At 64.7% G+C, this 56106-nt stretch carries 55 protein-coding genes (2 of these 55 only partly in view); 34 read left to right on the forward strand and 21 right to left on the reverse strand.

Annotation, left to right across the window (positions count from 1 at the left end):
* The 6 genes from pimC to D6B98_RS25810 form a co-directional block, all read left to right on the forward strand.
* A protein-coding gene (gene pimC, locus D6B98_RS25785; protein ID WP_126259698.1) for a pimeloyl-CoA dehydrogenase large subunit crosses the window boundary here: on the forward strand, window positions 1–836 show its 3' portion. It extends 355 nt beyond the left edge of the window; only the last 836 of its 1191 coding nucleotides appear in the window; its start codon lies beyond the left edge, outside the window; its stop codon occupies window positions 834–836.
* A 187-nt stretch (window positions 837–1023) separates the two neighbouring features.
* On the forward strand, window positions 1024–2166 hold the full coding sequence (pimD, locus tag D6B98_RS25790) for a pimeloyl-CoA dehydrogenase small subunit (protein ID WP_126259699.1): 1143 nt from the start codon (window positions 1024–1026) through the stop codon (window positions 2164–2166).
* Window positions 2167–2311: 145 nt separating this feature from the next.
* Entirely contained in the window at window positions 2312–3085 is a 774-nt protein-coding gene (locus tag D6B98_RS25795) for an SDR family NAD(P)-dependent oxidoreductase (RefSeq protein ID WP_126259700.1), read from the forward strand.
* 130 nt (window positions 3086–3215) lie between these two features.
* Window positions 3216–3623, forward strand: a complete 408-nt coding sequence (locus tag D6B98_RS25800) for an endonuclease domain-containing protein (protein ID WP_126259701.1) — start codon at window positions 3216–3218, stop codon at window positions 3621–3623.
* Window positions 3624–3906: 283 nt separating this feature from the next.
* The gene (gene glpK, locus D6B98_RS25805; protein WP_126259702.1) at window positions 3907–5409 is read left to right on the forward strand and encodes a glycerol kinase GlpK; all 1503 of its coding nucleotides are present in this window, start codon (window positions 3907–3909) and stop codon (window positions 5407–5409) included.
* A gap of 187 nt (window positions 5410–5596) precedes the next feature.
* Window positions 5597–6190 (forward strand): GNAT family N-acetyltransferase, encoded by a 594-nt coding sequence (locus tag D6B98_RS25810; protein WP_126259703.1) that lies wholly within the window; start codon window positions 5597–5599, stop codon window positions 6188–6190.
* A gap of 90 nt (window positions 6191–6280) precedes the next feature.
* On the opposite strand, the gene D6B98_RS25815 is transcribed toward D6B98_RS25810, so the two are convergent.
* Complete coding sequence (locus tag D6B98_RS25815) at window positions 6281–6700, reverse strand: DUF6636 domain-containing protein (protein ID WP_126259704.1); 420 nt, start codon at window positions 6698–6700, stop codon at window positions 6281–6283.
* A gap of 11 nt (window positions 6701–6711) precedes the next feature.
* The gene (locus D6B98_RS25820; protein ID WP_126259705.1) at window positions 6712–7695 is read right to left on the reverse strand and encodes a threonine/serine dehydratase; all 984 of its coding nucleotides are present in this window, start codon (window positions 7693–7695) and stop codon (window positions 6712–6714) included.
* Between the two features lie 27 nt (window positions 7696–7722).
* On the opposite strand from D6B98_RS25820, the gene D6B98_RS25825 reads away from it, so the two are divergent.
* Both D6B98_RS25825 and D6B98_RS25830 read left to right on the forward strand, forming a co-directional pair.
* Entirely contained in the window at window positions 7723–8025 is a 303-nt protein-coding gene (locus D6B98_RS25825; protein ID WP_126259706.1) for an ArsR/SmtB family transcription factor, read from the forward strand.
* 123 nt (window positions 8026–8148) lie between these two features.
* Window positions 8149–8778, forward strand: a complete 630-nt coding sequence (locus D6B98_RS25830; RefSeq protein WP_126259707.1) for a glutathione S-transferase family protein — start codon at window positions 8149–8151, stop codon at window positions 8776–8778.
* A gap of 983 nt (window positions 8779–9761) precedes the next feature.
* Here D6B98_RS25830 and metH read toward each other — a convergent pair.
* The gene (gene metH, locus D6B98_RS25840) at window positions 9762–13610 is read right to left on the reverse strand and encodes a methionine synthase (RefSeq protein ID WP_126259708.1); all 3849 of its coding nucleotides are present in this window, start codon (window positions 13608–13610) and stop codon (window positions 9762–9764) included.
* 6 nt (window positions 13611–13616) lie between these two features.
* Window positions 13617–14528, reverse strand: a complete 912-nt coding sequence (gene metF, locus D6B98_RS25845; RefSeq protein WP_164718864.1) for a methylenetetrahydrofolate reductase [NAD(P)H] — start codon at window positions 14526–14528, stop codon at window positions 13617–13619.
* Between the two features lie 376 nt (window positions 14529–14904).
* On the opposite strand from metF, the gene D6B98_RS25850 reads away from it, so the two are divergent.
* A complete protein-coding gene (locus tag D6B98_RS25850) occupies window positions 14905–15921 on the forward strand; it encodes an LLM class flavin-dependent oxidoreductase (RefSeq protein WP_126259710.1) in 1017 nt (338 codons plus the stop codon).
* Between the two features lie 92 nt (window positions 15922–16013).
* Here the strand turns inward: D6B98_RS25850 and D6B98_RS25855 are convergent, their stop codons facing one another.
* The gene (locus D6B98_RS25855; protein ID WP_126259711.1) at window positions 16014–16874 is read right to left on the reverse strand and encodes a prephenate dehydratase; all 861 of its coding nucleotides are present in this window, start codon (window positions 16872–16874) and stop codon (window positions 16014–16016) included.
* Between the two features lie 21 nt (window positions 16875–16895).
* On the reverse strand, window positions 16896–17636 hold the full coding sequence (locus D6B98_RS25860) for a 3-deoxy-manno-octulosonate cytidylyltransferase (RefSeq protein WP_126259712.1): 741 nt from the start codon (window positions 17634–17636) through the stop codon (window positions 16896–16898).
* Between the two features lie 233 nt (window positions 17637–17869).
* Here D6B98_RS25860 and D6B98_RS25865 point away from each other — a divergent pair, with 233 nt between their 5' ends.
* From D6B98_RS25865 to D6B98_RS25890, 6 genes are all read left to right on the forward strand, one after another.
* Window positions 17870–18424: a c-type cytochrome gene (locus tag D6B98_RS25865; RefSeq protein WP_126259713.1), complete on the forward strand. Its 555-nt coding sequence runs from the start codon at window positions 17870–17872 to the stop codon at window positions 18422–18424.
* Window positions 18425–18635: 211 nt separating this feature from the next.
* Window positions 18636–20552, forward strand: coding sequence for an extracellular solute-binding protein (locus D6B98_RS25870; protein WP_126259714.1), 1917 nt, complete (start codon window positions 18636–18638; stop codon window positions 20550–20552).
* Between the two features lie 14 nt (window positions 20553–20566).
* Window positions 20567–22453, forward strand: coding sequence for an extracellular solute-binding protein (locus D6B98_RS25875; RefSeq protein WP_126259715.1), 1887 nt, complete (start codon window positions 20567–20569; stop codon window positions 22451–22453).
* A gap of 2 nt (window positions 22454–22455) precedes the next feature.
* The gene (locus D6B98_RS25880) at window positions 22456–23565 is read left to right on the forward strand and encodes a microcin C ABC transporter permease YejB (protein ID WP_126259716.1); all 1110 of its coding nucleotides are present in this window, start codon (window positions 22456–22458) and stop codon (window positions 23563–23565) included.
* Entirely contained in the window at window positions 23565–24743 is a 1179-nt protein-coding gene (locus D6B98_RS25885; protein ID WP_126259717.1) for an ABC transporter permease, read from the forward strand. The genes D6B98_RS25880 and D6B98_RS25885 overlap by 1 nt, the downstream gene beginning before the upstream one ends.
* A 4-nt stretch (window positions 24744–24747) precedes the next feature.
* Window positions 24748–26385, forward strand: coding sequence for an ABC transporter ATP-binding protein (locus D6B98_RS25890; protein ID WP_164718865.1), 1638 nt, complete (start codon window positions 24748–24750; stop codon window positions 26383–26385).
* A 6-nt stretch (window positions 26386–26391) separates the two neighbouring features.
* On the opposite strand, the gene D6B98_RS25895 is transcribed toward D6B98_RS25890, so the two are convergent.
* Both D6B98_RS25895 and D6B98_RS25900 read right to left on the reverse strand, forming a co-directional pair.
* The gene (locus D6B98_RS25895; protein WP_126259718.1) at window positions 26392–27234 is read right to left on the reverse strand and encodes a C40 family peptidase; all 843 of its coding nucleotides are present in this window, start codon (window positions 27232–27234) and stop codon (window positions 26392–26394) included.
* Complete coding sequence (locus tag D6B98_RS25900; protein ID WP_126259719.1) at window positions 27227–28600, reverse strand: leucyl aminopeptidase family protein; 1374 nt, start codon at window positions 28598–28600, stop codon at window positions 27227–27229. The genes D6B98_RS25895 and D6B98_RS25900 overlap by 8 nt, the downstream gene beginning before the upstream one ends.
* A gap of 200 nt (window positions 28601–28800) precedes the next feature.
* Here D6B98_RS25900 and D6B98_RS25905 point away from each other — a divergent pair, with 200 nt between their 5' ends.
* On the forward strand, window positions 28801–29004 hold the full coding sequence (locus D6B98_RS25905) for a hypothetical protein (RefSeq protein WP_126259720.1): 204 nt from the start codon (window positions 28801–28803) through the stop codon (window positions 29002–29004).
* A gap of 189 nt (window positions 29005–29193) precedes the next feature.
* Window positions 29194–30009 (forward strand): tetratricopeptide repeat protein, encoded by an 816-nt coding sequence (locus D6B98_RS25910; RefSeq protein ID WP_126259721.1) that lies wholly within the window; start codon window positions 29194–29196, stop codon window positions 30007–30009.
* A gap of 62 nt (window positions 30010–30071) precedes the next feature.
* Here D6B98_RS25910 and D6B98_RS25915 read toward each other — a convergent pair whose 3' ends face one another.
* The 10 genes from D6B98_RS25915 to D6B98_RS25955 form a co-directional block, all read right to left on the reverse strand.
* Window positions 30072–31046 (reverse strand): type II secretion system F family protein, encoded by a 975-nt coding sequence (locus D6B98_RS25915; protein WP_126259722.1) that lies wholly within the window; start codon window positions 31044–31046, stop codon window positions 30072–30074.
* Window positions 31047–31055: 9 nt separating this feature from the next.
* Window positions 31056–32033, reverse strand: a complete 978-nt coding sequence (locus D6B98_RS25920) for a type II secretion system F family protein (RefSeq protein WP_126259723.1) — start codon at window positions 32031–32033, stop codon at window positions 31056–31058.
* A 16-nt stretch (window positions 32034–32049) separates the two neighbouring features.
* Window positions 32050–33519, reverse strand: coding sequence for a TadA family conjugal transfer-associated ATPase (locus tag D6B98_RS25925; protein WP_126259724.1), 1470 nt, complete (start codon window positions 33517–33519; stop codon window positions 32050–32052).
* Between the two features lie 21 nt (window positions 33520–33540).
* A complete protein-coding gene (locus D6B98_RS25930; protein WP_126259725.1) occupies window positions 33541–34809 on the reverse strand; it encodes a CpaE/TadZ family protein in 1269 nt (422 codons plus the stop codon).
* Complete coding sequence (locus D6B98_RS25935; RefSeq protein ID WP_126259726.1) at window positions 34806–35540, reverse strand: CpaD family pilus assembly protein; 735 nt, start codon at window positions 35538–35540, stop codon at window positions 34806–34808. Before D6B98_RS25935 ends, D6B98_RS25930 begins: the two co-directional genes overlap by 4 nt.
* 20 nt (window positions 35541–35560) lie before the next feature.
* A complete protein-coding gene (locus tag D6B98_RS25940; protein ID WP_164718871.1) occupies window positions 35561–37036 on the reverse strand; it encodes a type II and III secretion system protein family protein in 1476 nt (491 codons plus the stop codon).
* A gap of 11 nt (window positions 37037–37047) precedes the next feature.
* A complete protein-coding gene (gene cpaB / locus D6B98_RS25945; protein WP_164718866.1) occupies window positions 37048–37848 on the reverse strand; it encodes a Flp pilus assembly protein CpaB in 801 nt (266 codons plus the stop codon).
* Between the two features lie 127 nt (window positions 37849–37975).
* Entirely contained in the window at window positions 37976–38500 is a 525-nt protein-coding gene (locus tag D6B98_RS25950) for an A24 family peptidase (protein ID WP_126259729.1), read from the reverse strand.
* Window positions 38501–38624: 124 nt separating this feature from the next.
* Window positions 38625–38765: a hypothetical protein gene (locus D6B98_RS40110; protein WP_164718848.1), complete on the reverse strand. Its 141-nt coding sequence runs from the start codon at window positions 38763–38765 to the stop codon at window positions 38625–38627.
* Window positions 38766–38841: 76 nt separating this feature from the next.
* Window positions 38842–39006, reverse strand: coding sequence for a Flp family type IVb pilin (locus tag D6B98_RS25955; RefSeq protein ID WP_126259730.1), 165 nt, complete (start codon window positions 39004–39006; stop codon window positions 38842–38844).
* A gap of 266 nt (window positions 39007–39272) precedes the next feature.
* On the opposite strand from D6B98_RS25955, the gene D6B98_RS25960 reads away from it, so the two are divergent.
* The 4 genes from D6B98_RS25960 (at window position 39273) to D6B98_RS25975 (ending at window position 42167) form a co-directional block, all read left to right on the forward strand.
* Complete coding sequence (locus D6B98_RS25960; protein ID WP_126259731.1) at window positions 39273–40100, forward strand: sterol desaturase family protein; 828 nt, start codon at window positions 39273–39275, stop codon at window positions 40098–40100.
* Window positions 40101–40246: 146 nt separating this feature from the next.
* Window positions 40247–40744, forward strand: coding sequence for a pilus assembly protein N-terminal domain-containing protein (locus D6B98_RS25965; protein WP_126259732.1), 498 nt, complete (start codon window positions 40247–40249; stop codon window positions 40742–40744).
* 207 nt (window positions 40745–40951) lie between these two features.
* The gene (locus tag D6B98_RS25970) at window positions 40952–41533 is read left to right on the forward strand and encodes a TadE/TadG family type IV pilus assembly protein (protein ID WP_126259733.1); all 582 of its coding nucleotides are present in this window, start codon (window positions 40952–40954) and stop codon (window positions 41531–41533) included.
* A 28-nt stretch (window positions 41534–41561) separates the two neighbouring features.
* Complete coding sequence (locus D6B98_RS25975; protein ID WP_245481458.1) at window positions 41562–42167, forward strand: TadE/TadG family type IV pilus assembly protein; 606 nt, start codon at window positions 41562–41564, stop codon at window positions 42165–42167.
* 92 nt (window positions 42168–42259) lie between these two features.
* Here the strand turns inward: D6B98_RS25975 and D6B98_RS25980 are convergent, their stop codons facing one another.
* The 3 genes from D6B98_RS25980 to D6B98_RS25990 all read right to left on the reverse strand — a co-directional run bounded on the left by D6B98_RS25980 (window position 42260) and on the right by D6B98_RS25990 (window position 44639).
* Window positions 42260–42472 carry a cold-shock protein gene (locus D6B98_RS25980; protein WP_028138527.1) on the reverse strand — a complete coding sequence of 71 codons (213 nt, stop codon included), beginning with the start codon at window positions 42470–42472 and terminating at the stop codon, window positions 42260–42262.
* A gap of 268 nt (window positions 42473–42740) precedes the next feature.
* Window positions 42741–43028 carry a translation initiation factor IF-1 gene (infA, locus tag D6B98_RS25985; RefSeq protein ID WP_024340539.1) on the reverse strand — a complete coding sequence of 96 codons (288 nt, stop codon included), beginning with the start codon at window positions 43026–43028 and terminating at the stop codon, window positions 42741–42743.
* Between the two features lie 24 nt (window positions 43029–43052).
* A complete protein-coding gene (locus tag D6B98_RS25990; RefSeq protein ID WP_126259735.1) occupies window positions 43053–44639 on the reverse strand; it encodes a DEAD/DEAH box helicase in 1587 nt (528 codons plus the stop codon).
* A gap of 480 nt (window positions 44640–45119) precedes the next feature.
* Between D6B98_RS25990 and urtA the strand changes: the two genes are divergently transcribed.
* From urtA to D6B98_RS26060, 13 genes are all read left to right on the forward strand, one after another.
* Window positions 45120–46442: an urea ABC transporter substrate-binding protein gene (urtA, locus tag D6B98_RS25995; protein WP_126259736.1), complete on the forward strand. Its 1323-nt coding sequence runs from the start codon at window positions 45120–45122 to the stop codon at window positions 46440–46442.
* Window positions 46443–46526: 84 nt separating this feature from the next.
* Entirely contained in the window at window positions 46527–48134 is a 1608-nt protein-coding gene (gene urtB, locus D6B98_RS26000; RefSeq protein WP_126259737.1) for an urea ABC transporter permease subunit UrtB, read from the forward strand.
* A complete protein-coding gene (gene urtC / locus D6B98_RS26005) occupies window positions 48131–49300 on the forward strand; it encodes an urea ABC transporter permease subunit UrtC (RefSeq protein ID WP_126259738.1) in 1170 nt (389 codons plus the stop codon). Before urtB ends, urtC begins: the two co-directional genes overlap by 4 nt.
* Window positions 49301–49304: 4 nt before the next feature.
* On the forward strand, window positions 49305–50066 hold the full coding sequence (gene urtD / locus D6B98_RS26010) for an urea ABC transporter ATP-binding protein UrtD (protein ID WP_126259739.1): 762 nt from the start codon (window positions 49305–49307) through the stop codon (window positions 50064–50066).
* 3 nt (window positions 50067–50069) lie between these two features.
* Complete coding sequence (gene urtE / locus D6B98_RS26015; RefSeq protein WP_126259740.1) at window positions 50070–50765, forward strand: urea ABC transporter ATP-binding subunit UrtE; 696 nt, start codon at window positions 50070–50072, stop codon at window positions 50763–50765.
* A gap of 31 nt (window positions 50766–50796) precedes the next feature.
* Window positions 50797–51627, forward strand: coding sequence for an urease accessory protein UreD (locus tag D6B98_RS26020; RefSeq protein ID WP_126259741.1), 831 nt, complete (start codon window positions 50797–50799; stop codon window positions 51625–51627).
* Between the two features lie 37 nt (window positions 51628–51664).
* On the forward strand, window positions 51665–51967 hold the full coding sequence (locus tag D6B98_RS26025) for an urease subunit gamma (protein ID WP_007605424.1): 303 nt from the start codon (window positions 51665–51667) through the stop codon (window positions 51965–51967).
* Window positions 51968–52096: 129 nt separating this feature from the next.
* Window positions 52097–52402, forward strand: a complete 306-nt coding sequence (locus D6B98_RS26030) for an urease subunit beta (RefSeq protein ID WP_025576653.1) — start codon at window positions 52097–52099, stop codon at window positions 52400–52402.
* 278 nt (window positions 52403–52680) lie between these two features.
* Window positions 52681–53220, forward strand: coding sequence for an HD domain-containing protein (locus tag D6B98_RS26040; protein WP_126259742.1), 540 nt, complete (start codon window positions 52681–52683; stop codon window positions 53218–53220).
* Window positions 53221–53254: 34 nt separating this feature from the next.
* Entirely contained in the window at window positions 53255–54970 is a 1716-nt protein-coding gene (gene ureC / locus D6B98_RS26045; RefSeq protein WP_126259743.1) for an urease subunit alpha, read from the forward strand.
* A 126-nt stretch (window positions 54971–55096) separates the two neighbouring features.
* On the forward strand, window positions 55097–55396 hold the full coding sequence (locus tag D6B98_RS26050) for a putative quinol monooxygenase (RefSeq protein WP_018318764.1): 300 nt from the start codon (window positions 55097–55099) through the stop codon (window positions 55394–55396).
* A gap of 11 nt (window positions 55397–55407) precedes the next feature.
* Window positions 55408–56052, forward strand: coding sequence for an urease accessory protein UreE (locus tag D6B98_RS26055; protein ID WP_126259744.1), 645 nt, complete (start codon window positions 55408–55410; stop codon window positions 56050–56052).
* Window positions 56033–56106 carry the beginning of an urease accessory protein UreF gene (locus tag D6B98_RS26060; protein ID WP_126259811.1) on the forward strand. It continues 655 nt past the right edge of the window, so the window shows 74 of its 729 coding nt (coding positions 1–74); it begins with the start codon at window positions 56033–56035; its stop codon lies off the right edge, out of view. Before D6B98_RS26055 ends, D6B98_RS26060 begins: the two co-directional genes overlap by 20 nt.

Consider the following 56106-nt stretch of genomic DNA (forward strand, 5'->3'; position numbering starts at 1 on the left):
ATGTCGACGATTGGTGGTGCCAGGGCTTCTCCGAGCCCGGCTCCGGCTCCGACCTCGCCTCGCTGAAGACCAAGGCCGAGCGCAAGGGCGACAAGTGGATCATCAACGGCCAGAAGACCTGGACCACGCTCGCCCAGCACGCCGACATGATCTTCTGCCTCTGCCGCACCGACAACAACGCCAAGAAGCAGATGGGCATCTCCTTCATCGTGTTCTCGATGAAGTCGAAGGGCGTCACCGTGCGCCCGATCCAGACCATCGACGGCGGTGCCGAGGTCAACGAGGTGTTCTTCGACGACGTCGAGGTGCCCATTGAAAATCTGATCGGCGAGGAGAACAAGGGCTGGGACTACGCCAAGTTCCTGCTCGGCAACGAACGCACGGGCATCGCGCGCGTCGGCGTCTCCAAGGAGCGACTGCGCCGTATCCGCGATCTCGCCGGCAAGGTCGAATCCGGCGGCAAGCCGATCATCCAGGACGCCGCGTTCCGCGAGAAGCTGGCGGCGTGCGAGATCGAGCTGAAGGCGCTCGAGCTGACGCAGCTCCGTGTCGTCGCCGACGAGGGCAAGCACGGCAAGGGCAAGCCCAATCCGGCCTCCTCGGTGCTGAAGATCAAGGGCTCCGAGATCCAGCAGACCACCACCGAGCTGCTCATGGAAGTGATCGGCCCGTTCGCCGCGCCCTACGACGTGCACGGCGATGACGGCTCGAACGAAGCCATGGACTGGACCGCCCAGATCGCGCCGAGCTACTTCAACAACCGCAAGGTCTCGATCTACGGCGGCTCCAACGAGATCCAGCGCAACATCATCGCCAAGGCGGTGCTGGGGCTGTGATTGATTGAATACAGAACGCTGTCGTCCCCCGCGAAGGCGGGGGACCCAGTACGCCGCGGCGATCGTGAGTCCCGCCAGCGCCTGCGTTTACTGGATCCCCGCCCCGGTGCGCAATTGCGCACAAGGCGGGGATGACATCCGAGGGTGAGGCGACGGCAGGGCAATTCCCGCCGATTTGGAGAGAGACATGGATTTTGATCTGTCCGAGGAGCAGCGGCTTCTCAAGGAAAGCGTCGACGGCCTGCTGACCGATTCCTACGATTTCGAGCAGCGCAAGAAGTACATGGCGGAGAAGGGCGGCTGGAGCAAAACGGTCTGGCTCAAGCTCGCCGAGCAAGGCCTGCTCGGCTTGCCCTTCGCAGAGGCCGACGGCGGCTTCGGCGGCGGCGGCGTGGAGACCATGATCGTGATGGAAGCGCTCGGCAAGGCGCTGGTGCTCGAGCCGTATCTGGCGACCGTGGTGATCGGCGGCGGCTTCCTGCGCCATGCCGGCACCGATGCGCAGAAGGCCGCGCATGTCCCGTCGATCATCGACGGCAGCAAGACGCTGGCGTTTGCCCAGCTCGAGAAGAATTCGCGCTACGATCTGTTCGACGTCTCGACCACGGCGAAGAAGAAGGGCGATGGTTGGGTCATCGACGGCGAGAAGTTCGTCGTGCTCAACGGCGAGAATGCCGACACGCTCGTCGTCACCGCGCGCACCAAGGGCGAGCGCCGCGACCCGTCCGGCATCGGCGTGTTCCTGGTGCCGGCGAATGCCAAGGGCGTCGCCAGGAAGGGCTATCCGACCCAGGACGGCCTGCACGCCGCCGACATCACCTTCACCGGTGTCGAGGTCGGCCCGGACGCCGTGCTCGGCAATCCCGAGGATTCGCTGGCGCTGATCGAGCGCGTGGTGGACGAAGCCCGCGTCGCGCTCTGCGCCGAGGCGGTCGGGCTGATGGACGAATCGCTCAAGACCACGGTCGAGTACATCAAGACGCGCAAGCAGTTCGGCGTCGCGATCGGCTCGTTCCAGTCGCTGCAGCACCGCGCCTCCGACATGTTCGTCGCCACCGAGCAGGCGCGCTCGATGTCGATGTTCGCCACCATGGCGAACGATTTCGAGAATGCCAAGGAGCGCAGCAATGCGATCGCCGCGGCCAAGGTGCAGATCGGCAAGTCGCTGAAGTTCGTCGGCCAGCAGTCGATCCAGCTTCACGGCGGCATCGGCATGACCATGGAGGCCAAGATCGGCCATTACTTCAAGCGCCTCACCATGATCGAGAACACCTTCGGCGACACCGACTACCACCAGCGCCGCGTCGCCGATGGCGGCGGGTTGGTTTGAGTTTGATCTAGACCACACGACTGTCATCCCGGGGCGCGCGTAGCGCGAACCCGGGATCCATCGGGCGGCATCACGCGCGGTGAAATGGATTCCGGGCTCGCGCCAAGTGGCGCCCCGGAATGACGAAAGAGAGAGGGAGCCCCCAATGAAAAACACCCCGTTCGATCTCACCGGCAAGGTCGCGGTCGTCACCGGCTCCAGCCGCGGCATCGGCCGCTCCTCTGCCGAATTGCTGGCAAAGTTAGGAGCCAAGGTCGTGGTGTCCTCGCGCAAGGCCGAGGCCTGCAAGGAGGTCGCCGACGGCATCATCGCGTCCGGCGGTGACGCCATCGTCGTCCCCTGCAACATCGCCCGCAAGGCCGAGGTCGAGGCGCTGATCGCGGGTGCGACGAAGCATTACGGCAAGATCGACATCCTGGTCTGCAACGCCGCGGTGAATCCGTATTACGGCCCGCTGCTCGACATCACGGATGAGGCCTTCGATAAGATCATGGGCTCGAACGTCAAGAGCAACATCTGGCTCTCCGCGCTCGCGATCCCGCAGATGGCGCAGCGCGGCAACGGCTCCGTCATCATCATCTCCTCGATCGGCGGCCTGCGCGGCTCCACCGTGATCGGAGCCTACGGCATCTCCAAGGCCGCCGATTTCGCGCTGTGCCGCTCGCTCGCCGGCGAATGGGGCCCGAAAGGCGTTCGCGTCAATTGCATCGCGCCGGGCCTCGTCAAGACCGACTTCGCCCGCGCACTCTGGGAAGACGAAGCCAATCTGAAGCGCCGCACCGCCACCACCCCGCTCCGCCGCATCGGCGAGCCCGACGAAATCGCCGGCGCCGTCGCCTACCTCGCCTCGGACGCATCGAGCTTCATGACCGGACAGACCATCGTCATCGACGGCGGCGTCACGACGGCGGCGGTGTAGCCCTCTCACGACTTTTAATTGCACCGACGCTGCGCTTCCCTTACCCTCCCCTGAGGGGTCCGGGACGAGCGTAGCTCGCCCGTGGGTCGCTCGCGCAAACGCGCGAGCGGGGTGGGGTGAAGCCGCAGCAATGGTCTCAACGTCAATCCGACGCGCCGCCGCAAGGAAGCTGAGAGCGAATACGACGCCTCACGAGCGCATCCTGTGGCGTGCCCTCAAGGAGCTCCCGCTCGAAGGCTCGCACTTCCGCCGGCAGGCGCCGATCGGTCGCTATGTCGTCGACTTCTGCTGCCCAGCCAAACGCCTCATCATCGAGCTCGATGGTGGCCACCACAACGAGGACGAGACGGCCAAACGTGATCTCGAACGCCAACGCTGGCTCGAAAACGAAGGCTATCGCGTTGTCCGGTTCTGGAACTCGGAGATCATGGCCGATCTGACCGCCGTGCTCGAACGCATCTATATCGAACTGTACGGATCGCGCGAGGCAGAAACCATGCATCTCGCGCACCGGCGCAAGCGAAAAACGTCAACCTGAGCTGGGCTCTGCCGTTTCTTACCCTCCCCTGGAGGGGGAGGGTCGATCGCGCGTAGCGCGAGCGGGGTGGGGTGATCTCTCCGCACGGGCACTATGCGATGTCGAGAGACCGTCACCCCACCCCGTCTCACATTTCGCTGCGCTCAATGTGAGTCGACCCTCCCCCTCCAGGGGAGGGTAAGAGGAGAGCCGCCTTGACCTTCCGCCTCCAATCCGCTCCCTTTGGCGCGACACAATGATCCCCCCATGGGAAACGCCAAGAAAAATGCCAAGGTAAGCCGCCATGTCTTTCGTCCTCGCCATCGACCAGGGCACCACCTCCTCGCGCGCCATCTTGTTTCGCGGCGATATTTCCATCGCCGCCAAGGCGCAACAGGAGTTTCCGCAGCATTTCCCGGCCTCGGGCTGGGTCGAGCACGAGCCGGAGGACATCTGGACCTCGACCGTGATGGTCTGCCGCGAGGCGATCGAGCAGGCCGGCATCAGTGCGAAGGACATCGCCGCGATCGGCATCACCAACCAGCGCGAGACCACGGTGGTGTGGGACCGCGCCACTGGCCAGGCCGTGCATCGTGCCATCGTCTGGCAGGACCGCCGCACCGCCGACATCTGCGCGAAACTCAAGGCAGAGGGCCGCGAGCCGGTGATCTCCAGGAAGACCGGCCTGATCATCGATCCCTATTTCTCCGGCACCAAGGTTGCCTGGATCCTCGACCACGTCCCCGGCGCCCGCGCCCGCGCGGCGCGCGGCGAATTGATGTTCGGCACCGTCGATTGTTACCTGCTCTGGCGCCTCACCGGCGGCAAGGTGCACGCCACCGACGCCACCAACGCCTCGCGCACGCTGCTGTTCAACATCCACACCGGCCAGTGGGACGACGAGCTGCTGGAGATCATCGGCGTGCCGCGCTCGATGCTGCCCGAGGTGAAGGATTCCTCCGCCCGCTTCGGCGAGAGCACGCCCGATCTGTTCGGCGGCGCGATCGCCATCTCAGGCATCGCCGGCGACCAGCAGGCCGCCACCATCGGCCAGGCCTGCTTCCGCCCGGGCATGATGAAGTCCACCTACGGCACCGGCTGCTTCGCGCTGCTCAACACCGGCACCACGCCGGTCGTCTCCAAGAACAAGCTGCTCACCACGGTCGCCTACCAGCTCGACGGCAAGCGCACCTATGCGCTCGAAGGCTCGATCTTCGTCGCCGGCAGCGCGGTGCAATGGCTGCGCGACGGTCTCGGCATCATCAAGCACGCCGCCGAGACCGGACCTCTTGCCGACCAGTCCGACTCCATGCAGAGCGTCTATCTCGTCCCCGCCTTTGTCGGCATGGGCGCGCCCTATTGGAATCCGCGCGTGCGCGGCGCGCTGTTCGGCCTCACCCGCAACACCGGCCCCGCCGAGCTCGCCCACGCTGCGCTGGAAAGCGTCTGCTACCAGACCTTCGATCTCTGGGCCGCGATGCGGGCGGACTGGCCGAGCTCCGAAACCGCCAGCGTCGTGCTCCGCGTCGATGGCGGCATGACGGCGTCCGACTGGACCATGCAGCGTCTCGCCGATCTGCTCGATGCACCGGTCGACCGCCCCGTGATCCAGGAGACCACCGCGTTAGGAGCCGCCTATCTCGCCGGCCTCAACGCCGGCGTCTATCCCGAGCCGACCAAGTTCGCCGACAATTGGCGCCTTGAGCACCGCTTCAAGCCGAACATGAGCCAGGCGACGCGCGAGCGGAAGCTCGCGGGCTGGGCGCGCGCGGTGAAGGGCGTGCTGGCGAGCGACGAGGGGGAGTAAAGCACGATGGGTTACGCTGCTGCCTCCACAGTGTCATTGCGAGGAGCCCTTGCGACGAAGCAATCCAGAAGCCATCTGCGGAGGCGCTCTGGATTGCTTCGCTCCGCTCGCAATGACGGCGCGGAGGCGTCCCCCGTTGCCGTTCGATCTCCATATAGCGCGCCGTGAAACGGGAATAAGAACAAGAATGATCCTCCCCGACGGCTATTCCGACGTCCCCGCCGGCAAGATCGCCGCCGTCGTCACCCATCTGGAGATGACAGCGCCTCCGACACGCCGCGACGATCCGCCCGGCAACTGGACCTTGCGCAAGGTCGATAGGCCCGCGATCCTCTGGTACCGCGACATCTTCCGCCGCGTCGGCGAGGACTGGCTCTGGTTCTCGCGGGCCCGCATGAGCGACGCCGAGCTCGCCGCAATCATCCACGCACCCGGCATCGAGGTCTACGCCCTGGTCGCCGACGGCCGCGACGAAGGCCTGCTCGAGCTCGATTTCCGCGAGCCCGGCCAGTGCGAGCTGACCTATTTCGGCGTCACCGCACCCTTGATCGGCACCGGCGCCGCCCGCTTCCTGATGAACCGCGCGCTGGAGCGCGCCTGGTCGCGCGACGTCCGCCGCGTCTGGGTCCACACCTGCACGCTCGATCATCCCTCCGCCGTCGCGTTCTACCAGCGCTCCGGCTTCCGCGCCTTCCGCCGTCAGATCGAGATCGCCGACGATCCGCGCCTCGACGGCACCGCGCCGCGCGATGCGGCGCCGCATGTGCCGATCATCGAGTAGTGCGCGGCCGTAGCCCGGATGAGCGAAGCGACATCCGGGGAAGCGCTCAAAAAAATCCCCGCATGTCGCTCCGCTCATGCGGGCTACTCCTCAAAACACCTCCTGCTTTCCGCGCGCCAGCGAAAACCCCCGCTGCATCGCATTGAAACACGTCAGCCCCGTCTGCTCTGACCGGCACGTGAACCCTCCGCGCTGCCACACCTCGCCATAGGCCAGCACCGGCAGCGAGGCATCCATCACGGTGTCGCCGGCGCAGATGCGACCCGCGGCGCCTTTCGCGCTCATCTCGAAGGCGTGGCCCCAGTCGAGCTCGCAATCGGCGGGCCGCCGCGGCCGGCTCTCCATGTTCATGATGTCGCAACGGAGCACGCCCTGACCGTTGTCGGTGAAGAACTGGCAGGCGATGTTCTGCGAGGGCGTGAGAAAGCCGATCGGGCGGTCCTGGGCATGGGCGGCACCGATCATCGGCAAGAGGATCGATATCAGGATCAGTCCGCGCGGTCCCGTCATGTCATTCCCGCTCAGCTGTCGAACTTCACCGCATTGGTGTTGGCGCCGCAGACCAGAATGGCGACGCGCTCGCTCGGTGACGGACGATAGCGGCCGGAGAGCACCGCGGCAAAGGCGGCTGCGCCGCCGGGCTCGGCGACGAGGCGCAAGTGCGACCACAGGGCGGCCTGGGCCTGCCGGATCGCATCGTCGCTGACCAGGACGACGCGTTCGACGTGGGCGCGCGCGACCGGAAACATCAGTTCGCCGACGCGCCGCGGCGCCAGGCTGTCGGCGGCGATGCCGCCAGCGGGCGCGTCGACCGGCGCGCCCGCCTCGAATGCAGCGTGCAGGGTTGGCGATTGTTCCGGCTCGACCGCGACGATGCGCGTCCTGCCGGCGTACCAGGCCGCAATGCCGCCGATCAGTCCGCCGCCGCCGACCGCCACCAGCAGCGTGTCGATGCCGGGAGCATCCTGCTCCAGCTCCAGTCCGACGCTGCCCTGGCCGAGCAGGGTTTCGGCCTGATCGTAGGCATGGACCGCCAGCGCGCCGCTCTGCGCGACATGCGCCTCGCTTGCGGCGAGCGCATCGGCGTAGCGGCTGCCCGCGATCACGAGCTTGGCGCCATAATTCCTGATCCGCTCGGCCTTGGCCGGCGAGGTGATGTCGGGCACGAAGATCGTGGCGGGAAGGCCGAGCCGCTGCGCCGCATAGGCGACCGCCGCGCCGTGATTGCCGCCGGATGCGGCGACGACACCGGCCTGCGGCACCTGCCGCAGCAACAGATTGGCGAAGGCGCCGCGCGCCTTGAACGATCCGGAATGCTGCAGCATCTCGAGCTTGAACTTGACGGGCGCGGCCGGCAGGCCGAAATCGGCGAGATCGGCCTGAACCAGGGGCGTGCGCCTGATATGCGGACGGATGACCGCCTCGGTCGCCGCAATCCGCTCCCGCGTGATGTCCATTGTCGCTGTCATGATGTCGTCCAGACTAGCGCAAGGAAGCATTGACATCAATTAGGTAATTAGCAAAATGGCTAAATGAAATGTGCCGTCGCCTTGCGCGCGCTCGCCAACGAACGCCGCCTGCAGATCCTGGAATGGCTGCGGGATCCGCGAAAGCATTTCCGCGAGCAGGCCGATGGCGATCTGGTCGAGGACGGCGTCTGCGGCTTGCTGATCGCCGAGAAGCTCGGCGTCAGCGCGCCGACATTGAGCGAGCACATGCGGGTGCTGACATCAGCCAAGCTGGTGCGCGCCAAGCGGATCAAGCAGTGGACGATGTACAAGCGCAACGAGACCGCCATCGCCGCGATCAAGCGCTCGATCCAGGACGGGCTTTGACGGGTTGCGCGTGAGGGCATTGCGGGCGTGCGCCGTTTCCGAGATAATTGTTGCGCCGCACCGAGCTGGTCGTGGAGACTGATCGGCCCTGCCGTGTTTCAACGATTGAGAAGAGCGAGAACCATGTTTCTGATCGGCCAATATGATTCCCCCTTCGTCCGCCGCGTCGCGATTGCGCTGAAGCTTTACGGCCTTCCCTTCGAGCATAGGCCGTGGTCGACCTTCGGCGACGCCGACAAGATCGCGCCCTACAACCCGCTGCGCCGCGTGCCGACCCTGGTGCTCGACGACGGCGAGGCGCTGATCGAGAGCATGATCATTCTCGATTATCTCGACGAGCGTGTCGGCGAGGCGAAGGCGATGCTGCCGCGCAGCGGCACGGAGCGGCGCAAGCATCTGCGCATCTGCGCGCTCGCCTCCGGCCTCGGCGACAAGGCGGTGAGCCTGCTCTACGAGCGCGTGCTGCGGAAGGAGCAGCTCGCGCTGTGGGTCGAGCGCTGCCAGGCGCAGATCGGCGACGTGCTGAAGGTGCTCGAAGCCGAGCGGGCGAAGGTGGCAACGCCGTACTGGCTGGGCGATCGGATCGGCCACGCCGACGTCGCGGTGGCCTGCGTCGTCCGCTTCACCCGCGAAGCGCATCCGCAGCTGTTCGACGCCTCGCGCTATCCGGCGCTGGCGGCTCATGCCGAGCGCTGTGAGGCCTTGGCACCGTTCAAGGAGATCGTGCAGCCGCTGGCGCCGCCGAAGGGTTAGGGCCCCGTGCTCGGCCCCAAGCTACAAGATCGTGGGTTGCCCGACGGGCAAAACACACGAGGGCTGGGTCAATCGACGCAGCCCTAAATATTCCGCTTTACCGAAATTCGGTTTCGGCGTATGTGTCGCTCATCCTGATCCGGCGAAAGGGGCGGTCGTACGTCGTTTCGAACCGCGGATCGGGGAGCGGTGGACGCGGCAGCGTCGTGCACGAGGGGCGGAGCAGGGCGGGATCAACTCCCGTGAGGTCCCGGCGCGTGCGGACGAACGGCACTGAAGCGTACGGCCAAATCGCGTGGTCCTGGCTGTCGTTGCTACAGCCAAGCCTTGCGGAGGCGCGACGAGCCCGACCGGGCGATGTGCGCCGCCAATTCGCGGGGTGACGGAGGCAAGCAGGAACTCGTCTCCGGGGAGAGCGCGCCATACGTCGTCAAACATCGCGCAGGGAAGGCCGGACGTTTCCGGCTTCACCTGTCATCCGTTGTGCATTGCGTGTGCATTCTCATCGCACGACGGACAAGCGGGTGCCAGCCGGCGCCCGGCCTTCCCTGCGCCCTTTCATCGAGGGCGTGACGAGAAGAGCAAAGCTCGGGCGGAAGCGCCGCGAGGATGCGAAGGCGTGTCTGCAAGTCGAAATGTGAATCGGGCGCGATACCCATGCCCCTTGCTCCGTCATTGCGAGCCAACGGGTCCGCGCACAGCGCGGCCCGATGACAGGCTCCGCGAAGCAATCCAGAATCTCTCCGCGGAAAGACTCTGGATTGCTTCGCTGCGCTCGCAATGCCGATATGGAGACACCGCGCCTCGAACTCCGCTCGTGCCCCGGACGCAGCGCGGCGCCGCGGTGATGCGAAGCATCATCCGGGGCGGTGCGCTGCAGAGCCGGGACCCATCTCGCTGCCGGCCGTGTCGTCTCTGGGTCCCGGCTCTGCGCCGCAACGCGAAGAGGCGTTGCGCCGCGTCCGGGACACGAGCGTGCGCGACTACACCGCGCCCGCGCGCTTCTTCTGCCAGACGAGGTGCACCGCGCAGGTGCAGCCGGGCGGATGCGAGGCGAGATCCTTTGGGGTCTCGTCGTTCGCCGGTTTGGCCGCAAAGGCCTTGTCACTCTGCTGCGACGGGATGTAGTTCAGCACCGGCGCGAGCCAGCGCTCGGTCTCTGCCACCGTCATGCCCTTGCGCGCGGCGTAATCCTCGACCTGGTCGCGCTCGATCTTGCCGACGCCGAAATAATAGCTCGCGGGGTTTGCGAAATAGAGCCCGGACACGCTGGAGCCCGGCCACATCGCAAAGCTCTCGGTCAGCTTCACGCCCGCCGTGTTCTCGGCGTCGAGCAGCTCGAACAGCGTCGCCTTCTCGGTGTGGTCGGGCTGCGCGGGATAGCCGGGCGCGGGGCGGATGCCCTGGTACTTCTCGAGGATCAGATCGTCGGGCGAGAGCGTTTCGCCAGGTGCATAGGCCCAGAACTCGCGGCGCACGCGGGCATGCATGCGCTCGGCAAAGGCCTCGGCGAGGCGGTCGGCCAGCGCCTTGCACAGGATCGAGGAGTAATCGTCGTTCGCCATCTTGAAGCGGTCGGCGACCGCATCCTCGCCGATCCCGGCGGTGACGACGAAGCCGCCGATATAGTCGGGAACGCCCGCGGGTGCGACGAAGTCCGCGAGCGCCGCGTTGAAACGGCCCTCGCGCTTCTCGAGCTGCTGGCGCAGCGTGTGCAGCGTCGCGATCTTCTTGGTCCGGCTCTCGTCGGCAAAGAGCGCGATGTCGTCGCCTTCGGCGTTCGCGGGCCAGAAGCCGATCGTCGCGCGTGCCCGGAACCATTTTTCCTTGACGATGGTGTCGAGCATCTTGCGCGCGTCGTCGTAGAGCGAGCGCGCGACCTCGCCGACCTTGGCATCGTCGAGAATGGCAGGGAAGCGTCCCGCGAGCTCCCAGGTCTGGAAGAACGGCGTCCAGTCGATGTAAGGCACGAGCTCGGCGAGATCGTATTCGTCGAAGCTGCGGATGCCGAGGAAGGTCGGCTTCACCGGCTTGTTCGCAGCGAAATCAACCGGCACGCGGTTGGCACGGGCGTCAGTCAGCTTCAGCCGCTTCTTGTCGGCCTGCGCGCGCAGATGCGCTTCCGAGATCTTTGCGTATTCGGCGCGCACCTCGGCGGCATAGGCCTCGCGCTTCTCGGGCGAGATCAGCGAGGAGGCGACGCCGACCGCGCGGCTGGCATCGTTGACATGGACCACCGGACCGGCGCGATAGCTCGGGTCGATCTTGACCGCCGTGTGCACGCGGCTGGTGGTGGCGCCGCCGATCAGGAGCGGCAGCTTGAGGCCTTCGCGCTGCAATTCGCTGGCGAAGAACGCCATCTCGTCGAGCGAGGGCGTGATCAGGCCGGAGAGGCCGACGATGTCGGCCTTCTCGGCCTTCACGGTCTCGACGATCCTGGCGGCGGGCACCATCACGCCGAGGTCGATGACCTCGAAATTGTTGCACTGGAGCACGATGCCGACGATGTTCTTGCCGATGTCGTGGACGTCGCCCTTGACGGTCGCGAGCACGATCTTGCCGGCGGACGAAGAGCCCTCGGTGCCGATCCCGTTGGCGAGGTTGCGGGCCTTCTCTTCCTCCATGAACGGCATCAGCCAGGCCACCGCCTGCTTCATCACGCGCGCGGACTTGACGACTTGCGGCAGGAACATCTTGCCGTCGCCGAAGAGGTCGCCGACCACGTTCATGCCGGCCATCAGCGGCCCCTCGATCACGTCGAGCGGGCGCGAGGACTTCTTGCGGGCTTCCTCAGTGTCCTGCTCGATGAATTCGGTGATGCCGTGCACCAGCGAATGCGACAGCCGCTTCTCCACCGGCCATTCGCGCCAGGCGAGATCGGCTTCCTTGCTCTCCGTCTTCTTGCCGCGGAATTTCTCCGCCAGCGCCAAAAGGCGCTCGGACGCACCCGGATCGCGGTTGAGGACGACGTCCTCGCAGGTCTGGCGCAGCTCCGGATCGATGTCGTCATAGACGATCATCTGCCCGGCATTGACAATGCCCATGTCCATGCCGGCCTTGATGGCGTGATACAGGAACACCGAGTGCATGGCCTCGCGCACCGGCTCGTTGCCGCGGAACGAGAACGAGAGATTCGAGACGCCGCCGGAGATATGCGCGCCCGGCAGGTTCTGCCGGATCCAGCGCGTCGCCTCGATGAAGTCGACGCCGTAATTGTTGTGCTCCTCGATGCCGGTCGCGATCGCGAAGACGTTCGGATCGAAGATGATGTCCTCAGGCGGGAAGCCGACCGTGTTCACCAGGATGTCGTAGGCGCGCTTGCAGATCTCGGTCTTGCGCGCGAACGTGTCGGCCTGGCCGACCTCGTCGAACGCCATCACCACGACGGCCGCGCCATGGCGACGGGCGATCCTGGCTTCGTGAATGAACTTCTCCTCGCCCTCCTTCATCGAGATCGAGTTGACGACCGGCTTACCCTGCACGCATTTCAGGCCGGCCTCGATCACCGAGAATTTCGAGGAATCGACCATCACGGGGACGCGGGCGATGTCGGGCTCGGCGGCGACGAGGTTGAGGAAGGTCACCATCGCGGCTTCCGAGTCCAGAAGCCCCTCGTCCATGTTGACGTCGATGATCTGGGCGCCGTTTTCGACCTGGTCGCGCGCGACCTGGAGCGCGGCGGTGTAGTCGCCGGCGGTGATCAGCTTGCGGAAGCGGGCCGATCCCGTGACGTTGGTGCGCTCGCCGACGTTCACGAAGGGAATCGCGTCCGTCAGCACGAACGGCTCGAGGCCGGACAGCCGCAGGCGCGGTTCGATCTCGGGCACGATCCGGGGCTTGTGCGGGGCGACGGCCGCCGCAATCGCCGCGATATGGTCCGGCGTGGTGCCGCAGCAGCCGCCGACGATGTTGACGAGGCCGTCGCGGGCGAATTCGCCGATCAGCCGCGCCATGTAGTCCGGGCTCTCGTCATACTGGCCGAACTCGTTGGGCAGGCCGGCGTTGGGATAGGCGCAGACCAGCGTGTCGGCGACGCGGCCGATGTCCGCGATATGCGCGCGCAAATCTTCGGCGCCGAGCGCGCAGTTGAAGCCGATGGTGATGGGCTGGGCGTGCCGCACCGAATTCCAGAACGCCTCCGGCATCTGGCCCGAGAGCAGGCGGCCGGACTTGTCGGTGATGGTGCCCGACACCATTACGGGCATGTCGATGCCACGCGCCTCGGTGATCTCGGCGATGGCGTAGAGCGCCGCCTTGGCGTTCAGCGTGTCGAAGATGGTCTCGACCAGCAGGAGGTCGACGCCGCCATCGAGCATGCCACGGATCTGCTCGCCATAGGATTTGCGCAAATCGTCGAAGGTGACGGCGCGGTAGCCGGGATTGGACACGTCCGGCGAGATCGAGGCGGTGCGGTTGGTCGGGCCGATAGCGCCCGCGACGAAGCGCGGCTTGCCGTCTTCGGCCTCAACGCGGCGCGCGGCATTGCCGGCGAGGCGGGCGCCTTCACGCGCCATCTCGTAGACGATATCGGTGAGGTCGTAGTCGGCCTGCGCGATCGATGTGGTGGAGAACGTGTTGGTCGCGACGATGTCGGCGCCGGCGCGCAAATAGGCGGCGTGGATGTCCTCGATCGCCTGCGGCTGGGTCAGGATCAAGAGGTCGTTGTTACCGCGCAGGTCGCGGTGAAAATTCTTGAAGCGCTCGCCGCGGAAGGCTTTCTCGTCGAGCTGCAGATTCTGGATCATCGTGCCCATGGCGCCGTCGAGCACCAGGATGCGCTCGCGCGCGGCGTTGAGCAGGGCGGTTCGCTTGGCGGAAACGGGGACTGTCATCTTCTCTCACGCAGCCTTCTGGACGCTCTTGGCGCGGATGCCGAGCAAATGGCTGATCGCGAACACGAGATCGGCGCGGTTCATGGTGTAGAAATGGAAGGTGTCGACGCCGTGCTTCGCGAGCTTCTGCACCTGGCCGGCTGCCACTGTCGCGGCTACCAGCTTGCGGGTCTCGGCGTCCTCGTCAAGGCCCTCGAATTTCGCGGCGAACCAGTCCGGCACGGTGGTGCCGGCGCGGGTGACGAAATTGCGGGCCTGCTTGAAATTGTGCATGGGCATGATGCCCGGCACGATCGGAATGTCGATGCCGCGGGCGCGGACGCGGTCGCGATAGCGGAAGTAGAGGTCGTTGTCGAAGAACACCTGGGTGATCGCGCGCGTCGCACCCGCATCGACCTTGGCCTTCAGCGTGTCGATGTCGGCGTCGAAGTCGCGTGCCTCGGGGTGCTTCTCGGGATAGGCCGACACGCTGATTTCGATGTCGCCGTGCCGCTTCTTGATTCCGGCGACGAGGTCGGCCGAGCTCTGGTAGCCGTCGGGATGGCTCGCATAGGGCGTGCCGATGCCGCCGACGGGATCGCCGCGCAAGGCCACGATGTGCCGGACGCCGACCTCGTGATAGCGGTCGACGATCTCGTCGATCTCGCCGCGCGAGGCGCCGACGCAGGTCAGATGCGCCGCCGGCAGCAGCGCGGTCTCCTTGAGGATGCGGGCGATGGTGGAATGGGTGCGCTCGCGGGTCGAGCCGCCGGCGCCGTAGGTCACCGAGACGAATTTCGGGTCGAGCGGGGCGAGCCGGTTAATGGTGTCCCAGAGATTGCGCTCCATCTCCTCGGTCTTGGGCGGAAAGAACTCGAAGGAGATCGCAGGCCGCTTCAGGTGCCCGTCGGCTGTCGCAGGCGTCGTCACGTCAGTCATGGCACCACTCACTCCAATTTCCGCCGGCCGTGGGGTCTAGCTTGGGAGTGCCTAAGATAAGGCAAAGGCGGTTCGATCGACAGCCCATCGATGATGGGAAGTGGCCCACTAATGTGTGGATATCGTGAAATTTGAGGCCTAATGGCCTTTGTCGTGGGAAGGAAGGCGAATTGGTATAATATATTGTAATATAACGAATTTACTCGATTCAGGCGCCTTCACAAGATCGGTTTCATTGGTGGGCAGCACGAATTTTCTATGTTGCAAGTGTAATCTGTCCCAACGGCCGTCTTCCGCGACGACCCGTCCCTCCGTACCCTCTGACCTGCGCAGCCTGCCATTGCCGCCGCACGGCCCTTCGTTAGGTTAAGGCACCATGATCCCGCTCTCAGTTCTCGACCTCTCCGTCGTCACCACCGGCACCAAGCCCGCCGCGGCGCTGCGCAACAGCATCGACCTCGCGCGCCATGTCGATGACCTCGGCTATGTCCGCTATTGGCTCGCCGAGCACCACAACCTCGCTTCCGTCGCGAGTCCTGCGCCCGACGTCATGATCGGCCAGATCGCTGCGGTGACGAAGCACATCCGCGTCGGCTCCGGCGGGGTGATGCTGCCCAACCACGCCCCGCTGGTGGTGGCCGAGCGCTTCAAGATGCTGGAGGCGCTGTTTCCCGGCCGCATTGACCTTGGCCTCGGTCGTGCACCCGGCACCGATGGTGCGACGGCCTACGCGCTGCGCAGCCGGCTCGATCGGCGCGAGGGCGACGATTTCCTGGAGCGCTTGCACGAGTTGATTCTGTGGCAGACCCGCGAATTCCCTGCGGGACACCCCTACAACAACGTCGTCGCCATGCCCGACGACACGGCCCTGCCGCCGATCTGGCTGCTCGGCTCCAGCGATTATTCCTCGGAGCTGGCCGCGCAGATCGGCATGGGCTTCGCCTTCGCCCATCACTTCGCGTCCCACGATGCGATCGATGCGATGGTGCATTACCGCAACCGCTTCCAGCCCTCGGCCTGGCGTGCGAGCCCGCATGCGATCCTCGCGGTTGCCGTCATCGCGGCCGATAGCGATGCGGAGGCCGAACGGCTCGCCAGCTCGTTCGACCTCAACAGGCTGCGCCGCGACCGCGGCCAATACCTGCCGTTGCCGAGCGTCGAGGAGGCGCTGGCCTATCCCTACTCCGACGCCGAGCGCACCTCGATCCTGCGCAACCGTTCCCGCCTGTTCGTCGGCAGCCCCGCGACCGTGCAGAGGAAGCTGCAGCCGCTGATCGACGCGAGCAAGCCGGACGAACTGATGGTCATCACCGCCGTGTACGATCACGAGGCGCGGAAGACGTCGTATTCGCTGCTCGCGGACGCGTTCGGGTTGGGGAAGAGGGCAGCTTAGTCATTGATTGTCATTCCGGGGCGATGCGAAGCATCGAACCCGGAATCTCGAGGTTCCGGGTTCACGCTTTCGCGTGCCCCGGAACGACGCCATCAACCCTGCTGCGATTCGCTGAACGTCGCGCGGAACGGATGTCCCGGATATACGCCGACGATGCGGAATTCGCGCGAGAAGAATTTCAGCTCCTCGATGGCGAAGGCGAGGCCCTTGTCCTCGGGGTGGCCGTCGACGTCGGCATAGAACTGCGTGGCGAAGAAGTTGCCGTCGATCATGTAGCTTTCGAGCTTGGTCATGTTGACGCCGTTGGTGGCAAAGCCGCCGAGCGCCTTGTAGAGCGCGGCCGGCAAATTGCGCACCCGGAAAACGAACGTCGTGACCAGCGGGCCGGAGCCCTGCGCGGCCCATCTCGGCTCGCGTGCCAGCACCACGAAGCGCGTGGTGTTGTGGGCCTCGTCCTCGATGTCATCGGCGAGGATGTCGAGGCCGTAGATCTTTGCGGCGAGGCGCGAGGCGATCGCCGCGACGGTCTTGTCCTTGCGTTCCGAGATGTCGCGGGCGCTGCCGGCGGTATCGGCGTGCACGATCGGCTTGATGCCGAGCTTGCGGATGATGCGGCGGCACTGGCCGAGCGCATGCACATGGCTCTCGACGCTCCTGATGTCTTCGAGCCTGGTCCCCTTCACCGCCATCAGCTGATGCCGAACGGGGAGAAACCACTCACCGATGATGAAGAGGCCGGAGGCCGGCAGGAGATGATGGATGTCGGCGACGCGGCCGGCCACCGAATTCTCGATCGGGATCATGCCGAGATCGGCCTCGCCCGACGAGATCGCCGACAGCGCGTCCTCGAAGGTAGCGCAGGGCATCGGCTCGGCCTCGGGATAGGCCTCGACGATGGCGATGTGGGAATTGGCTCCGGGTTCGCCCTGGAATGCGATCTTCATCTTGCTCATGATCGGCCTTGTAACAGCGGCTCAGGATTTGGAAAGGATGCTGCGGGCGGTTTCCAGGTCCGCCGGCGTATCAACTCCGCGGGGCACTGTATCCACGATGGTGAAGTCGATGCGCATTCCGGCCTCCAGCGCGCGGAGCTGCTCGAGCTTCTCCTGCAATTCCAGCGGAGACGGCGGAAGCGAGACGTAGCGCTCCAGAGCGGCGCGGCGGTAGGCATAGAGCCCGATATGGTGGTAACGCGGTCCGTCGCCGTAAGGGGCGGTCGCGCGGGTAAAATAAAGCGCGCGCATCCGCCTGCCGCCAAGCGAGGTTCCGATCGCCTTCACCACGCTCGGCGCGAGGTCCTCTTCCTCGGTATGAATCTGCGAGGCCAGGGTCGCGATGTCCACGGCCGGGTCTTGCAGGGGAGGCAGCACCTCGCGGATGTTGTCGATCGTGATGGTTGGGAAATCTCCCTGGAGATTGACCACGATCTCGGCCTTGCCCTCGGGATCGAGTTTCTGCATGGCCTCATGAATGCGGTCGGAGCCGGATGGGTGATCGGGGCGGGTCATCACCGCCTCGCCGCCATGGGCGGCCACGACCGAGGCGATCTCCGGCGTATCGGTTGCAACCGCGACCCGGCCGATGGCGGCGGCCTCGGCGCGGCGCAGCACGTGGACGATCATCGGCAGGCCCGCGATATCGGCGAGCGGCTTGCCGGGCAGGCGGGTGGCGGCCATGCGGGCCGGGATCAGCACCAGGAAGCGAGGGTCGATCATGGGTTCAAGTTCTTGGGGTCAAGGGCCTGGAAACGGGGCGTTTTTCGCGCCGAGAAAGGGAGTGGGGACGGGCCTGAAGCCGGCTCGCTTATACGGGTTGCCAGACCCCGGGCAAACCGATATCTCAATGGCAAAACTCGGGGAAACGATAGGGAACGGTTGATTCTCCCGAGGCTCGTCCTGGCGGCCGCCCGGCCGCTCGATCCTTCTTGCGGTGTGGGGCCTGGCCGGAAATGGACTCTTTCGAACTCAATAAAATTCTCGGTGCCGTGCTCGGCACCTGTCTCTTCCTGCTGGTGACGAGCTTCACCGCGAATGCGCTGTTCTCCCCCAAGATGCCGGAAAAGCCGGGCTTCGAGATCGCGGTCAAGGAAGATGCCGGCCATGGCAAGGGAGGCGCCGCTGCGGCCGCACCGTCCGAGCCGATCGAAAAGCTGCTCCAGACCGCTTCCATCGAGAAGGGCGCGGCGGCCGCCAAGAAGTGCGGCGCCTGCCACACCTTCGAGAAGGGTGGCCCGAATCGGGTCGGCCCGAACCTCTATGGCGTCGTCGGCGAGCCGAAGGGCCAGGGTCGTGGTGGCTTCAACTTCTCGGCCGCCATCAAGGCCAAGGGCGGCAACTGGACGTTCGACGACCTCAACAAGTTCATCGCCAATCCGAAGGGCTTCATCCCGGGCACCGCGATGGGCTTCGCCGGCATCCAGAAGGATTCCGAGCGCGCCGATGTCATCGCCTATCTGAATTCGCTGTCGGAGCATCCCCAGCCGCTGCCGACCGCGTCGAAGTAAGGCCTCAACAACCTGTCTTGGAATAGGCGGCCAGGCTGAGAAGCCTGGCCGTTTTCGTATCCGGGCCTCCCGGTGAATTTATCGGGGCGTTTGGCCGCATCTGACGGGCCGTCCGGCCTTTCAAGATGAGGAAAAAGCAACATATTCCGTCGAAACCTCGCCTATATTGGGAACTTAAAGGAGTAGTCTCCTTCAAGACAGGGATGTTGATTTGGCCATTACCCGACGCGATCTCCTGCTCACCGGCACTGCGGCCGCAGCGCTTCCCGTCCTCGGTTCCGTGGCGGGCGTTGCCGCCATCGGCACAGCGCAGGCGCAATCCGCCACTGAGCTGGCTTCCAGCAAATTGCCTTGGCGTCATGCCCTGTCGCTGTTCGGGAAGGTCAAGTACGCCGCGGATTTCAAGCGCTTCGACTACGTCAATCCGGAAGCGCCCAAGGGCGGCGTCGCCCGCCAGATTGCCGTCGGCACCTTCGACAATTTCAACATCGTCGTGTCGGGCGTGAAGGGGCAGGTCGCAGGCGCGGTCGCATTCATCTACGAATCCCTGATGACGGCCTCGCTCGACGAGGTCTCGACCGAGTACGGCGCGCTGGCCGAGGCCGTCAGCCATCCCGATGATTTCTCCTTCGTCACCTACCGCTTGCGGCCGGAGGCCAAATGGCACGACGGCAAGCCGGTCACCGCCGATGACGTGATCTTCTCGCTCGATTCCTTCAAGAAGCACCACCCGATGTACTCGGCCTATTACAGCCATGTGGTCCGGGCTGAGAAGGTCGGCGAACGCGAGGTGAAATTCGTGTTCGATGCGCCCGGCAACCGCGAGCTGCCGCAGATCGTGGGCCAGCTCACGGTCCTGCCGAAGCATTGGTGGGAGGGGACGGACGCGCAGGGCCGCAAGCGGGACGTTTCGGCGACCACGCTCGAAGTGCCGCTCGGCTCCGGTCCCTACAGGATCAAGGACTTCGTGGCGGGACGATCGATCGCGCTGGAGCGCGTCAAGGATTATTGGGGCCGCGACCTGCCTGCCAATGTCGGCCGCAACAATTTCGACGAGCTGCGCTACGAATATTTCCGCGACGCCACCGTGGCGATCGAGGCTTTCAAGGCCGACCAGGTCGATTGGCGCACCGAGAACAGCGCGAAGAACTGGGCGACCGCCTACGACTTCCCGGCCGTGACCGAAAAGCGCGTGATCCTCGAGGAATTCGCCAATCGCAGCTCGGGCGTGATGCAGGCCTTCGTGCCGAACCTACGCCGCGGCAAGTTCAGCGATCCGCGCGTGCGGCGTGCGCTCAACTATGCGTTCGACTTCGAGGAGATGAACAAGCAGATATTCTTCGGCCAGTACAAGCGCGTCAGCAGCTATTTCGACGGCATCGACGAGCTCATGGCAACCGGCGTGCCGCAGGGCAAGGAGCTCGAGATCCTCGAGACCGTCCGCGCCCAGGTCCCGCCCGAAGTCTTCACCACGGCCTACACCAATCCGGTCGGCGGCAATCCGGAAGCCGTGCGCGATAATCTGCGCGAGGCGCTGCGCCTGTTCAAGGAGGCCGGCTACGAGGTGCGTGACCGCAAGCTGGTCGACGTCAAGACCGGCGCCCAGTTCACTCTCGAATTGCTGAATTCGGATCCCAGCTTCGAGCGGATCACGCTGTTCTATAAGCCGTCGCTGGAGCGGCTCGGCATTGCCGTGAGCGTTCGGACGGTCGATCCGACCCAGTACGAGAACAGGACACGCGAGTGGGATTTCGACATCGTCACCAACTCGTGGGGCGAGTCGCAGTCGCCGGGCAACGAGCAGCGCGAGTTCTGGTCGTCCAAATCGGCTGATATCGCCGGCTCCCGCAACATTGCCGGCATCAAGAACCCGGCGATCGACAAGCTGATCGAACGGGTGATCTACGCCACCGATCGTGATGATCTCGTCGCGGCTACCAAGGCGCTTGACCGCGTGCTGCTGTGGAATCACTACGTCGTGCCGCAGTGGACCTACAACAAGGTCCGCACCGCCCGCTGGGATCGCTTTGGGCGGCCCTCGGAACTGCCCAAATACGGCCAATCCGGCTTCCCGTTCATCTGGTGGTACGACGCAGACAAGGCGGCACGGATCGCAAAGAAGTCGTGAAGGATATTTCCCGCATGACGCAGATGTCACGCCGCCATGTGCTGACCATTGGTGTCGGCGGCGCCCTCGGGGTGTCGCTGGGTGCGCGGCCGATCCGTCGCGCGCATGCATCGGAAGCCGGGGTTGAAGCTCACGGCATCTCGGCGTTCGGCGATCTCAAATATCCCGCCGACTTCCACCATTTCGACTACGTCAACGTCGATGCGCCGAAGGGCGGTACGTTCTCGCTCATCCCGTCAACGAAATCGCACAACCAGTCCTACCAGACCTTCAACTCGCTCAACTCCTTCATTCTCAAGGGCGATGGCGCGCAAGGCATGGACATGACGTTTTCGCCGCTGATGGTCCGCGCGAACGACGAACCGGACGCGATGTACGGACTTGCCGCCAAATCCGTGCAGATATCGCCGGACAGGCTGGTCTATCGCTTCACGATACGGCCGGAGGCAAAATTCCACGACGGCACCAAGCTCACCGCGCACGACGCGGCGTTCTCGCTGACGACGCTGAAGGCCAAGGGCCACCCGCTGATCACCGTGCAGATGCGCGACGTGGTGAGCGTGGAAGCGATCGACGATGCGACGCTCGTCGTCACCTTTGCCAAGGGACGCGCGCGCGACGTGCCGCTCTATGTCGCCGGACTGCCGATCTTTTCGAAAGCGTATTACACGTCGCGGCCGTTCGATGAATCGACGCTGGATATTCCGCTCGGCTCCGGTCCGTACAAGGTCGGCCGGTTCGAGGTCAATCGCTACATCGAGTTCGAGCGGGTCAAGGACTGGTGGGCGGCCGATCTGCCGCCCTGCCGCGGCAGCTACAATTTCGACGTCGTGCGCTATGAATTCTACCGCGACCGCGACGTCGCCTTCGAGGGTTTCACCGGCAAGAACTATCTCTACCGAGAGGAATTCACCTCGCGCATCTGGGCGACGCGCTATGATTTCCCGGCCGTCAAGGACGGTCGTGTCAAGATGGAGGTCGTGCCCGACGATACGCCCTCCGGTGCGCAAGGCTGGTTCATCAATACCCGGCGCGACAAGTTCAAAGACCCGCGCGTGCGCGAGGCCCTGATCGATGCCTTCGATTTTGAATGGACCAACAAGACCATCATGTACGGCGCCTATGCCCGTACGGTGTCGCCGTTCCAGAACTCGGACCTCATGGCGGGCAATGCGCCGCCTTCGCCGGAAGAGCTGAAGCTGCTCGAGCCATTCCGCGGTCAGGTTCCTGACGACGTCTTCACCGCTCCGTTCACGCCTCCGGTCACGGACGGCTCCGGACAAGACCGCAGCTTGTTGCGCAGGGCCCAGCAATTGCTGACCGAAGCCGGCGTGCCAATCAAGGACGGCAAGCGCGTCCTGCCGAACGGTGAGGTCTTCAGAATCGAGTTCCTGCTGGATGAGCCCTCCTTCCAGCCGCATCATGCGCCCTACATCAAGAATCTCGCGACGCTCGGTATCGAAGCGAATGTGCGCGTCGTCGATCCGGTGCAGCACAGGGCGCGCCAGGATGACTTCGACTTCGATATGACGATCCAGCGCTTCAGCATGTCGGCGACGCCTGGCGATGCCATGCGCGCGTTCTTCTCCTCGCAGGTCGCGAACACCAAGGGCTCGTACAATCTCGCTGGCGTCGCCAGTCCGGCGATCGACGCCATGATCGAGGAGATCATGGCGGCCGACAGCCGCGAAGAGCTGACCGTCGCCTGCCGCGCCTTCGACCGCCTGTTCCGCGCCGGCCGTTATTGGGTGCCGCAATGGTACAACAAGACGCACCGGCTGGCTTATTGGGACCAGTTCGGCCATCCACCGAGGCTGCCGCGTTATGCCAACGGCGTCGGCGCCCCCGACATCTGGTGGCATGAACCCGCCAAGGCCGCCAAGCTCGAGCAGGCAAAATAGCCATGAGCGCCTATATCGCCCGCCGTATCCTCCTGATGATTCCGACCCTGCTCGGAATCCTCTTCGTCTCCTTCGTCGTCGTGCAGTTCGCGCCGGGCGGCCCGGTCGAGCGCGTGATCGCACAACTCTCGGGGGCCGATACCGGCGGCACCTCGCGCATTTCGGGCGGCAGCGACTTTGCGCAGCGTGCGCCCGGGCAGGTCGGGGCCGGCGGCGATGCCATCAACTCGAAATATCGCGGCGCGCAGGGGCTCGATCCTGATTTCATCAAGAAGCTCGAGGCACAGTTCGGCTTCGACAAGCCGGCGCCGGAACGCTTCGCGCTGATGGTTTGGAATTTCGCCCGCTTCGATTTCGGCAAGAGCTATTTCCGCGACGTCAGCGTGCTCCAGCTCATCAAGGAAAAGCTGCCGGTCTCGATCTCGCTGGGGATCTGGTTGACACTTCTGACCTACCTGATCTCGATCCCACTCGGCATTCGCAAGGCCGTGAATGACGGGGCGCGGTTCGACACCTGGACCTCGACCGTGCTCGTGCTCGGCTATGCAATCCCCGGCTTCCTGTTCGCGATCCTGCTGATCATCCTGTTTGCCGGCGGCTCGTTCTTCAACTGGTTCCCGCTGCGTGGGCTGACCTCGGACGGCTGGTCGCAATTTCCGTGGTACTGGAAGATCGTCGATTATTTCTGGCATCTGACGCTGCCGCTGATTGCCATGGGCCTCGGCGCGTTCACCACCATGGCGTTCCTGACCAAGAACTCGTTCCTGGACGAGATCCGCAAGCAATACGTCATGACCGCGCGCGCCAAAGGCTGCAGCGAGAATCAGGTGCTCTATGGTCACGTCTTTCGCAACGCGATGCTGATTGTCATCGCGGGCTTTCCCAGCACCTTCATCCACGCCTTCTTCTCCGGCTCGCTTCTGATCGAGACTATCTTCTCGCTGGATGGGCTGGGGCTGCTCAGCTTCGAGAGCGTGCTCAACCGCGACTATCCCGTGGTGTTCGGCACACTCTACATCTTTTCGCTGGTCGGCCTCGTGATCAACCTGATCTCCGACCTGACCTATATGTGGATCGACCCCCGGATCGATTTCGAGGCACGGGAGGTCTGATGACGATCACCGCGCCGACGCCGATCGAGACCACAGCGAAGTCGCCGCTCGGCGATGCCGTTCCGATCACGCGCAAGCCGTTCGCGCCTTCGCCGCTCAACAGGCGGCGCTGGCAGAACTTCAAGGCCAACCGCCGCGGCTACTGGTCGTTCTGGATCTTCATCGCCCTGTTCGTGGTCTCGCTGTTCGCCGAGCTGATCGCCAACGACCGGCCCTTCCTGATCAAGTTCGACGGCCGTCTCTATTGGCCCGCTTTCGTGACCTATTCCGAAACCACCTTCGGCGGCGATTTCGAGACGGCGGCCGACTATCGCGACCCCTATTTGCAGAAGCTGATCAAGGACAAGAACGGCATCATCGTCTGGCCGCTGATCCGCTATTCCTACGACACCCACAATCTCGACCTGCCGACGCCGGCGCCGTCGCCGCCGACCTGGATGCTGACCGAAAAGCAGTGCCAGCCGGTGGTGGAGAAGAAAGGGCTGAGGAGCTGCCGCGACCTCGAATACAACTGGCTCGGCACGGACGATCAGGGCCGCGACGTCGTCGCGCGGCTGATCTATGGCTTCCGCATCTCGGTGCTGTTCGGCCTCTGCCTCACCATCATCTCGTCCGTCATCGGTATCGCCGCGGGCGCGGTGCAGGGCTATTTCGGCGGTCGGGTCGACCTGATCTTTCAGCGCTTCATCGAGATCTGGACGGCGATTCCCTCGCTCTATCTTCTCCTGATCCTGTCCTCGGTGCTTGTGCCCGGCTTCTTCGTGCTGCTCGGTATCCTGCTGCTGTTCTCCTGGGTCTCGCTGGTCGGTCTCGTGCGGGCAGAATTCCTGCGCGGGCGCAACTTCGAATATATCCAGGCGGCGCGGGCGCTCGGCGTGTCCAACCCGGTCATCATGTTCCGCCACCTGCTGCCGAATGCGATGGTGGCAACCATGACGTTCCTGCCCTTCATCGTGTCGAGCTCGGTGATGACGTTGACAGCGCTCGATTTCCTGGGCTTCGGGCTGCCGCCGGGATCGCCTTCGCTCGGCGAATTGCTGTCGCAGGCCAAGTCCAACGTGCAGGCGCCCTGGCTCGGCTTCTCCGGCTTCTTCTCGGTCGCGATCATGCTGTCGCTGCTGATCTTCATCGGCGAAGCGGTCCGCGACGCCTTCGATCCGCGCAAGACGTTCAGGTAAGGTCATGGACGCGATCAACCAGCCCCTGCTTGCCGTTCGCGACCTCTCGGTGGCTTTCCACCAGGGCGGCGCCACCACGCTCGCGGTCGACAAGGTCTCGTTCCAGATCAAGCGCGGCGAATGCCTGGCGCTGGTCGGCGAATCCGGCTCCGGCAAGTCGGTCAGCGCGCTCTCGATCCTCAAGCTGCTGCCCTATCCGAACGCCTCGCACCCCTCGGGCAGCATCCGCTTCAAGGGGCAGGAGCTGATCGACCGCTCCGAGCAGAAGATGCGGGAGGTCAGAGGCAGCGATATCTCCATCATCTTCCAGGAGCCGATGACCTCGCTCAATCCGTTGCACACGATCGAGGCGCAGATCGGTGAGATCATCCAGCTGCACAATCCGACCGGCAATGCCGAGGTGCGCAGACGGACGCTGGAACTGCTGACGCAGGTCGGCATTCCCGAGCCCGAGACGAGGCTGAGGAGCTATCCGCATCAGCTTTCCGGCGGTCAGCGCCAGCGTGTGATGATCGCGATGGCGCTCGCCAACGAGCCGGATCTGTTGATCGCGGACGAGCCGACCACGGCGCTCGACGTCACCGTGCAGGCGCAGATACTGGCGCTGCTCGCCGAGATCCGCTCGCGGCTCGGCATGAGCCTGCTCTTCATCACCCACGATCTCGGCATCGTGCGCCGCATCGCCGACACCGTCTGCGTCATGAAGAACGGCGAGATCGTCGAGCAGGGGCCGGTCGAGCAGGTCTTCAGGACGCCGAAGCATCCCTATACGCGCGACCTGCTCGCGGCGGAGCCGAAGCCGGATCCGGCGCCGCCGCAGCCGGACGCGCCGGTGGTGATGTCGGCCAGCGATCTGAAGGTGTGGTTTCCGATCAAGCGCGGCCTGATGCGCAAGACGGTCGGCCACATCAAGGCGGTCGACGGCGTCAGCCTCGCCGTGCGCAAGGGCGAGACGCTAGGTGTGGTCGGCGAATCCGGTTCGGGCAAGACCACGCTGGGGCTGGCACTGTTGCGCCTGATCTCCTCGAACGGACGCATCGTCTTCTTAGGGAAAGACATCCAGGGCCTGCGCTTCAAGGAGATGCGCCCGTTCCGGCGCGACATGCAGATCGTGTTCCAGGACCCGTTCGGCTCGCTCTCACCGCGCATGTCGATCGCCGATATCATCGCCGAAGGCCTCTCCGTGCATCAGCCGAAGCTGTCGCGGGAGGAGCGTGACGCGCGCGTCGTCAAGGCGCTGGAAGACGTCGGGCTGAAGCCCGATACCCGCTTCCGCTATCCCCACGAATTCTCTGGCGGCCAGCGCCAGCGCATCAGCATCGCGCGCGCGGCGGTGCTGGAGCCGGATTTCGTCGTGCTGGACGAGCCGACCAGCGCGCTCGACATGCTGTTCCAGGCGCAGATGGTCGATCTGTTGCGCGAGCTGCAGCGCAAGCGCGAGCTCACCTACATGTTCATCTCGCACGATCTACGCGTCGTCGCCTCGCTCGCGAGCCATTTGATCGTGATGCGCGGCGGCAAGGTGGTCGAAGAGGGTCAGGCCGCCGAGCTGTTCAAGCATCCGAAGAGCGATTATACGCGTGCGCTGTTCGCGGCGGCGTTCCGGCTGGAGACGGCGGGGAACGGCTCGGTGGCGACGTAAGCCCCGTTAGAGCCGCTTGATCGCAGCGACCTCGCTGCCGGCCGCCTTGATCCGCGCGATGGCCGGCTCGATCGGCTCGATCACGGTCGCCATGTGATGCGCGTTGGCGTGAACCATGGTGCTGCCGTCGCGGACGATGGCGACGTGGCCCTTCCAGAAGATCAGATCGCCGCGCTGCAAGCTGCTTCGCTCATGCGGCTCCAGTGCGCGGCCGAGACCGGCCAGCTGCATGTCGCTGTCGCGCGGGCAGCCGATCCCCGCTGCCGTCAGCGAGACCTGGACGAGGCCGGAGCAATCGATGCCAAGACTGCTCTTGCCGCCCCAGAGATAGGGCGTGCCGACGAAGCGCTCGGCGATTGCGACGAAGTCCGGCTCGCGATGATCGAGCGGAGCGAGATGCGCTTTCGGCAGATATCTGCCGTCGCGCGTCACGGCGAAGCTGCCGTCCTCGCGTGCCACGGCGAGCCTGGATCCCATCACCAGCGTCTCGGCCGGCGGCAGCTTGATCGAGGGGCCGGGGAAGTCAAACGTCCGCAATGCGCTGACCACGTGAGTCGGGGCGGCCGAGGGCGTCACGAGCGCCGCATCCGGCAGCCAGCCGACATAGCCATCGCCGTTGAGCTGGCCCCACGCCCAACCCTCGCCGTTGCGGTCGTAGACCGTGACGCGTTCGCCGCGCAGGGCCTCCGTCATCAGCATTGCGCTCGAGGACGGCTGTTCGCGCACCGGCGCGACCGGCTCGACCACCTCGAACTCCCGGCCCTCGACGAAGCGATCGGCCTGCACCTTGCCTTCGAGATATTTCGCGGCAAGGTCGCCGCGCGCCGGTGTTATTCGCGGATCATGCATAGCGCTCGCTCAGCAAGGTGTAGATGGCGCGCGCGGCCTGGCACTCGCCGCCTTCGGGGCGTGCGGGCTTGGCCGACGGTGTCCAGCCGTAGATGTCGACATGCAGCCAGCTCCCGGCGTGCTCGACGAAACGCTGCAGGAACAGCGCGCAGGTGATCGAGCCGGCAAAGCCGCCCGACGGCGCGTTGGTGATGGTGGCTGTCTTGGAGTCCAGCCACGTGTCGTAAGGCGGCCACAGCGGCATGCGCCACAACGGATCGTTCTCCTTCACCGCGCAGCGCGCCAGGTCGGCGGCAAGGGTCTCATCATTGGTGTAGAAGGGCGGCAGATCCGGTCCCAGCGCGACACGCGCCGCGCCGGTCAGCGTGCCCAGGTCGATCAGCAGGTCGGGCTTCTCCTCGTCGGCCAGCGCCAGCGCGTCGGCGAGCACCAGGCGTCCCTCCGCGTCGGTGTTGCCGATCTCGACGGTAATGCCCTTGCGCGAGGTGAAGATGTCGAGCGGGCGGAAGGCATTGCCGGCGACGGCATTCTCCACCGCCGGAATCAGCACGCGCAGCCGCACCTTCAGCTTCGCGTCCATCACCATGCGCGCCAGCGCCAGCACGTTGGCAGCGCCGCCCATGTCCTTCTTCATGATCAGCATGCCGCTCGACGGTTTCAGGTCGAGCCCGCCGGTGTCGAAGCAGACGCCCTTGCCGACCAGCGTCACCTTGGGGTGATCGGGATCGCCCCAACCGATGTCGATCAGCCGAGGCGCGCGGCTCGACGCCATGCCGACGGCGTGGATCAGCGGGAAGTGCTTCTCCAGCTCCTCGCCGATGGTGCAGGAAAAGCTTGCGCCGAACTCGGCGGCGAGGTTTTGCGCGGCGGCCGCGAGCTCTTCCGGCCCCATGTCGTTGGAGGGCGTGTTGATGAGGTCGCGCGCCAGCATCGCCGCATTGGCGATCCGCTCGATCTCGGCAGGCTCGACGCCATCAGGCGGCACCAGCCGGACCTCGGGCCGGTCAGCCTTGCGGTAGCGCGCGAAGCGGTAGGTGCCGAGCGCGAAAGCGAGCGCCGCCAGCCGTGTATCGTGTGGCGCATTGGCAAAGCGATAAGTGCCCGGCGGCAGCAGGCCGGGCAGGGCGCCGGGCCGGAACAGGTCGCGCGATCTTGCAGTGTCGTCGTCCAGGCCGAACAGCACCTGGGCGATCGCGCCATCGGGCGCGGGCAGCGCGAGATAACCGCCGGGCTTGGCAGCAAAGGCGCATGAAGTGGCGAACTGGCGCTGCGCTGGCGGCAGCGCCTCGGCGACCTGATCCCAGCTCGATTTCGTGACGAACGTGATCGGGATGGCGGTGGATGACGTCTCGAAGACAGCAGGCATTGGCGGGTCCGGATCGTCGGATCAAACGGGTCATGCGAACGGACGAGACTTCGCAGAGTTTCGCCGCGGCTGCAATCGGCTTTGCTGTCACCGTTTCGGCGAGCCGCTACTCGCGGCAAGGGGGCCATGCTAGGTTCCGGCAATGGTCGCCAGGGCTGGAGATCGGGCGGCCGACGACAAACGCGCCGGGAGGACATGCAATGGAATTCGTGTGGAGCGTGGTCACGTTCATCGGCCATGCCGTCGAGGCGATCTTTGGCTATGTCGAGCACCACCACTGGATCTTCGCGCTCCTTGCCGGCGGTTACGTCTTCTATCTCCACGACCGCTCGGTCCACGCGCGGTTCGATGCGCTCGACAAGCGCGTCGACGAAATCCGCAAGCGGCTCGCGATCGAATATTGAGGCGGCAATGCTGAGGCATCTAACGGGCAGATGAGGGCGCTCGGCCCCGATCTCGACCTCGGCGGAGGCACCCCCGCAGACGTCGCCGTGAGAGGTGCGGGCCGGGAAGCTGCGTTAACCGGCCGTTAGGGTTAACAGCCTATTGCTGGCGCGTTCGGCTCGATCAATCGGCTCGAGAGTCAAGGCGTCATGCGTCAACGGTTCAGTCTCGCCCGGCTTCTTGCGTCCACCTCGCTGGTCGCGGCGGTCGCCATGGGCCTCGGCGGCTGCACGGGCATGTCGAAACTCTCCGACGTGACGGGCTCGCTCGGCGGACCACGGGCAGAGGCGGCTCCCACCGATCCCGCGCGCGCCGTCGAGGTCTATGGCGAGCGCTACCGGGCCAATCCCAGGGATGCCGAGGCCGCGCTGGCCTATGGCCAGGCCTTGCGCGCCAACGGCCAACGCGCCCAGGCCGCCGCCGTGCTCGAGCAGGCGACCATCGCCAATCCCGGCAACAAGGCGCTGCTCGCGCAGTATGGCCGCGCGCTCGCCGACAACGGCAATTTCCAGCAGGCCTACGACGTCCTGTCGAAGGCGCATTCGCCTGACAATCCGGACTGGCGCTTGCTCTCGGTGCAGGGCACCGCGCTGGACCAGATGGGCCGTCACGAGGAGGCGCGCTCCTATTATACGAGCGCGCTCAAGATCGCGCCGGGTGATCCTGGCGTGCTTTCCAATCTCGGCCTGTCCTACATGCTGTCGAAGGATCTGCCCAAGGCCGAAGAGGTGTTGCGGCAAGCCCACGCCTCGCCGCGCGCCAGCAGCCGGGTGCGGCAAAATCTCGGCCTCGTCGTCGGTCTCCAGGGCCGCTTCGCGGAGGCCGAGACCATCGTGAAGGCGGATCTGCCGCCGGATCAGGCCGCGGCCAATGTCACTTATCTCAAGGAAATGCTGAGCCGCAGCGACAATCATCGCGGCGGGCCGAAGCGGACCCCGGTGGCCTCGCTCAACCAGCCCGACTGATCAAGATCTGATCTTCAGCAATCGAAGCCGTCCCACGGACCGCGCGCGGTCGGTGGCTTGTGTCACTGCATCTCGGTGAGCTTGATGCCGGTCGGTCCGAGAATGACGACGAACAGCACTGGCAGGAAGAACAGGATCATCGGCACCGTCAGTTTCGGCGGCAACGCGGCGGCCTTCTTCTCGGCCTCGGTCATCCGCATGTCGCGGTTTTCCTGTGCCATGACGCGCAAGGATTGACCGAGCGGGGTGCCGTAGCGCTCCGCCTGCTGAAGCGCGAGACAGACCGACTTGACGCCCTCGAGCCCGGTGCGTCGCGCCAAATTCTCATAGGCGACCTTGCGGTCCTGCAGGTAGGACAATTCGGCCGTGGTCAGCGTGAACTCCTCCGACAGCGCAATCGACTGTCCCACGATTTCGGTGGCGACCTTCCGAAACGCCATTTCGACCGACATGCCGGATTCGATACAGATCAGGAGCAGGTCGAGTGCATCGGGAAAGGCGCGCTTGATCGAGAGCTGGCGCTTGGAGATCGCATTCTTCAGGAACAGCATCGGCGCCTGGAGGCCGAGATAGGCCGCGCCGATGCAGATGCCGATCTTGATCGGCATCGGCCTGTCCATGTGCGCGATCACGAAAACGTAGAGGAGCGAGCCGACGAAGAGCACGATCGGGGTGACCAAGCGGGCAAACAGGAAGGTGATGTAGGGCGCCTGGCCGCGGTAACCGGCCATGATGAGCTTGTCCCGCGCCGCCTCCTGCGCGAGCCATTTGGTGAGGTTGAAGTCCTCCACGACCTTGGAGACGAGCTGCTTCGGCGTCTGGCGCAGCGAGACCTTTTCGTTCTTGTGAAGGCGCTCGCGCTCGCGCTGCCGAATGCGCTCACGCTCGCTCGCGACCGCCTTCATGCGCTTGGAGAGTCCCTCGCCGGCGAATAGCGGCATCACAAGCGTATAGACGGTGGCGCTGGCGGCGATGGCCGCCAGCAGCATGGTCATGAAACGGACGTCATGCAGTTTCGAAACGAGGAACTCGACCATGCGGCACCGTCAGAAGTCGAAATTGATCATCTTTTTCATCACCATGATGCCGATCGACATCCAGACGACGCAGCCGACCAGCATCAGCTGGCCAGTGGGATGAGTCCAAAGCAGCGAGATGTAGTGCGGCGTCGTGAGATAGACGAGGAACATCACGATCGGCGGCAACGAGCCGATGATGCCGGCCGAGGCCTTGGCTTCCATCGACATCGCCTGGATCTTCTCTTTCATCTTCTTGCGGTCGCGCAGCACCTTGGAGAGGTTGCCCAGCGCCTCGGAGAGGTTGCCGCCCGATTTCTGCTGGATCGAGATGACGATGCCGAAAAAGTTGGCTTCGGGCAGCGGCATGCGCTCATAGAGCCGGGAGCAAGCCTCGCCCAGCGGCATACCGATCGCCTGCGTCTCGATGATGGCGAGGAATTCGCTGCGCAGCGGCTCGGGCGAATCGGCCGCGACGACCTTGATCGATTCGAACAACGGCAGGCCGGCCTTGATGCCGCGGACGATGACGTCGACCGCATCGGGCAGTGCCTTCAGGAACTTGTCTTCCCGGCGCTTCTTCAGGAAGCCGAGGGCCCAGCGCGGCAGGCCAAAACCGCCGGCAAAGGCGAGACCGGCGGCGCCGAGCAGGCCGCCGCCGATGAACAGGGCCGCCGCGAACAGCACGCCCGCCACGACGGCGGACACGATCCAGAATTTCTGCGGCGTCCAGTCCAGACCGGCCTGGGAGAGGCGAACGTTGAGCGGAACGCTCTTCTCCTGCTGACGCCGTGCCTCGAGATCCTTCAGCGACGTTTCGACCTGCTCGCGGCGCGATCGCTGGCTCTTTTCGCTCTGCTTGGCCATCGGCGCGTCGGCACGCGAGATCGAGGCGCGCCGGCTTTCCGCCTTCCGTTCCCCGGAGAGCAGCGGATAGAGGAAAACCCAGGCGATGCCGCCGACCGCTGCGGTGGCGAGAAATGCGAGGGCGAGGACCTGTATGTTCATGGCGTCGCTGACCTGCTCACGTCGTCGGCGCCACTTCCGCGGCGTCGAGCGCGGCGGCAAGGCGCTTCTCCTCGCCGTAATAGCGGGCGCGTTCCCAGAACTTCGGACGGCCGATACCGGTCGAGCGGTGCCGGCCGATGATCTTGCCGTTGGCGTCCTCGCCGATCATGTCGTAGAGGAAGATGTCCTGGGTGATGATGGTGTCGCCTTCCATGCCCATCACCTCGGTGATGTGGGTGATGCGGCGCGACCCGTCGCGCAGACGCGCGGCCTGAACGATGACGTCGATCGAGGCGCAGATCATCTCGCGGATCGTTCGCGAGGGCAGGGAAAAGCCGCCCATCGTGATCATGGATTCGCAGCGCGACAGCGCTTCGCGCGGGTTGTTGGCATGCAGCGTGCCCATCGACCCGTCATGGCCGGTGTTCATGGCCTGGAGTAGGTCGAACGCCTCGGGTCCGCGGACTTCGCCGACGATGATGCGTTCGGGCCGCATACGCAGGCAGTTGCGCACCAATTCGCGCATGGTGACCTGGCCCTCCCCCTCGATGTTGGGCGGACGGGTCTCCAGCCGCACCACATGGGGCTGCTGGAGCTGGAGCTCGGCAGCGTCTTCGCAGGTGATGACGCGCTCGTCGTGCTCGATGTAATTGGTCAGACAGTTGAGCAGCGTCGTCTTGCCCGAGCCTGTACCGCCGGAGATGAGCACGTTGCAGCGGACGCGACCGATGATCTGGAGGATCTCGGCGCCTTCCGGCGAGATCGCGCCGAACTTGACGAGCTGATCCAGCGTCAGCTTGTCCTTCTTGAACTTGCGGATGGTGAGCGTCGGGCCGTCGATCGACAGCGGCGGCACGATGGCGTTGACGCGGGAGCCGTCGGCGAGGCGCGCGTCGCAGATCGGCGAGGATTCGTCGACGCGCCGGCCGACCTGGCTGACGATGCGCTGGCAGATGTTGAGGAGCTGCTGGTTGTCGCGAAAGCGGATGCCGGTGCGCTGGATCTTGCCGGCGACCTCGATGTAGACGGTGTTGGCGCCGTTGACCATGATGTCGGCGATATCGTCGCGCGACAGCAGCGGCTCGAGCGGACCGTAGCCGAGAACGTCGTTGCAGATATCGTCGAGCAGCTCCTCCTGCTCGGCGATCGACATCACGATGTTCTTGATCGCGATGATCTCGTTGACGATGTCGCGGATTTCCTCGCGGGCGGATTCCGAATCCAGCTTGGCCAGCTGGGCGAGATCGATCGCCTCGATCAGCGCGCCGAAGATCGTCGCTTTGACCTCGTAATAATTGTCCGAACGCCGGCTCTCCATGGCCGGGGGCGGCGGAGCCTTGGCGGGAGCAAGCGGCGGCGAGGCGACGGCCGGCGGAGGCGGGGCGCGCGACACCGTCGGCGCCGGAGCCGGGGCAGGCTCGAGCGACACGGCGCCGGGCCTGGGCGCCCGAAGGTCGGTGTCTGTTCCGCTACGCTTACCGAACACTTAACAACTCCATGCGGCGGCTTATTTTCCCCGCAACTTGTCAATCAGGGGTGAAAACAGGGACGACTTTTGTTTCTTGGTTTCGGAGCGGCCGGTCAGGCGCTGGGCGATCTGAAGGAACATCTCGATCGACTTGTGGTTGGCGGAGATCTCCGCGATCATCTGGCCGTTGTTGGCCGCCGAGCCAAAGATCTGCGGCTCGAACGGGATCGAGACGATCGGCTGGCTCTCGATCGCCTTGGCGAACTCCGTGGCGGCGATTTCGGGCCGTTTCGGCACGCCGACCTGATTCAGGCAGTAGAGCGGCGGCCGGTCGTTGGGGCGCGCGGCCTTCAACAGATCGAACAGGTTCTTGGTATTGCGCAGATTGGCGAGGTCAGGGGCGGCCACGATCAAAATGTCGTCCGCTCCGATCAAGGCGCGCTTGGTCCAGCCCGCCCATTGGTGCGGAATGTCGAGCACGATGCACGGCATGGTGGAGCGCAGCGTGTCGAACACGGAGTCGAAGGCCTCGGTGCCGAAATCATAGACCCGGTCGAGCGTCGCCGGCGCCGCCAGCAGGCTGAGATGGTCGGTACATTTCGACAGCAGGCGGTCGATGAAGGCGGTGTCGACGCGATCGGGCGAGAACACGGCGTCGGCAATGCCCTGCGGCGGATCCTGGTTGTAGTCGAGCCCGGCGGTACCGAAGGCCAGGTCGAGATCGGCGACGACGGCGTCCATAGCGAGGTCGCGCGCGATCGCCCAGGCGACGTTGTGCGAGATGGTGGAAGCTCCGACGCCCCCCTTGGCGCCGACCACGGCGATGATGCGGCCGACCGCCTTGGCTTCCGGCGCCGAGAACAGGTTGCAGATCGAGCGTACGACGTCGATCGCGCCGACCGGCGCGAGCACATAGTCGCTGACGCCGCGGCGCACCAGCTCGCGGTAGAGCATGACGTCGTTGATGCGGCCGATCACGACCACGCGGGTGCCGGCGTCGCAGACGGTGGCGAGCTGGTCGAGCCCGCCCAGGAGGTCGTTGCGGCCGTCGCTCTCGAGCACGATCACGTTCGGCGTGGGAGCCGAGCGGTAGGCTTCGATCGCGGCCGCCATGCCGCCCATCTGGATCTTCAGATGGGCCTTGCCGAGGCGGCGGTCCTCGCCGGCCGACTGGACCGCGGCAGCGGTCTCGACGGTCTCGCAGAAGGCCTGGACCGAGACGCGCGGCGCGGGCGCAATATGCTCCTCGACCGGCGGAGGGGGGGCGTCCGGCTGCTCTTCGTGTGTCTGGCGAGCGTAGCTGATCATTTGCCGGTGTCGCTGAGTTTGGCCTTGTCGGCTTCGGGGTACGTGGTCGCGCTCGTGAGTCCCTTGCGATACTTCTCGAGACCGGTGATGCGCCGGGGGGTGTAGGACGGCGTTTCAGGCCGCGGCTGCTCGAGGTCCGAGGGATTGTCGACCATCGCCGCGAGGTTGCGCTGATAGGCGCAGCCGTAATTGTAGTAGTCCTTGTTCTCGAACCAGCTCTTGTTCTTCATCGAAGGGCCGATGTCGTCCGGCCACAGGCCGCAGGGACCTGCGATCGCTGCGATCTTGGAATAGGTGAGACGGATCGGCGGCAGGAAGCGCTTGTCCTGGGGCTGGTAGGGGTGAACGTTGACGCCCCGCGGCGGAACGCCCGCCGCGGCCAGCATCGCCTGGATTTCGCGCATCGTGTCCGCGACCGGACGTGCATTGGGCGTGCCGGACGGCACGTCGATGCGGATGGCGCCGGTGCCTTCGTGCAGCCATGCCGATGCGACGCCCATCACGTCGGCGCGCTGGGCAGCGGTCAATCCGCCGCGGGCATGGCCGACGAAGACGACGATCGAGCGATTCTGCTCCTCGATCGCGATCGGGTGGCGCTGCTTGTAGTCGTCGGGAATCGAGGCGGTAACGACCTCGTCGTGCCGGCAGCCGCCGAGCGCGAGCGTCATTGCGACCAGCGCGCCACCGAGACGGATGGCGCGCTTGGGAAGCTGGGGTGGTCTTGTGATCATCGTGAAGTCCCCGTTCCGCCTCAGTCGGTAATGAAGCCGTAGGTGCCGCGGTAGTTCTTGGCCGGTTCGGTCCGGCCGGGCACGCCGTAGATGCGGTTGATGTTGCCGAGCAGCTGGACCTGTGGATCCGCAGGCGGCGTGAAGCCGTCATCCGGCCGCGACAGGTCCTTTGGCGCCACCGCGCGAACGACATAGGGCGTCACGATCACGACCAGCTCGGTCGCGTTGTTGACGAAGTCCCGGCTGCGGAACAGCGTGCCGAGGATCGGGAGCTGCATGATCCCCGGCAGTCCGCTGATCGCCTGCTTGGTCTGCTGCTGGATCAGGCCGGCCATCGCCATCGCGCCGCCGGAGGGAATTTCCAGCGAGGTCTCCGCGCGGCGGGTCCTGATCGAGGGCACCGTCAGCGAGTTCACCGAGGTCGAGGTCACGGCCTGCGACAGCGTGATCGCGTTTTCGTTCGAGAGCTCAGAGACCTCGGTCATCACGCGCAGGCTGATCTTGCCTTCGCTCAGCACCACGGGGGTAAAGTTGAGCGAGATACCGAACTTCTTGAAGCTGATCTGGGTGGTGCAGACGTGCGTGGTAGGGTCGCACGCATAGCCTGCCGGGACCGGGAATTCGCCGCCGGCGATGAACGTTGCCGATTCACCGGAGATTGCGGTCAGGTTCGGTTCGGCCAGCGTGCGGATCACGCCCGCGTTTTCCATCGCGCGCAGGGTGGCCTGCACCGACGACGAGCCGCCGAACTTCGTCGTCAGATTGTTGCCGTCCACGAGGTTCTTGCCGAGTGCCGTGAACGGATTGGAGTTGCTGAAGCTCACCACCGACGTGCCGTAGTTGAGGCTGGCGCTCAGGTCGATGCCGAGCTGCTTGACGATGGTGCGCTGGACCTCCGCCACCGTCACCTTGAGCATGACCTGGTCGCGGCCGCGCACCACGATCGAGTTCACCACCTTGTCGGCGCCGCCGGCCAGGCGCGCGGCGAGCTCGTTGGCCTGCTGCGCTTCCATCGGATTCGCCGCCGTACCGGTCAGGACAATGCCGTCGCCGAGTCCGTCGATCTGAATGTCCGAATTGGGCAGAACCTGCTTCAGCGCGGCCCGCACGCCGTTGAGGTCGCGCTTGACCGCGATGTCATAGGCCGCAATCTGCTGACCGGCGGAATCGAAGAACACGATATTGGTCTGGCCGACCGCGGCACCGATGATGTAGGCGCGCTGCGCCGAGCGGACCACCGCGTTGGCGATCTTGGGATCGGCGACCAGCACGTCCTTGATGTCGCGCGGCAGGTCGATCACGACGGATTTGCCGACGCCGAGCGAGAGGAAGCGCGCGTTCATCTGGCCATCCGCCGCGGCCATCGCCCCGGGACGGTAATCGGCGGCGACCACGGGGGTCAGCACCGGGTTGAGCGCCAGCGCCAGAGCGGCCGAAAACGACAGGGCGCGAACCATCGAGGTTCGCATCGTCGCCAAATCCACCCTGCGTTTCATATCGACTGTCTTCATCGTGCTTTCGCCGTCTGACTTGGAATGCCGTAGCGAATGATCGAAACACCGTCCCGCTTCTGCGCGGAATCATCGAGCGTGATTTCGCTCATCTTGACGTCGACGATGCTGCGCAGCGCCAGCGACAGCGTGCCGCTCTGGCGGGCTGCGGAGAGCGTCGCGGTCTGCGCGGGATTGAGCTCGAGGGTGACGGTCTTGCCGATCACCGCGTTCTGGCCGTCCTTTTCCTTTGGCGCCTGGTCGATGGCGAGGACCCGGATATTGGCCAGGATGATCTCGGAGGTGATGATGTCGGGCGCGCCGTTGTTCTGGTCCGGATTCTTCAGCCGGCGGGTCAGCAGGACGTCGACGCGATCGTTGGGCAGGATAAAGCCGCCTGCGCCGGTCTCCGGCGAGATCTCGGTCGAGATCGCCCGCATGCCGGTGGGCAGGATTGCAGCCATGAAGCCCGAGCCTTCGGCCTTGACCAGCTTCTGGTCGCGGATCGGCTCACCCTGAATGAAAGGGGCGCGCGCGATCGAACCGGTGACCTGGGTCGCGCCCTCGGGACGCTCGTTGCGGCGGATGAAGGTGGCGCTGGCGGTCGCGGCCGGCCAGGTCTGCCATTGCACGTCTTCCGGCTTCACGGTCTGGCCGAGGCCGATGTCGTTCTTGGCAACGAGGACGTCGACGGTGGGAAGCTGTGCGACCGGAGCCGCGGGAGGCGGCGCAGATTGGTCCGAGCCGCTCGCCAGGTACGCGGCGACGCCGCCGGCGCTGATGGCGACCGCCAGGACGACAATGCGTGCCCTATTCATACGCTTCACTTTCCAACAAGACGCCGCGACGCTGCCGCCGCCGTAATCGGCAGTTGACCAGCTATTCGTCAAAGCATGGTTAATGAGGCGTATCTAAATCGCCTTAACGCCGGGTTACCCGGTGCGTTCAGCGCAGCGCGAGGTGAGCGAGGTCGATCGACTTCACCCATTCGGTCTCCGGGTAGACCATCAGCGCGCTCAGCGCGAGCGCGATGCCGTAGGGGATGCCGCTCTCCTTGGCGTGCAGCCGTGCCAGCCAGGCCTGACCCGCCAGCCCGTAAGGCAGCGGCCATTGCCGGAACTGGAGCAGGAGCAGCGTCAGCGCGCCGCCGAACAGCGAGGCGTAGAGCAGGAAGTTCATCAGCTGTGCGAACCCGAACCAGAGCGCGACGGAGGCCGCGACCTTGGCATCGCCGCCACCGACCCAGCCCATCGCAAAGCAGGTGAAGGCCACGACGAGCAGAAGCGCGCCGGCGCCGACATGGCTCAGCATCTCGTAAGGTGCCATGCCACCGGCGAGGGCGAGCGCGAAGAAGCCTGCGACCAGCGCCAGCGACACGCGATTCGAGATCGTCATCGTGAACAGATCGCTCGCGGCGGCGAACGCCATCAGGGCAGGGAAGAGCAGAAGGCGCGCAAGGTCGAGGATCATGGCGTGCGTCTTGAGGCCTGGGTTTGCCGCGGAAGCTGGCGTCGCCGGATTCTATCCGGCAGTGCTAAACAAACCGACAACGGCTGCGAGGGTCACGCAAGGCCGAAGCTGAGGAGCGCGTGCTTTACCAGAGGCTGGCAATGCGCGCGGCGAGTGCGACCGTCGCAAGCAGCAGCGCAAGGCAGACCCAAAAGACCGGCGAGCCGGCCTGCGCCGCAGCTGCCTCGTTCGCCGCGACCGCGGCACCGGTTCTGTACTCACGCAACGCCACTGGAACTCGCCGTCTTCAGAAAAACAAAGGCCCCGGAGATCCGGGGCTTTTGCCGTCGTTGATCTGTTGCTTACTTCAGCCCGGTGCTGATCGAGGTGAACTTGGTGTTCAGCGTGCTGCCGAGGCTGTTGACGACGGTGATGATGGCCAGCGCGATGCCGGCGGCAATCAGACCGTATTCGATGGCAGTCGCGCCGGATTCGTCCTTCGCGAAACGCGCAATCAAGTTCTTCATGAACAAAACTCCATTCGGGTGGGATCGCCTCGTTCGGCGCTGTCTTTGACCCGATGACCATGAGAGCCGAGCTCTTTCGGTAGAGTTAATCCGATCGCGTAAACCCGCGTCCGGCGCGATGCTTTCGTCCAGAGTGAATTTCGCCTTAAAGCCGCGGCTTCAATTTCAGTTCCAGATACATCGCCGGCGCGCGGCCCGCTTCACCCTCCCTTAAATTTCACGGAGTAGGCGTAAGAGAGGACCGGAATTCGCGGAGAGAGGCGATGATGTCGAGCCTGCCCATGCAAGTCGCCTTGATGCTCGGCGAGACCATCGCGAAGCTGCTCCCCATCACCTTCGTGCTCGCGGCGGTTTTCACCGTGCTCGAGCATTTCTGGGCCTGCAACCCCGGCGCCCCGTGGTGGCGCAAGCGGGAGATCATCACCGACATCTGCTATTGGATCTTCGTTCCGGTGTTCGCCCGCACCATGCGGATCGGACTCCTGATCGTCGGCGCCGCAGCCGTCTTCAACATTCACGACGCCGACGAGCTCATCGCCTTCTACGATAACGGCCATGGGCCGCTGGCGCAGCTGCCTCTGTGGGTGCAGGCCCTGCTGTTCCTGGTGCTGTCCGACTTCATGCTGTATTGGATCCACCGGACCTTCCATGACGGCGGCTTCTGGAAGTACCACGCCATCCATCATTCCTCCGAGGAGATCGGATGGATTTCGGCGGCTCGCTTCCATCCCATCAATCTCTTGCTCGGGACGATCAGCGTCGACGTCGTGTTGCTGATGGCCGGCATTTCCCCGAACATCATGCTCTGGGTCGGTCCGTTCACCACCTTCCATTCGGCGTTCGTGCACGCCAATCTGAACTGGACCTTCGGACCGTTCAAATATCTGCTGGCAACGCCGGTGTTCCACCGCTGGCACCACACTTCGCTCGAAGAGGGCGGCAACACCAATTTCGCCGGCACGTTTCCGGTCTGGGACGTGCTGTTCGGCACTTTCCGCATGCCGGAGGGGCGGCTGCCGCAGGATTACGGCAAGGACGAAGCGGCCATACCGAAGGAGATCGGGGGCCAACTGGCCTATCCGTTCCGCCGCTAGCGGCCGTAAACATTCAGGTAGGTTCAAACAATCGTCGGCGAGTTTGCGGAACGTTCACAAATTAAGGGCAGGTTAGCCGGGTCGGGCACCGGCTCCGCTGTTATCTGTTCGCTTCTGCCGGTTTGTGACGTCCCGGGAGTATGAGTATGCGTAAGGAATTGGCGCGCCGTCATGCGCGGGTCTGTGTTCTGGTTGCTGCCGCAGTGCTGGCATCGCCGGCTGCCGGCCTCGCCGAACCGACGGCCGACACCATCGCCGTCAACGTCGACCAGGCCAAGCTGGTGCGGCTGCCCGGCAAGGTGGCGACCATCGTGGTCGGCAATCCCCTGATCGCCGACGTCACGCTCCAGCCCGGCGGCATGATCGTCGTGACCGGCAAGGGCTACGGTGCCACCAATTTCATTGCGCTCGACCGGAACGGCGAGATTCTGGTCGACCGCCAGATCCAGGTCGAAGGCCCGAGCGACCGGCTCGTCACCGTCTATCGCGGGATCGAGCGCGAGTCCTACAGCTGCATGCCGATTTGCCAGCGTCGGGTGACGCTCGGCGACAGCGACACCTACTTCAACAACACCATGAGCCAGGCCGGCTCGCTGAGCAGCAGTGCCAGCGGCAACGCCGGCGCGGCCACCAAGTCCAACTAGCCGGATCGATTGGCGGCTTCGCGCCGGCGTGGATCGCCCGCCAGGCGACGTGGCTCTGCGCGCGCCGTCCTTGGCTGCCGCCGCCGTGCCGGTTAACGCATCCCTAACCGAGCGGTTCGCGCAGCGTGAATCGCCTGCAACACTTAAACAATCAGTTTTAGCTATTGAACGAAGCAGATGATCGCCGCTGCCGGGGAATTTGACGCGATGCCATCGCTTCCGCCTACGAGATTCACGCTCCGGAAGGCGCTATGCCGGTTTCGTGGCAGCCGCCGCGGCTCCGCGGCTGTCGAGTTCGCGCTGGTTGCTCCGATCTTCTTCGGGCTGCTGTTCGCTATCATCGAGACAGCCTTGGTGTTCTTCGCAGGCCAGGTGCTCGAGACCATCACCCAGAATTCGGCGCGTGCGATTCTGACCGGTCAGGCGCAAGCGCAGGGCGGCTCGGTGGCGGCCTGTCAGACGGTGCCCAACGTGGTCTCGGCGTGCGATCAGACCACGTTCAAGGCCTATGTCTGCACCCAGATCCCGGCGCTGTTCGATTGCAGCAAGCTTTACGTCGACGTGGTCAGCACAAGCTCCTTCACGGCGCTGAGCCTCACCAATTACGGCGATTCCTGCACCTTCAATCCGGCCGGCGTGCAATACAATCCCGGCAGCTCCAGCCAGGTCGTCGTGGTGCGGCTGTTCTATCAATGGCCGCTCTTCGTCACCGGCCTCGGCTACAACATCGGCTGCAGCAGCAAGCGGCTGCTGGTGGCGACCGCAGCCTTCAAGAACGAACCCTTCTGAGGCGATGGATCTGGGCGGACCACAGGCGATGGCGAACTTCTTGAACAATGCCCGCTGCTGGGCGCGTGACTTCGTCGCCGACACGCGTGCGCTCGCGGCGACCGAATTCGCGGTCATCGTCCCGCTGATGCTGGTGATGTTCTTCGGGACCGTCGAATTCTCGTCGGCGATTGCGATCGATCGCAAAGTCACGTTGATTGCACGGACGCTGTCCGATCTGACATCGCAGTCGACGACGCTTGCCGATGCCGACATGCAGAACACCTTCACGGCGAGCATCTCGATCGTCATGCCTTACGACGCTACTCTCGTGAAGGGCTCGATTTCCCAGATCTATATCGATGCGAACAGCATTGCCACGGTCCAGTGGAGCAAGGCCGGAACCATCGCGAGCGGCGCGACGCAAGCGACGCTGGCGACCTCGGGCCGCAAGGCTGGCGACAAGGTGACCAACGAGATTCCGTCGACGCTGCTGATTCCTTCGACCTACCTCATCCTCAGCGAGGCGAGCTACACTTACACACCGTCGGTGGGCTACGTGTTGAAGTCGAGCATCCCGCTGAGAGATCTGTCCTACACGCGGCCGCGCCAGGCGACTTGCGTTCAATACAACAACGTGCCGTCCTCGTGCTGACGTCCCCGGGCAGGGCCTGCAAATGAAAAAGGCCGTGCGTAGCGCACGGCCTTCTTGCTTCTTGCGAGCCGATCGGGCGAGGCCCGGCGAGTTCAGCCTGCGGCGCGGAGGTTGTCTGCTGCCGACTTGCCGGAACGACGGTCGGCCACGATCTCGTAGGAGATCTTCTGACCTTCACGCAGCGTGCCGAGGCCCGCACGTTCCACAGCGCTGATGTGGACGAACACGTCCTGGCCGCCGTCGTCCGGCTGAATGAAGCCGAAGCCTTTGGTCGCGTTAAACCACTTCACGGTTCCCATGCTCACGGGGGTAGTCCCTTCTCAGATAACACAATGTGAGAGCCTGCTCGCGCAGGCCAGTTAGATCGAATTTTGGAAGGGTCGTCAGCGTGTCTGAACCGGCTGTACCGGTGGATGCTAATGTCGTCCGGCCGAAAATCGATAAATTCCTTTTATCGGAATTCCAGTGTCAAAACAATCCAGTCGCGCGCGATTTTTTGATCCGCCGTGATGTTCACGGCGGACCAACAGGAAGGTCGGAATTTTACTGCCGCGCTCGCGCGCCGGCGCTCGACTAGCGACGGCGGAACTGGCCGCCGCGCTGTCCGGGGCGGGGAGGTCCGCCGGCCGTGCTGGGACGCTCGTCCTTGTGGCGGAAAATCAGCCGGCCCTTCTCGAGGTCATAGGGCGACATCTCCACCGTCACGCGGTCGCCCGCCAGAGTCTTGATGCGGTTCTTCTTCATCTTGCCGGCGGTATAGGCGACGATCTCGTGTCCGGCATCGAGCTGCACGCGGTAGCGGGCGTCGGGGAGGATTTCGGTGACCAGTCCTTCGAACTGGATCAGCTCTTCCTTAGCCATGTGGGTGTCTCCAGTCGTAGACTGTTAGTTCGAATGAGGATTGCGGGTCGGTCGGCCGTTGGGGCGACTCTCGCGACGCAAAAAGGCAACGCCTTGTATTCCATCAGGCTTGCCGGCGCTATGCGCGGGACGCTGTTCCGACCGATCGGCTGGTGAGGCGTTCATCTTACCACCGAGACCACGTCGGCGGCGAGACCCCTTGGAGGCCTTGTGGCCTTCTCCCGGCCTGCCATCAACAGGTCTGCCCTCGCTATGACGTCCTTCGCCGGGCCGTCCGTCGCCGGGCCTGCCGGCGCTGTGATGACGTCCGTCGGCATGCCGTTCGTCGCCACGCCGTCCGTCGCCGTGCCGGGCGCCCTGCGGACGCTGGCCCTGGCGGCCACCCGGTCGGCCCTGCCGTTGCTGTGCCGGGGGAGGACCGGCGTCGCGGCGGCCCGCATCGGTGCGATGGTCTTCGCGCGGCAGCGCCACGCGGATCAGCCGCTCGATATCGCGGAGATAGCTGAGCTCCTCACCGCCAGCCACCAGCGAGATCGCGGTGCCGTCGGCGCCGGCGCGCGCGGTGCGGCCGATGCGGTGGACGTAGGTTTCCGGCACGTTGGGCAGGTCGAAATTGATGACGTGGCTGATGCCGTCGACGTCGATGCCGCGGGCGGCGATGTCGGTGGCGACCAGGGTGCGGATCTCGCCCGAGCGGAACTGGGCGAGCGTGCGCTCGCGATGGTTCTGCGACTTGTTGCCGTGAATGGCGCTGGCGGGGATGCCGGCCTTCTCGAGCGACTTCACCACCTTGTCGGCGCCGTGCTTGGTGCGGGTGAAGACCAGTGCGCGGTTGACCGGCTCATCTTTCAGAAGCTTGGTCAGGAAGGCCGGCTTGGCGGAGAAGTCGACCTGGACGATGCGCTGGTTGATTCGCTCGGCGGTCGAGGACACCGGGGTTACCGCGACGCGGGCGGGGTCACGCAGCATGGCGTCGGCGAGCTCGGCGATGTCCTTCGGCATGGTGGCCGAGAAGAACAGCGTCTGCCGCTTGATCGGCAGCTTGGCGACGATTTTGCGGATATCGTTGATGAAGCCCATGTCGAGCATGCGGTCGGCCTCGTCGAGCACGAGGAACTCGACGCTCGAGAGCTTCAATCCGTTGCTCTGCACGAGGTCGAGCAGGCGGCCGGGGGTGGCGACCAGCACATCGACGCCCTGCATCAGGGCGCGGACCTGGCGGCCCATCGGCACGCCGCCGATGGCCAGCGTCGAGGCCAGGCGCAGGTGGCGGCCATAGGCGTTGAAGCTGTCGAGGATCTGGCCGGACAGCTCGCGGGTGGGCGACAACACCAACACCCGGCAGGTCTTGGGCTGCGGCTTGATGCGATGCTCGAGCAGGCGGTGCAGGATCGGCAGCGCGAACGACGCGGTCTTGCCGGTGCCGGTCTGGGCGATGCCGACGACGTCGCGCCCGGTCAGCGCGATCGGGATGGTCTGGGCCTGGATGGGGGTGGGAGTGACGTAGTTCTCTTCGGCGAGAGCACGCGCGATCGGTTCGGCGAGGCCGAAATCCTGAAACGAAGTCAAAAGATGGGTTCTTTCCATGTCAAAAGCGGGCGCCCGGCGCATTCGGCGCGGCGCGCGCAAAAGGGTGTCGAGAAGACACCTGCGTGTTTAGGGTGTCGGATGGCTTGGGAGATATGGGGCAAGCCAGAGGCCCGGAGGGGCTTAAGAACACGCGGCTCGCAACGACCTCCTGATTCGCAAGAGGTCTCGGCCGCTCATATGGAACATCGAAGGGGCGCTTTCAAGGCAGGCTCGCGCGAAATGGCGATTGCGGTGCAGAAATAGTTATGCCGGAAATTTAGCCAGAGCTGACATTTTGCTCAAAAAATAACCAGCCTGCCGCTTTGGCATACATTTCAGTTGCTCAAGTTTTGAGCGATCGCTTCGTTGCGAGACTTGGTTTTCAGGCAATTATTTTAGTAGAATCAATAAGTTGATTGGTGTTCAGCCCATGGCATGGTTCTTGCGAATCCGTTAATCGCAGGCGGCCGTGGGGCCGTTTCGCAGCGTTTTTCACGTCTGCGTCAGGGAGATGAGACACTCATGCTTAACAAATCAACTCACGATATAGCGGCGTCATTTAGCCGCCGCGGCGTGCTCGCCGCGACCGCCGGACTGGTGCTCGGTCTGGCTTCATTGACTGGCGCGAAGGCCGCGGACGACACCATCAAGGTCGGCGTGCTGCACTCTCTGTCCGGCACCATGGCCATCAGCGAAACCACGCTGAAGGACACCATCCTCTTCCTGATCGACGAGCAGAACAAGAAGGGCGGCGTTCTCGGCAAGAAGCTCGAAGCCGTCGTCGTCGACCCCGCGTCGAACTGGCCGCTGTTCGCCGAAAAGGCGCGCGAGCTGATCACCAAGGACAAGGTCTCGGTCGTGTTCGGCTGCTGGACCTCGGTGTCGCGCAAGTCGGTGCTTCCGGTGTTCAAGGAGCTCAACAGCATCCTGTTCTACCCCGTGCAATACGAGGGTGAGGAGAGCGAGCGCAACGTGTTCTACACGGGGGCCGCGCCGAACCAGCAGGCGATTCCCGCCGTCGACTACCTCATGAAGGAAGAGAAGGTGAAGCGCTGGGTGCTCGCGGGCACCGACTACGTCTATCCGCGTACCACCAACAAGATCCTGGAAGCCTATCTGAAGTCGAAGGGTGTCGCCCAGGAAGACATCATGATCAACTATACGCCGTTCGGTCACTCCGACTGGCAGACGATCGTGGCCGACATCAAGAAGTTCGGCTCGGCCGGCAAGAAGACTGCGGTGGTCTCGACCATCAACGGCGACGCCAACGTTCCCTTCTACAAGGAGCTCGGCAACCAGGGAATCAAGGCCAAGGACATCCCGGTGGTGGCGTTCTCGGTGGGTGAGGAAGAGCTCGCCGGCATCGACACCAAGCCGCTGGTCGGTCATCTCGCCGCCTGGAATTACTTCCAGTCGATCAAGTCGCCGGAGAACGAGAAGTTCATCAAGGCGTGGCAGGCCTACACCAAGAATCCGAAGCGCGTGACCAACGATCCGATGGAAGCGCACGTGATCGGCTTCGACATGTGGGTCAAGGCGGTCGAGAAGGCGAAGTCGACCGATCCCGACAAGGTGATCGACGCTCTCCCAGGCATCGAAGCCAAGAACCTGACCGGCGGCACCTCCAAGATGCTCCCGAACCACCATATCACCAAGCCGGTGTTCATCGGCGAGATCAAGGGCAACGGCCAGTTCGACGTGGTCTGGAAGACGCCGAGCCTCGTCGCGGGCGATGCCTGGTCGAAGGAGCTCGACGGCTCCAAGGACCTGATCGGCGACTGGGTCGGCAAGAAGTGCGGCAATTTCAACACCAAGACCAACAAGTGCCTCGGCTCGGGCTCCTGATCCCGATCTGACACTGCATTGCACGATCGGAGAAGGCGGCGATCCCGCCGCCTTCTCCACCCATTTGTGCCGGGGTCATTCACAGTGCCAGCCTATTTGTCCGCGCGCCTCTGCTCGCTTGCGCTCTCATTGTTGCTGATTGCGTTTGCGCTGCCGGCCTTCGCCGGTCCGTTCGAGGACGGAGTCGCCAAATTCGCCAATGACGATTTCTCCGACACCGAAGAGGCGATCGGCGCAGTTGCGAGCAGCGGCAACAAGCTGGCCTTTCCCATCATCAGCGCGCTCCAGGACGGCCGGTTGATGGCCGATCCGGACAGCAAGAAGGTTTACGTCACCGGCACCGACGGCAAGTCGATCGATGCCGCGACCGGCGAGGCGGTGGCCAGCGTTCCCGATAGTGCGAGCGCGGTGCGCCTCAACAACCGTCTGCGCCGCAGCGTCGATGCCGCGCTCGGCGGCCTGACGCTGCAGTCGCCGGATGTCGGAACGCGCCTGCAGGCTGCGCAATCGGTCTTCAAGTCGCATGAGGAGACGGCGCTCGATGCGGTCGATGCCGCGCTCGCCAAGGAAAGCAACAGAGCCGTCAAGACGGCCCTCGGCGAGGCTCGCGCGGCCATCCTGCTGTTCAAGTCCGATGCGACCGAGGTCGAGAAGCTCGAGGCCGTGACCACGCTGAAGGCGCGCGGCGACCAGGAAGCGCTGGCGCTGCTCACCGGCATGGGCGACCAGCCGGCCTCGGTGACCAAGGCCGCCGCGAGCGCGATCGGCTCGATCCAGAGCTCGCTGGCGGTCTGGTCCATGGTGCAGAACGCCTGGTACGGCCTCTCGCTCGGCTCGGTGTTGCTGCTCGCCGCGATCGGGCTCGCCATCACGTTCGGCGTGATGGGCGTGATCAACATGGCGCATGGCGAGATGGTGATGCTCGGGGCCTACACCACCTTCGTGGTGCAGGAGGTGATCCGCACCCGCTATCCCGGCCTGTTCGACTATTCGCTGTTGATCGCCGTGCCGCTCGCCTTCCTCGTCGCCGGCGCGATCGGCGTCTTGATCGAGCGCAGCATCATCCGCTTCCTCTACGGCCGTCCGCTGGAGACGCTGCTGGCGACCTGGGGCCTGTCGCTGGTGCTGCAGCAGGCGGTGCGAACGATGTTCGGCCCGACCAACCGCGAGGTCGGCAACCCCTCCTGGATGAGCGGCGCGTTCGAGCTCGGCCAGATCACCATCACCTATAACCGGCTCTGGATCCTCGTCTTCACGCTCGCCGTGTTCGCGATCCTGCTCGCGATGCTGCGCTACACGGCGCTCGGCCTCGAGATGCGCGCAGTGACGCAGAATCGCCGCATGGCGGCCTCGATGGGCATTGCGACATCGCGCGTCGATGCGCTGACCTTCGGCCTCGGTTCGGGCATCGCCGGCATCGCCGGCGTGGCGCTGTCGCAGATCGACAATGTCAGCCCCAATCTCGGCCAGAGCTACATCATCGACAGCTTCATGGTCGTGGTGTTCGGCGGGGTCGGCAATCTCTGGGGCACGCTGGTCGGCGCCTTCACGCTCGGCATCGCCAACAAGTTCCTGGAGCCGGTCGCCGGCGCCGTGCTCGGCAAGATCGCCATCCTGGTTCTGATCATCCTGTTCATTCAAAAGCGCCCGCGCGGCTTGTTCGCGCTCAAGGGCCGCGCGGTGGAAGCATGACCCCTCACATGCTGACGCGATCGCTGGACCGCAGCGCGACGATCTTCCTCGCCGTCGTCGCGGCCTGCGGCATCCTCATCCCGCTCTCCAACCTGCTGCTGCCCGCGGGCTCGTTCCTGCAGGTGCCGACCTATCTCGTCGCGCTCTGGGGCAAATATGTCTGCTACGCCATTCTGGCGCTCTCGATCGACCTGATCTGGGGCTATTGCGGCATCCTCTCGCTCGGCCACGGCGCGTTCTTCGCGCTCGGTGGCTACGCCATGGGCATGTACCTGATGCGGCAGATCGGCACCCGCGGTGTCTACGGCAATCCGGTCCTGCCCGATTTCATGGTGTTCCTGAACTGGGAGAAGCTGCCGTGGTACTGGTACGGCTTCGACATGTTCTGGTTCGCCGCGCTGATGGTGCTGGTCGTGCCCGGCCTGCTCGCCTTCTGCTTCGGCTGGCTCGCGTTCCGCTCCCGCGTCACCGGCGTGTACCTGTCGATCATCACGCAGGCGATGACCTATGCGCTGCTGCTCGCCTTCTTCCGCAACGATTTCGGCTTCGGCGGCAATAACGGCCTGACCGATTTCAAGGACATCCTCGGCTTCAACGTGCAGGCCGAAGGGACGCGTGCCGCCTTGTTTGCCTTGAGCTGCCTGGCGTTGATCGCCGGCTTCCTGATCTGCCGCGCCATCGTCTCGTCGAAGCTCGGCAAGGTGCTGATCGCGGTGCGCGATGCGGAATCGCGCACGCGCTTCCTCGGCTACCGGGTCGAATCCTACAAGCTGTTCGTGTTCACGGTGTCGGCCTGCATGGCCGGCGTCGCCGGCGCGCTCTACGTGCCGCAGGTCGGCATCATCAATCCATCCGAGTTCGCGCCGGGCAATTCGATCGAGGCGGTGATCTGGGTCGCGGTCGGCGGCCGCGGCACGCTGGTCGGCGCCGCGCTCGGCGCCGTCGTCGTCAATTACGCCAAGACGTTCTTCACCTCCGGGATGCTGGCGCCGTACTGGCTGTTCATGCTGGGGGCGTTGTTCATCCTGGTGACGCTGCTGCTGCCGAAGGGCATCGTCGGCACCTTCAACGCCTGGTGGGCCCAGTCCAAGGAAAAGCGCACCGCCGCGACCTCCGTGAGTGCTGCGGCCGAGGACGGCGTCACCGAACCCAAGATGGCGGAGTAGCGCGATGAACGTCATGGACAACCGCGCCACGTCCGCGATGCTCTATCTCGACGGCGTGCACGTCTCGTTCGACGGCTTCCACGCCATCAACAATCTGTCGCTGACGCTCGAGCCCGGCGAGATGCGCGCCATCATCGGCCCGAACGGCGCCGGCAAGACCACGATGATGGACATCATCACCGGCAAGACCAAGCCCGACGAGGGCACCGTGCTGTTCGACGGCGTCACCGACCTGACCCGGCTCGACGAGACGCGCATTGCCGAGCTCGGCATCGGCCGGAAATTCCAGAAGCCGACCGTGTTCGAGAGCCAGACCGTGCAGGACAATCTCCTGCTCGCGCTCAACGTCGACCACAGCGTCAAGGCCACGCTGTTCTGGCGCGGCAGCAAGGCGGAAGCCGAGCGCATCGACAAGGTGCTGGAGACGATCCGCCTCACCGAGGCCCGCAACCGCCTTGCCGGCAGCCTCAGCCACGGCCAGAAGCAATGGCTGGAGATCGGCATGCTGCTGGCGCAGGATCCGAAGCTGCTTCTTGTCGACGAGCCCGTCGCGGGGATGACCGACGTCGAGACGCATCTGACCGCCGAGCTGCTGAAAGAGATCAACAAGACCCATACCGTGATGGTCGTCGAGCACGACATGACGTTCGTGCGCGAGCTCGGCGTCAAGGTCACCTGCCTGCATGAAGGCACCGTGCTGGCGGAGGGAACCATCGACCAGGTTTCGTCCAACGAGCGGGTCATCGAAGTCTATCTGGGACGCTGAGCAATGCTTGAGGTCAAGGACATCAACCTGTTCTACGGCGCCGCGCAGGCGCTGCGCGGCGTCTCCATCTCGGCCGAGCCGGGCAAGGTGACCTGCGTGCTCGGGCGCAACGGCGTCGGCAAGACCTCGCTGCTGCGCGCGATGGTCGGGCAATATCCGATCTCCTCGGGTGCGATCGTGTTTGACGGCAGCGACATCACGGCTCTGAAACCCTACGAGCGCGCCCGCAAGGGCATCGGCTTCGTGCCGCAGGGCCGCGAGATCTTCCCGCTGCTGACGGTCGAGGAGAACCTCAAGACCGGCTTCGGCCCGCTCAAGCGCGAGGACAGGCACATTCCGGACGACGTGTTCTCGCTGTTTCCGGTGCTGCAATCGATGCTGGGCCGGCGCGGCGGCGATCTCTCCGGCGGCCAGCAGCAGCAGCTCGCGATCGGCCGTGCGCTGGTGATGCGGCCAAAACTGCTGCTGCTCGACGAGCCGACCGAGGGCATCCAGCCCTCGATCATCAAGGATATCGGCCGCGCCATCTCCTACCTGCGCAACCTCGGCAACATCGCCATCGTGCTGGTCGAACAATATCTCGACTTTGCCTGCGAACTCGGCGACAGTTTCGCGGTGATGGATCGCGGCGCGGTGAAATTCACCTGTGACCGCGCCAACCTCGACGCGAGCGAGATCAGCCGCCAGATGGCGCTGTAGACCAACCTGCCGCGACCGGCTGGGGAGACGGATGCGCAGCGACGCTTTGGCGACATCTTCTGTGTTCGAGGCCAACCGCGCCCGCGGCGCCGTGCGCTTCGAGGTACAACTCCGCGAGGGCGTGACGCGGCGCGGCACCTTGCATGAATCGGGCTCGCTCCGCGTCCGCTTTCCCTCGCCGGAAGATCAGGGCCTGTCCGGCGTGTTCGTCAACACGGCCGGCGGCGTTGCCGGCGGCGACAATTTCGATATCGACGTCACGGCAGGCCAAGGTTCGCGCCTGACCTTGACCACCGCGGCCGCCGAAAAGGTCTATCGCGCACCGGGCCCGGCGGCGCAGCTCAACATCGCTTTGCAGGTCGGTGCGGAGGCGCATTTGTCCTGGCTGCCGCAGGAAACCATCCTGTTCGACCGAGCCCGGGTGCAGCGCCGTTTCGACATCGCGCTCGACGAGGCCGCCTCGCTCCTGCTCTGCGAGATCGTCGTGTTCGGCCGCACCGCCATGGGCGAGCGGATGGAGCAGGGCGAGTTCGTCGACCGCTGGCGGCTGAGGCGTGGCGGCCGGCTGGTGTTCGCCGAGACGGTCCGGCTCGACGGCAACATCGGCGCAAAGCTCGCGCGATCGGCAATTGCCAAAGGCGGCGCCGCGATCGGTACGGCCCTGATCGTGCCCGGCGACGAGGCCCTGGTCGAGCGCATTCGCGAAGCGTCGGAATCTTTCGCCGGTGAGGTTGGAATCTCGGCCTGGAATGGCGTTGCAATGGCGCGGTTCTGTGCCCAAGATGCGGCGCGTTTGCGCGCCGATATGATGGCTGTGCTGGCGCGCACCGGTGCGGCCCTGCCGCGGCTGTGGCTGAATTGACTGGCTGAATTGACGAATTGAACGGAAGAGATTCTGCATGAACCTGTCTCCCCGCGAAAAGGACAAGCTTCTGATCTCGATGGCGGCCATTGTGGCGCGCCGCAGGCTGGATCGCGGCGTTAAGCTCAACCATCCCGAGGCGATCGCCATCATCTCCGATTTCATCCTCGAGGGCGCGCGCGACGGCCGCACCGTGGCCGAGCTGATGCAATCCGGCGCGCAGGTTTTGACCCGCGACCAGGTGATGCCGGGCATTCCGGAGATGATCCACGACATCCAGGTCGAGGCGACCTTTCCTGACGGCACCAAGCTCGTCACCGTGCACGAGCCGATCCGTTGAAGCGCGAAACTGTATCAACATCGTCATGCCCGGGCTTGTCCCGGGCATGACGACTTTCAACCAAGCGGCCCCACGTGGATGGCCGGGACAAGCCCGGCCATGACGCAGCGGAGCAAGACGAGGTAGCACATGATTCCCGGCGAACTCTTCATCCAGGACGGCGAGATCGAGCTCAATGCCGGCCGCAAGACAGTCACGCTGACGGTGGCCAATACCGGCGACCGCCCGATCCAGGTCGGCTCGCACTACCATTTCTTCGAGACCAACCCGGCGCTGAAATTCGACCGCAAGAAGGCCCGCGGCATGCGCCTCGACATTGCCGCCGGCACCGCCGTCCGCTTCGAGCCCGGCCAGACCCGCGACGTGCAACTCGTCGCCTTGGCCGGCAAGAAGACGATCTACGGTTTCCGTGGCGACGTCATGGGGAAGCTGTGACATCCGGAGGAACGAGCGCGGCGCGGCACGGTTGAGGCGAGTGCAGTGATCGACAGTGAGGTGAGCACGCCGGTCAGGCTCTCTCTCCCCTTGCGGGGGAGGGTTGGGGAGAGGGGTATGCCACACGACGAGGTCCCTCAGTTCCAAAGAACCCGCGCCAAACGACTGAGGCGCGAGATGACTCGCGCCGAGACCCGCAAGGGGGAAGGGAACCCGTCCAGCGATGCGTCCCTGACGTACCGTGAGAACGGGTCCAACGGTGTCGAGGAGGCCTGATCATGCTGTCCCCCATCCGCCTCGTCTCCGAAGCTGCCGACCTCGCCGCACAGCGCCACAACGGCATGGCGCGCAAGGGGCGCGGCAATGAGCCGTATATCAATCATCTCGCCGAGGTCGCGAACCTGCTTGCGACCGCGACTGAAGGTGCCGACGCCGAGCTGGTCGCTGCCGGCTGGCTGCATGACACGATCGAGGACACCGACACTACGCGCAAGGAGCTTGCGCAGAAATTCTCGGAGCGGGTCGCGTCGCTCGTCGCCGAATGCACCGATGACATGAGCCTGCCCAAGGCCGAGCGGCGGCGGCTTCAGGTGCTCGAAGCACCGAAGAAATCCTCCGGCGCCAAGCTGATCAAGATCGCCGACAAGATCAGCAATATCGGTGCGCGCATTCAAACCGATCCGAGTGCCGAGGAGCGCGAGGATCTCGCCGACTACGTCGGGTGGGCCACGCAGGTCGTGGCGGGTTGCCGCGGCGGCAATGCGTGGCTCGACGAAAGATTCGATGATGCCGTGAAGGCAGCGAAGGCGCTGCTATGACCCACCACACATTCCAACGCAAACGGGGCTCGTGATGTCCGTCAAAATCAAACGTTCCGTCTATGCCGACATGTTCGGCCCGACCACCGGCGACAGGGTGCGGCTGGCCGACACCGACCTCATCATCGAGGTCGAGAAGGATTTCACCACCTATGGCGAGGAGGTGAAGTTCGGCGGCGGCAAGGTGATCCGCGACGGCATGGGCCAGTCGCAGGTGACCAACAAGCAGGGCGCGGCCGACACGGTCATCACCAATGCGCTGATCGTCGACCATTGGGGCATCGTGAAGGCCGACGTCGCCATCAAGGACGGCATGATCGCAGGCATCGGCAAGGCCGGCAATCCCGACATCCAGCTGGGCGTCACCATCATCATTGGTCCCGGGACCGACGTGATCGCGGGTGAAGGCAAGATCCTCACGGCCGGCGGCTTCGACAGCCACATCCATTTCATCTGCCCGCAGCAGATCGAGCACGCGCTGATGTCGGGCGTCACCTCGATGCTGGGCGGCGGCACCGGTCCCTCGCACGGCACCTTCGCCACCACCTGCACGCCGGGGCCCTGGCACATCGCGCGGATGATCCAGTCGTTCGACGCCTTCCCGGTCAATCTCGGCATTTCCGGCAAGGGTAACGCCTCGCGGCCCGCAGCCCTGGTCGAGATGATCAAGGCCGGCGCATGCGCGCTGAAGCTGCACGAGGACTGGGGCACGACGCCGGCTGCGATCGACAATTGCCTGTCGGTCGCCGACGCTCACGACATCCAGGTGATGATCCACACCGACACGCTGAACGAGTCCGGCTTCGTCGAGGACACCATCAAGGCGTTCAAGGGCCGCACCATCCACGCGTTCCACACCGAAGGCGCCGGCGGCGGTCACGCCCCCGATATCATCAAGGTCGCCGGCCTGAAGTACGTGCTGCCGTCCTCGACCAACCCGACGCGCCCCTTCACCCGCAACACCATCGACGAGCATCTCGATATGCTGATGGTGTGCCACCATCTCGATCCCTCGATCGCGGAAGACCTGGCATTTGCCGAAAGCCGCATCCGCAAGGAGACCATCGCCGCGGAGGACATCCTGCACGATCTCGGCGCGCTCTCGATGATGTCCTCGGACTCGCAGGCGATGGGCCGTCTCGGCGAGGTCATCATCCGGACCTGGCAGACCGCCGACAAGATGAAGAAGCAGCGCGGCTCCCTGCCGCAGGACAAGGGCAAGGACAACGACAACTTTCGCGTCAAGCGCTACATCGCCAAATACACGATCAATCCCGCCATCGCCCACGGCGTGTCGAAGCTGATCGGCTCGGTGGAGAAGGGCAAGCTCGCCGACCTCGTGCTGTGGTCGCCGGCTTTCTTCGGCGTCAAGCCGGACTGCATCGTCAAGGGCGGCACGATCGTCGCGGCTCCCATGGGCGATCCCAACGCATCGATCCCGACGCCGCAGCCGGTGCACTACCAGCCGATGTTCGGCGCCTTCGGCAAGGCGCGCACGGCGTCATCGGTGGTATTCACCTCGAAAGCCGCGATCACCGGTGGTCTGGCGCGAAGGCTCGGCATCGAAAAGAAGCTCTATGCCGTCCAGAACACCCGCGGCAAGATCTCGAAAAAGAGCATGATCCACAACGACGCCACGCCCAACATCGAGGTCGATCCGGAGACCTACGAGGTGCGTGCCGACGGCGAGCTGCTCACCTGTGCTCCCGCCGAGGTGCTGCCCATGGCACAGCGTTATTTCATGTACTGAAATAGCGCCTCAACGCATGTCCCCGGCGGATGTCCGGGGACGGCTTTTGCCGTTTTGCGTTCGATCCCGCCTGGTCTAATGTCCGCCCGGTATTGAACCCTAGAAGAAAAGCCGGGAGGATTCCTCGTGATCTACGTCGTTGCCACCCTGACCATCAAGCCCGAAACGCGCGCCGAATTCATTGCAGCCGCCACCGCCTGCATCAAGGAGACGCGGAAGGAGCCCGGCAATATCGCCTACGATCTGCACGAGAGCGTCACCGATCCTGCCAAGATGGTGTTCGTCGAGCAGTGGGAGAACGCCGAGGCGCTGGTGCCGCATCGTGGCATGGAGCATATGAAGACGTTCGGCCGCGTCGCGGTGAAATGCTTCACGGCGCCGCCGAAGATCGAGGTGATCACGCCCGAGAAGGTCGAGACACGGTAACGAGGTAGAGCATGATCCGGGCGACGCAGGTTAAGGGGCAGCACCGCTTCACGGAAGCGCCGGCGGACACGGTCGTGCTCGATTTCGACGATCGGCACCGCCGCCGCATGGCGATGACAGGCACGCGGGGGCTCGAATTCCTGCTCGACCTCGAGCACGCCACGGCGCTGCGCGGCGGCGACGCGCTGGTGCTCGAGGACGGCCGGTTGGTCGAAGTGGTCGCGGCGCCCGAGCCGCTGCTGGAAATCCGCGGCCGCGATCCGCATCACCTCATTCGGGTCGGCTGGCATCTCGGCAATCGCCATCTGCCGACCCAGATCATGGCGAAAGCCTTGCGCATTCGCCGCGATCACGTCATCGAGGCCATGGTGAAGGGCCTCGGCGCGCGCGTGATCGAGATCGAAGCCCCGTTCGATCCCGAAGGCGGCGCCTATGCAGATGCCGGTCATGCGCATGGACACGACGACCACGCGCATCACGATCACGGGCACCATCATGATCATGGCCACGATCACCATGATCACCACGGCCATGATCACCCCGACCATCGTGGTCATGCCGCACATGACCACGGTCACGATCATCATCACCATGACGAGCATTGCGACCATCCCGACCATCATCACGGCCACAAGCATGCTCATGACCACAAATGAGCCGATCAGCGCCGGTGGCCTCGACGAGGGCGAGGCGGCGGCGCTGTATCGGCT

The organism is Bradyrhizobium sp. LVM 105 (assembly GCF_003957705.1).
GTDB lineage: Bacteria > Pseudomonadota > Alphaproteobacteria > Rhizobiales > Xanthobacteraceae > Bradyrhizobium > Bradyrhizobium frederickii.

Coding starts and splice junctions, on each gene's coding strand:
- pimD (WP_126259699.1), top strand. CDS start 1,024: ATGGATTTTGATCTGTCCGAGGAGCAGCGGCTTCTCAAGGAAAGCGTC.
- D6B98_RS25795 (WP_126259700.1), top strand. CDS start 2,312: ATGAAAAACACCCCGTTCGATCTCACCGGCAAGGTCGCGGTCGTCACC.
- D6B98_RS25800 (WP_126259701.1), top strand. CDS start 3,216: ATGGTCTCAACGTCAATCCGACGCGCCGCCGCAAGGAAGCTGAGAGCG.
- glpK (WP_126259702.1), top strand. CDS start 3,907: ATGTCTTTCGTCCTCGCCATCGACCAGGGCACCACCTCCTCGCGCGCC.
- D6B98_RS25810 (WP_126259703.1), top strand. CDS start 5,597: ATGATCCTCCCCGACGGCTATTCCGACGTCCCCGCCGGCAAGATCGCC.
- D6B98_RS25815 (WP_126259704.1), bottom strand. CDS start 6,700: ATGACGGGACCGCGCGGACTGATCCTGATATCGATCCTCTTGCCGATG.
- D6B98_RS25820 (WP_126259705.1), bottom strand. CDS start 7,695: ATGTCAATGCTTCCTTGCGCTAGTCTGGACGACATCATGACAGCGACA.
- D6B98_RS25825 (WP_126259706.1), top strand. CDS start 7,723: ATGAAATGTGCCGTCGCCTTGCGCGCGCTCGCCAACGAACGCCGCCTG.
- D6B98_RS25830 (WP_126259707.1), top strand. CDS start 8,149: ATGTTTCTGATCGGCCAATATGATTCCCCCTTCGTCCGCCGCGTCGCG.
- metH (WP_126259708.1), bottom strand. CDS start 13,610: ATGACAGTCCCCGTTTCCGCCAAGCGAACCGCCCTGCTCAACGCCGCG.
- metF (WP_164718864.1), bottom strand. CDS start 14,528: ATGACTGACGTGACGACGCCTGCGACAGCCGACGGGCACCTGAAGCGG.
- D6B98_RS25850 (WP_126259710.1), top strand. CDS start 14,905: ATGATCCCGCTCTCAGTTCTCGACCTCTCCGTCGTCACCACCGGCACC.
- D6B98_RS25855 (WP_126259711.1), bottom strand. CDS start 16,874: ATGAGCAAGATGAAGATCGCATTCCAGGGCGAACCCGGAGCCAATTCC.
- D6B98_RS25860 (WP_126259712.1), bottom strand. CDS start 17,636: ATGATCGACCCTCGCTTCCTGGTGCTGATCCCGGCCCGCATGGCCGCC.
- D6B98_RS25865 (WP_126259713.1), top strand. CDS start 17,870: ATGGACTCTTTCGAACTCAATAAAATTCTCGGTGCCGTGCTCGGCACC.
- D6B98_RS25875 (WP_126259715.1), top strand. CDS start 20,567: ATGACGCAGATGTCACGCCGCCATGTGCTGACCATTGGTGTCGGCGGC.
- D6B98_RS25880 (WP_126259716.1), top strand. CDS start 22,456: ATGAGCGCCTATATCGCCCGCCGTATCCTCCTGATGATTCCGACCCTG.
- D6B98_RS25885 (WP_126259717.1), top strand. CDS start 23,565: ATGACGATCACCGCGCCGACGCCGATCGAGACCACAGCGAAGTCGCCG.
- D6B98_RS25890 (WP_164718865.1), top strand. CDS start 24,748: ATGGACGCGATCAACCAGCCCCTGCTTGCCGTTCGCGACCTCTCGGTG.
- D6B98_RS25895 (WP_126259718.1), bottom strand. CDS start 27,234: ATGCATGATCCGCGAATAACACCGGCGCGCGGCGACCTTGCCGCGAAA.
- D6B98_RS25900 (WP_126259719.1), bottom strand. CDS start 28,600: ATGCCTGCTGTCTTCGAGACGTCATCCACCGCCATCCCGATCACGTTC.
- D6B98_RS25905 (WP_126259720.1), top strand. CDS start 28,801: ATGGAATTCGTGTGGAGCGTGGTCACGTTCATCGGCCATGCCGTCGAG.
- D6B98_RS25910 (WP_126259721.1), top strand. CDS start 29,194: ATGCGTCAACGGTTCAGTCTCGCCCGGCTTCTTGCGTCCACCTCGCTG.
- D6B98_RS25915 (WP_126259722.1), bottom strand. CDS start 31,046: ATGGTCGAGTTCCTCGTTTCGAAACTGCATGACGTCCGTTTCATGACC.
- D6B98_RS25920 (WP_126259723.1), bottom strand. CDS start 32,033: ATGAACATACAGGTCCTCGCCCTCGCATTTCTCGCCACCGCAGCGGTC.
- D6B98_RS25930 (WP_126259725.1), bottom strand. CDS start 34,809: ATGATCAGCTACGCTCGCCAGACACACGAAGAGCAGCCGGACGCCCCC.
- D6B98_RS25935 (WP_126259726.1), bottom strand. CDS start 35,540: ATGATCACAAGACCACCCCAGCTTCCCAAGCGCGCCATCCGTCTCGGT.
- D6B98_RS25940 (WP_164718871.1), bottom strand. CDS start 37,036: ATGAAACGCAGGGTGGATTTGGCGACGATGCGAACCTCGATGGTTCGC.
- cpaB (WP_164718866.1), bottom strand. CDS start 37,848: ATGAATAGGGCACGCATTGTCGTCCTGGCGGTCGCCATCAGCGCCGGC.
- D6B98_RS25950 (WP_126259729.1), bottom strand. CDS start 38,500: ATGATCCTCGACCTTGCGCGCCTTCTGCTCTTCCCTGCCCTGATGGCG.
- D6B98_RS25955 (WP_126259730.1), bottom strand. CDS start 39,006: ATGAAGAACTTGATTGCGCGTTTCGCGAAGGACGAATCCGGCGCGACT.
- D6B98_RS25960 (WP_126259731.1), top strand. CDS start 39,273: ATGTCGAGCCTGCCCATGCAAGTCGCCTTGATGCTCGGCGAGACCATC.
- D6B98_RS25965 (WP_126259732.1), top strand. CDS start 40,247: ATGCGTAAGGAATTGGCGCGCCGTCATGCGCGGGTCTGTGTTCTGGTT.
- D6B98_RS25970 (WP_126259733.1), top strand. CDS start 40,952: ATGCCATCGCTTCCGCCTACGAGATTCACGCTCCGGAAGGCGCTATGC.
- D6B98_RS25975 (WP_245481458.1), top strand. CDS start 41,562: ATGGCGAACTTCTTGAACAATGCCCGCTGCTGGGCGCGTGACTTCGTC.
- infA (WP_024340539.1), bottom strand. CDS start 43,028: ATGGCTAAGGAAGAGCTGATCCAGTTCGAAGGACTGGTCACCGAAATC.
- D6B98_RS25990 (WP_126259735.1), bottom strand. CDS start 44,639: ATGCGCCGGGCGCCCGCTTTTGACATGGAAAGAACCCATCTTTTGACT.
- urtA (WP_126259736.1), top strand. CDS start 45,120: ATGCTTAACAAATCAACTCACGATATAGCGGCGTCATTTAGCCGCCGC.
- urtC (WP_126259738.1), top strand. CDS start 48,131: ATGACCCCTCACATGCTGACGCGATCGCTGGACCGCAGCGCGACGATC.
- urtD (WP_126259739.1), top strand. CDS start 49,305: ATGAACGTCATGGACAACCGCGCCACGTCCGCGATGCTCTATCTCGAC.
- urtE (WP_126259740.1), top strand. CDS start 50,070: ATGCTTGAGGTCAAGGACATCAACCTGTTCTACGGCGCCGCGCAGGCG.
- D6B98_RS26020 (WP_126259741.1), top strand. CDS start 50,797: ATGCGCAGCGACGCTTTGGCGACATCTTCTGTGTTCGAGGCCAACCGC.
- D6B98_RS26025 (WP_007605424.1), top strand. CDS start 51,665: ATGAACCTGTCTCCCCGCGAAAAGGACAAGCTTCTGATCTCGATGGCG.
- D6B98_RS26030 (WP_025576653.1), top strand. CDS start 52,097: ATGATTCCCGGCGAACTCTTCATCCAGGACGGCGAGATCGAGCTCAAT.
- D6B98_RS26040 (WP_126259742.1), top strand. CDS start 52,681: ATGCTGTCCCCCATCCGCCTCGTCTCCGAAGCTGCCGACCTCGCCGCA.
- ureC (WP_126259743.1), top strand. CDS start 53,255: ATGTCCGTCAAAATCAAACGTTCCGTCTATGCCGACATGTTCGGCCCG.
- D6B98_RS26055 (WP_126259744.1), top strand. CDS start 55,408: ATGATCCGGGCGACGCAGGTTAAGGGGCAGCACCGCTTCACGGAAGCG.